At 63.4% G+C, this 55,793-nt stretch carries 54 protein-coding genes and 1 pseudogene (1 of these 55 running past the window's edge); 40 read left to right on the top strand and 15 right to left on the bottom strand.

Features of this window, described 5'->3' with window-relative positions; genetic code table 11:
* Together ACT9T4_RS05270 and ACT9T4_RS05265 are read right to left on the bottom strand one after the other, a co-directional pair.
* Positions 1-603 carry the start of an AmpG family muropeptide MFS transporter gene (locus ACT9T4_RS05270; protein ID WP_042554938.1) on the bottom strand. It extends 942 nt beyond the left edge of the window, so only the first 603 of its 1,545 coding nucleotides appear in the window; the start codon lies at positions 601-603; its stop codon lies off the left edge, out of view.
* 103 nt (positions 604-706) lie between these two features.
* The gene (locus tag ACT9T4_RS05265) at positions 707-1,075 is read right to left on the bottom strand and encodes an MGMT family protein (protein WP_499115880.1); all 369 of its coding nucleotides are present in this window, start codon (positions 1,073-1,075) and stop codon (positions 707-709) included.
* Positions 1,076-1,224: 149 nt separating this feature from the next.
* Between ACT9T4_RS05265 and ACT9T4_RS05260 the strand changes: the two genes are divergently transcribed.
* A complete protein-coding gene (locus ACT9T4_RS05260) occupies positions 1,225-2,229 on the top strand; it encodes a DUF481 domain-containing protein (protein ID WP_042554940.1) in 1,005 nt (334 codons plus the stop codon).
* 66 nt (positions 2,230-2,295) lie between these two features.
* Here ACT9T4_RS05260 and ACT9T4_RS05255 read toward each other — a convergent pair whose 3' ends face one another.
* Positions 2,296-3,054, bottom strand: coding sequence for an SDR family oxidoreductase (locus tag ACT9T4_RS05255; RefSeq protein WP_499115878.1), 759 nt, complete (start codon positions 3,052-3,054; stop codon positions 2,296-2,298).
* A gap of 92 nt (positions 3,055-3,146) precedes the next feature.
* On the opposite strand from ACT9T4_RS05255, the gene ACT9T4_RS05250 reads away from it, so the two are divergent.
* The 7 genes from ACT9T4_RS05250 (at position 3,147) to ACT9T4_RS05220 (ending at position 8,698) form a co-directional block, all read left to right on the top strand.
* Positions 3,147-3,878 carry a HugZ family pyridoxamine 5'-phosphate oxidase gene (locus ACT9T4_RS05250; protein ID WP_042554942.1) on the top strand — a complete coding sequence of 244 codons (732 nt, stop codon included), beginning with the start codon at positions 3,147-3,149 and terminating at the stop codon, positions 3,876-3,878.
* A gap of 63 nt (positions 3,879-3,941) precedes the next feature.
* Positions 3,942-4,406 carry an FxsA family protein gene (locus tag ACT9T4_RS05245; protein ID WP_042554943.1) on the top strand — a complete coding sequence of 155 codons (465 nt, stop codon included), beginning with the start codon at positions 3,942-3,944 and terminating at the stop codon, positions 4,404-4,406.
* A gap of 272 nt (positions 4,407-4,678) precedes the next feature.
* Positions 4,679-4,972, top strand: coding sequence for a co-chaperone GroES (locus ACT9T4_RS05240; RefSeq protein WP_042554944.1), 294 nt, complete (start codon positions 4,679-4,681; stop codon positions 4,970-4,972).
* Positions 4,973-5,020: 48 nt separating this feature from the next.
* Positions 5,021-6,661, top strand: coding sequence for a chaperonin GroEL (gene groL / locus ACT9T4_RS05235; RefSeq protein WP_042554945.1), 1,641 nt, complete (start codon positions 5,021-5,023; stop codon positions 6,659-6,661).
* Between the two features lie 174 nt (positions 6,662-6,835).
* A complete protein-coding gene (locus ACT9T4_RS05230; protein WP_042554946.1) occupies positions 6,836-7,063 on the top strand; it encodes a hypothetical protein in 228 nt (75 codons plus the stop codon).
* A gap of 112 nt (positions 7,064-7,175) precedes the next feature.
* On the top strand, positions 7,176-8,006 hold the full coding sequence (locus tag ACT9T4_RS05225) for an isocitrate lyase/PEP mutase family protein (RefSeq protein WP_499115875.1): 831 nt from the start codon (positions 7,176-7,178) through the stop codon (positions 8,004-8,006).
* Between the two features lie 2 nt (positions 8,007-8,008).
* The gene (locus ACT9T4_RS05220) at positions 8,009-8,698 is read left to right on the top strand and encodes an extensin-like domain-containing protein (RefSeq protein ID WP_042554948.1); all 690 of its coding nucleotides are present in this window, start codon (positions 8,009-8,011) and stop codon (positions 8,696-8,698) included.
* Positions 8,699-8,702: 4 nt separating this feature from the next.
* On the opposite strand, the gene ACT9T4_RS05215 is transcribed toward ACT9T4_RS05220, so the two are convergent.
* Positions 8,703-9,116, bottom strand: coding sequence for a hypothetical protein (locus tag ACT9T4_RS05215; RefSeq protein ID WP_499115873.1), 414 nt, complete (start codon positions 9,114-9,116; stop codon positions 8,703-8,705).
* Between the two features lie 128 nt (positions 9,117-9,244).
* On the opposite strand from ACT9T4_RS05215, the gene ACT9T4_RS05210 reads away from it, so the two are divergent.
* From ACT9T4_RS05210 to ACT9T4_RS05195, 4 genes are all read left to right on the top strand, one after another.
* The gene (locus ACT9T4_RS05210) at positions 9,245-9,991 is read left to right on the top strand and encodes a class I SAM-dependent methyltransferase (RefSeq protein WP_373565168.1); all 747 of its coding nucleotides are present in this window, start codon (positions 9,245-9,247) and stop codon (positions 9,989-9,991) included.
* A 325-nt stretch (positions 9,992-10,316) separates the two neighbouring features.
* Positions 10,317-10,826 (top strand): (2Fe-2S)-binding protein, encoded by a 510-nt coding sequence (locus ACT9T4_RS05205; protein WP_042554951.1) that lies wholly within the window; start codon positions 10,317-10,319, stop codon positions 10,824-10,826.
* Positions 10,823-11,812 carry an FAD binding domain-containing protein gene (locus ACT9T4_RS05200; protein ID WP_042554952.1) on the top strand — a complete coding sequence of 330 codons (990 nt, stop codon included), beginning with the start codon at positions 10,823-10,825 and terminating at the stop codon, positions 11,810-11,812. The genes ACT9T4_RS05205 and ACT9T4_RS05200 overlap by 4 nt, the downstream gene beginning before the upstream one ends.
* Positions 11,809-14,004, top strand: a complete 2,196-nt coding sequence (locus ACT9T4_RS05195) for a xanthine dehydrogenase family protein molybdopterin-binding subunit (RefSeq protein WP_499115871.1) — start codon at positions 11,809-11,811, stop codon at positions 14,002-14,004. Before ACT9T4_RS05200 ends, ACT9T4_RS05195 begins: the two co-directional genes overlap by 4 nt.
* Here ACT9T4_RS05195 and ACT9T4_RS05190 read toward each other — a convergent pair.
* Positions 13,982-14,947, bottom strand: coding sequence for a DMT family transporter (locus ACT9T4_RS05190; protein WP_499115869.1), 966 nt, complete (start codon positions 14,945-14,947; stop codon positions 13,982-13,984). The two genes, ACT9T4_RS05195 and ACT9T4_RS05190, sit on opposite strands and share 23 nt — an antisense overlap.
* A gap of 98 nt (positions 14,948-15,045) precedes the next feature.
* Here ACT9T4_RS05190 and ACT9T4_RS05185 point away from each other — a divergent pair, with 98 nt between their 5' ends.
* The 7 genes from ACT9T4_RS05185 to ACT9T4_RS05155 all read left to right on the top strand — a co-directional run bounded on the left by ACT9T4_RS05185 (position 15,046) and on the right by ACT9T4_RS05155 (position 20,200).
* Entirely contained in the window at positions 15,046-15,900 is an 855-nt protein-coding gene (locus tag ACT9T4_RS05185; RefSeq protein ID WP_042554955.1) for a LysR family transcriptional regulator, read from the top strand.
* Positions 15,901-15,991: 91 nt separating this feature from the next.
* The gene (locus ACT9T4_RS05180; RefSeq protein ID WP_042554956.1) at positions 15,992-16,573 is read left to right on the top strand and encodes a TetR/AcrR family transcriptional regulator; all 582 of its coding nucleotides are present in this window, start codon (positions 15,992-15,994) and stop codon (positions 16,571-16,573) included.
* Between the two features lie 56 nt (positions 16,574-16,629).
* A complete protein-coding gene (locus tag ACT9T4_RS05175) occupies positions 16,630-17,733 on the top strand; it encodes an alkene reductase (RefSeq protein ID WP_499115866.1) in 1,104 nt (367 codons plus the stop codon).
* Between the two features lie 71 nt (positions 17,734-17,804).
* Positions 17,805-18,548: an SDR family oxidoreductase gene (locus ACT9T4_RS05170; RefSeq protein ID WP_042554958.1), complete on the top strand. Its 744-nt coding sequence runs from the start codon at positions 17,805-17,807 to the stop codon at positions 18,546-18,548.
* 64 nt (positions 18,549-18,612) lie between these two features.
* Entirely contained in the window at positions 18,613-18,999 is a 387-nt protein-coding gene (locus tag ACT9T4_RS05165) for a nuclear transport factor 2 family protein (protein WP_499115863.1), read from the top strand.
* Between the two features lie 61 nt (positions 19,000-19,060).
* Complete coding sequence (locus ACT9T4_RS05160; protein WP_499115861.1) at positions 19,061-19,726, top strand: SDR family oxidoreductase; 666 nt, start codon at positions 19,061-19,063, stop codon at positions 19,724-19,726.
* Positions 19,727-19,762: 36 nt separating this feature from the next.
* Positions 19,763-20,200, top strand: a complete 438-nt coding sequence (locus tag ACT9T4_RS05155; RefSeq protein WP_042554961.1) for an SRPBCC family protein — start codon at positions 19,763-19,765, stop codon at positions 20,198-20,200.
* 101 nt (positions 20,201-20,301) lie between these two features.
* On the opposite strand, the gene ACT9T4_RS05150 is transcribed toward ACT9T4_RS05155, so the two are convergent.
* On the bottom strand, positions 20,302-21,096 hold the full coding sequence (locus ACT9T4_RS05150; RefSeq protein WP_499115859.1) for a pirin family protein: 795 nt from the start codon (positions 21,094-21,096) through the stop codon (positions 20,302-20,304).
* Positions 21,097-21,323: 227 nt separating this feature from the next.
* Here ACT9T4_RS05150 and ACT9T4_RS05145 point away from each other — a divergent pair, with 227 nt between their 5' ends.
* On the top strand, positions 21,324-22,235 hold the full coding sequence (locus tag ACT9T4_RS05145; RefSeq protein ID WP_499115857.1) for a LysR family transcriptional regulator: 912 nt from the start codon (positions 21,324-21,326) through the stop codon (positions 22,233-22,235).
* A 27-nt stretch (positions 22,236-22,262) separates the two neighbouring features.
* On the opposite strand, the gene ACT9T4_RS05140 is transcribed toward ACT9T4_RS05145, so the two are convergent.
* Both ACT9T4_RS05140 and ACT9T4_RS05135 read right to left on the bottom strand, forming a co-directional pair.
* Positions 22,263-22,673 carry a GFA family protein gene (locus tag ACT9T4_RS05140; protein ID WP_499115855.1) on the bottom strand — a complete coding sequence of 137 codons (411 nt, stop codon included), beginning with the start codon at positions 22,671-22,673 and terminating at the stop codon, positions 22,263-22,265.
* Positions 22,674-22,763: 90 nt separating this feature from the next.
* A complete protein-coding gene (locus ACT9T4_RS05135) occupies positions 22,764-23,399 on the bottom strand; it encodes a TetR/AcrR family transcriptional regulator (RefSeq protein ID WP_042554965.1) in 636 nt (211 codons plus the stop codon).
* Positions 23,400-23,490: 91 nt separating this feature from the next.
* On the opposite strand from ACT9T4_RS05135, the gene ACT9T4_RS05130 reads away from it, so the two are divergent.
* The gene (locus ACT9T4_RS05130; RefSeq protein ID WP_499115853.1) at positions 23,491-24,594 is read left to right on the top strand and encodes an efflux RND transporter periplasmic adaptor subunit; all 1,104 of its coding nucleotides are present in this window, start codon (positions 23,491-23,493) and stop codon (positions 24,592-24,594) included.
* A gap of 6 nt (positions 24,595-24,600) precedes the next feature.
* Positions 24,601-27,693, top strand: a complete 3,093-nt coding sequence (locus ACT9T4_RS05125) for an efflux RND transporter permease subunit (RefSeq protein WP_499115851.1) — start codon at positions 24,601-24,603, stop codon at positions 27,691-27,693.
* 51 nt (positions 27,694-27,744) lie between these two features.
* On the opposite strand, the gene ACT9T4_RS05120 is transcribed toward ACT9T4_RS05125, so the two are convergent.
* From ACT9T4_RS05120 to plsB, 3 genes are all read right to left on the bottom strand, one after another.
* Entirely contained in the window at positions 27,745-28,422 is a 678-nt protein-coding gene (locus ACT9T4_RS05120; protein ID WP_499115849.1) for a DUF4197 domain-containing protein, read from the bottom strand.
* A gap of 121 nt (positions 28,423-28,543) precedes the next feature.
* On the bottom strand, positions 28,544-29,644 hold the full coding sequence (locus ACT9T4_RS05115) for a peptidoglycan-binding domain-containing protein (protein WP_156152741.1): 1,101 nt from the start codon (positions 29,642-29,644) through the stop codon (positions 28,544-28,546).
* 110 nt (positions 29,645-29,754) lie between these two features.
* Positions 29,755-32,238 carry a glycerol-3-phosphate 1-O-acyltransferase PlsB gene (gene plsB / locus ACT9T4_RS05110; protein ID WP_042554970.1) on the bottom strand — a complete coding sequence of 828 codons (2,484 nt, stop codon included), beginning with the start codon at positions 32,236-32,238 and terminating at the stop codon, positions 29,755-29,757.
* Between the two features lie 336 nt (positions 32,239-32,574).
* On the opposite strand from plsB, the gene ACT9T4_RS05105 reads away from it, so the two are divergent.
* The 10 genes and pseudogenes from ACT9T4_RS05105 to ACT9T4_RS05060 all read left to right on the top strand — a co-directional run bounded on the left by ACT9T4_RS05105 (position 32,575) and on the right by ACT9T4_RS05060 (position 43,577).
* Complete coding sequence (locus tag ACT9T4_RS05105; protein ID WP_499115846.1) at positions 32,575-33,843, top strand: SfnB family sulfur acquisition oxidoreductase; 1,269 nt, start codon at positions 32,575-32,577, stop codon at positions 33,841-33,843.
* 3 nt (positions 33,844-33,846) lie between these two features.
* Entirely contained in the window at positions 33,847-35,046 is a 1,200-nt protein-coding gene (locus tag ACT9T4_RS05100; protein WP_179539989.1) for an SfnB family sulfur acquisition oxidoreductase, read from the top strand.
* Positions 35,046-36,446 carry an LLM class flavin-dependent oxidoreductase gene (locus ACT9T4_RS05095; protein WP_499115844.1) on the top strand — a complete coding sequence of 467 codons (1,401 nt, stop codon included), beginning with the start codon at positions 35,046-35,048 and terminating at the stop codon, positions 36,444-36,446. The genes ACT9T4_RS05100 and ACT9T4_RS05095 overlap by 1 nt, the downstream gene beginning before the upstream one ends.
* A 19-nt stretch (positions 36,447-36,465) precedes the next feature.
* Positions 36,466-37,260: a MetQ/NlpA family ABC transporter substrate-binding protein gene (locus ACT9T4_RS05090; protein WP_042554646.1), complete on the top strand. Its 795-nt coding sequence runs from the start codon at positions 36,466-36,468 to the stop codon at positions 37,258-37,260.
* Positions 37,261-37,313: 53 nt separating this feature from the next.
* Positions 37,314-38,360 (top strand): annotated as a pseudogene (locus ACT9T4_RS05085) (methionine ABC transporter ATP-binding protein); the annotation flags it as partial.
* Positions 38,344-38,997 carry a methionine ABC transporter permease gene (locus tag ACT9T4_RS05080; protein ID WP_042554648.1) on the top strand — a complete coding sequence of 218 codons (654 nt, stop codon included), beginning with the start codon at positions 38,344-38,346 and terminating at the stop codon, positions 38,995-38,997. The pseudogene ACT9T4_RS05085 and the gene ACT9T4_RS05080, both read left to right, overlap by 17 nt.
* A 217-nt stretch (positions 38,998-39,214) precedes the next feature.
* On the top strand, positions 39,215-39,817 hold the full coding sequence (locus ACT9T4_RS05075; protein ID WP_197077030.1) for an HAD-IA family hydrolase: 603 nt from the start codon (positions 39,215-39,217) through the stop codon (positions 39,815-39,817).
* Between the two features lie 617 nt (positions 39,818-40,434).
* Positions 40,435-41,214: a cytochrome b family protein gene (locus ACT9T4_RS05070; RefSeq protein ID WP_197077031.1), complete on the top strand. Its 780-nt coding sequence runs from the start codon at positions 40,435-40,437 to the stop codon at positions 41,212-41,214.
* A gap of 37 nt (positions 41,215-41,251) precedes the next feature.
* Positions 41,252-42,607 carry a GntT/GntP/DsdX family permease gene (locus ACT9T4_RS05065; RefSeq protein ID WP_179539991.1) on the top strand — a complete coding sequence of 452 codons (1,356 nt, stop codon included), beginning with the start codon at positions 41,252-41,254 and terminating at the stop codon, positions 42,605-42,607.
* A gap of 37 nt (positions 42,608-42,644) precedes the next feature.
* On the top strand, positions 42,645-43,577 hold the full coding sequence (locus ACT9T4_RS05060; protein WP_499115840.1) for an SMP-30/gluconolactonase/LRE family protein: 933 nt from the start codon (positions 42,645-42,647) through the stop codon (positions 43,575-43,577).
* Between the two features lie 54 nt (positions 43,578-43,631).
* Here the strand turns inward: ACT9T4_RS05060 and ACT9T4_RS05055 are convergent, their stop codons facing one another.
* From ACT9T4_RS05055 to ACT9T4_RS05040, 4 genes are all read right to left on the bottom strand, one after another.
* Positions 43,632-44,570 carry a LysR family transcriptional regulator gene (locus ACT9T4_RS05055; protein WP_179539993.1) on the bottom strand — a complete coding sequence of 313 codons (939 nt, stop codon included), beginning with the start codon at positions 44,568-44,570 and terminating at the stop codon, positions 43,632-43,634.
* 112 nt (positions 44,571-44,682) lie between these two features.
* Positions 44,683-46,206, bottom strand: coding sequence for a tripartite tricarboxylate transporter permease (locus tag ACT9T4_RS05050; protein WP_042554653.1), 1,524 nt, complete (start codon positions 46,204-46,206; stop codon positions 44,683-44,685).
* On the bottom strand, positions 46,203-46,733 hold the full coding sequence (locus ACT9T4_RS05045) for a tripartite tricarboxylate transporter TctB family protein (protein WP_042554654.1): 531 nt from the start codon (positions 46,731-46,733) through the stop codon (positions 46,203-46,205). Before ACT9T4_RS05045 ends, ACT9T4_RS05050 begins: the two co-directional genes overlap by 4 nt.
* Positions 46,734-46,800: 67 nt before the next feature.
* Positions 46,801-47,811, bottom strand: coding sequence for a Bug family tripartite tricarboxylate transporter substrate binding protein (locus ACT9T4_RS05040; protein ID WP_499115837.1), 1,011 nt, complete (start codon positions 47,809-47,811; stop codon positions 46,801-46,803).
* A 257-nt stretch (positions 47,812-48,068) separates the two neighbouring features.
* Here ACT9T4_RS05040 and ACT9T4_RS05035 point away from each other — a divergent pair, with 257 nt between their 5' ends.
* From ACT9T4_RS05035 to ACT9T4_RS05000, 8 genes are all read left to right on the top strand, one after another.
* A complete protein-coding gene (locus ACT9T4_RS05035; protein WP_499115835.1) occupies positions 48,069-48,437 on the top strand; it encodes a hypothetical protein in 369 nt (122 codons plus the stop codon).
* Complete coding sequence (locus ACT9T4_RS05030; protein ID WP_042554656.1) at positions 48,434-49,450, top strand: 4-hydroxythreonine-4-phosphate dehydrogenase PdxA; 1,017 nt, start codon at positions 48,434-48,436, stop codon at positions 49,448-49,450. Before ACT9T4_RS05035 ends, ACT9T4_RS05030 begins: the two co-directional genes overlap by 4 nt.
* A gap of 138 nt (positions 49,451-49,588) precedes the next feature.
* Positions 49,589-50,116 (top strand): TRAP transporter small permease, encoded by a 528-nt coding sequence (locus ACT9T4_RS05025; RefSeq protein WP_042554657.1) that lies wholly within the window; start codon positions 49,589-49,591, stop codon positions 50,114-50,116.
* Positions 50,113-51,393 carry a TRAP transporter large permease subunit gene (locus ACT9T4_RS05020; RefSeq protein ID WP_042554658.1) on the top strand — a complete coding sequence of 427 codons (1,281 nt, stop codon included), beginning with the start codon at positions 50,113-50,115 and terminating at the stop codon, positions 51,391-51,393. Before ACT9T4_RS05025 ends, ACT9T4_RS05020 begins: the two co-directional genes overlap by 4 nt.
* Before the next feature lie 32 nt (positions 51,394-51,425).
* On the top strand, positions 51,426-52,415 hold the full coding sequence (locus tag ACT9T4_RS05015; protein ID WP_264650093.1) for a TRAP transporter substrate-binding protein: 990 nt from the start codon (positions 51,426-51,428) through the stop codon (positions 52,413-52,415).
* Between the two features lie 53 nt (positions 52,416-52,468).
* The gene (locus ACT9T4_RS05010) at positions 52,469-53,395 is read left to right on the top strand and encodes a YncE family protein (RefSeq protein ID WP_042554659.1); all 927 of its coding nucleotides are present in this window, start codon (positions 52,469-52,471) and stop codon (positions 53,393-53,395) included.
* Positions 53,396-53,421: 26 nt separating this feature from the next.
* Positions 53,422-54,432: a TRAP transporter substrate-binding protein gene (locus ACT9T4_RS05005; protein WP_499115831.1), complete on the top strand. Its 1,011-nt coding sequence runs from the start codon at positions 53,422-53,424 to the stop codon at positions 54,430-54,432.
* Between the two features lies 1 nt (position 54,433).
* Positions 54,434-55,393, top strand: coding sequence for an amidohydrolase family protein (locus tag ACT9T4_RS05000; RefSeq protein ID WP_499115829.1), 960 nt, complete (start codon positions 54,434-54,436; stop codon positions 55,391-55,393).
* Positions 55,394-55,793: the final 400 nt, after the last annotated feature.

Here is a 55,793-nt window from a genome sequence, read left to right as displayed (position 1 = left end):
CAGCATCAGCAGGGCGAACAGCAGATAGGTCCCGGCCCAGGCAGCGTGCTGGTAAAGCAGGGTGGTGGAGCCCAGCCCTTCGGCCACGTAAAGCGCGCCGGCGGTGGCCAGCAGCGCCGCGACCCGGTAACCGGCCATGTAGCTGGCAGCCAGAGCGGCCTGGCGGGTGTCGTCGACGATCTCCAGGCGGTAGGCATCGACGGCGATGTCCTGGGTCGCCGAGGCGAAGGCCACCAGCACCGCCAGGGCGATCAGCCAGGTCAGGTGCGTATGCGGATCGCACAGCGCCATACCCGCGAGGCCGATGGCGATCAGAATTTGCGACAGCACCAGCCAGGAGCGGCGCCTGCCCAACTTGCCGAGCAGTGGCAGGCGCCATTGGTCGAGCAACGGCGACCACACCCATTTGAATGCATAGGCCAGGCCGATCAGGCTGGCGAAACCGATGGTTTCCCGCGCCACGCCTGCTTCGCGCAACCACACGGAAAGTGTCGAGAACACCAGCATGTAAGGCAGGCCAGCGGCGAACCCGAGCAGCAGGAGAACCAGTGTCGAAGGACTGGAATAGGCGGCGATCGCGTCGCGCCAGCTTTTACGATGCATTGAACGGGGTCGGCCTGGAGGGAGAAGACATGAACAAATGGCGCACTCTAGGGGCTAGGGTCGGGTCAGTGCAAGCCAGCCATGCCGTGGTCGCATCGAGGTATCAGGCCTCGTGCTCCAGAGGGCGCCAGCCATGACGTCGGATATCCACCCGACCATTGTGGGATAGCACCCCTTCGACGCGCAATCGGGCGCGTTGTTCAACACCGCTTGGCGTGTCGTCCGTCAGGCTCAGACGGCCCCCTGCGGCGACTACCCGGTGCCAGGGCAGGGCGGTGCCGTCAGGCAGCTGGCTCAGCGTACGGCCCACCCAACGGGCGGCGCGACCCAGCCCGGCGAGGTCCGCCAATTGACCATAAGTGACCACCTTGCCGGTGGGCACCTGAGCGAGTGCCAGGTACAGGGCGTCGCGGCGAGCCTGCTGATCCGCGTCGGCCAGTGGCATGCTGTAATCCGCTTGTCGTTTGGCCATGGCAGGCTCCTGGGGGCATGACCGCCTGGCGCGGCATTTTCTGCGCCCCATCGTGAACTCGCGTGAATTCCGTCGGTCATTTCTTGCTCATATAACGGGTATGCGGATAATGCCCGATTTATCGCGAACCGGAGCACCAGCATCCGCTTATGTTTACTCGAACTCTGTTGTGCCTGAGCCTCAGTACGGCGGCGATGCCGCTGATGGCCGATACCGTCTGGATGAAGAACGGTGACCGTCTGACCGGAACCATCAAGGTTCTCGATGGCGGCAAACTGCTTCTGGAAACCGATTACGGTGGTTCCATTCCTCTGGACTGGAAAAAGATCGCGACACTCGACAGCGAACAGGAGTTGCTGGTCAAGGAGAACGACATCACTGGCGAGCGGGCCAAGTCGCTGCAGGCCTCCGACGCTGGCAAGGTCACCCTCGCCAACGGCGATGCGCCGAAGACCGTCGAGCTGGCGAGCATCAAGCAGATCATGAAGCCCAAGCCCTTCGTCGAAGACTTCATGTGGAAGGGCAACGTCGACGTGGCCATGGACTACAAGCGTGCCGAGAGCGACACCGATGACTACGACATCGATGTGAAGACCCAGGCGCGGCATGGCAAATGGCGCCACAACGCCACGCTGGACTACAACCGCGAGCTTCGCAACGACGTGGTCAGCACCGACAACTGGGGCACCGAGTACGCCCTGGACCGCTTCCTCGACGAGCAATGGTTCTGGCAGGGGCGTCTGGAGTACAAGCGCGACAAGATCGAAGATCTGGAGCGTCAGCGCACCATCGGTACCGGTCCGGGTTACCAGTTCTGGGACAACGAGCTGGGCGCGTTCTCCGTTGCCGGGCTGCTCAACCGTTCCGACTACGAATACTCCAATGGCGAGAAAGACAATTTCTACGCCATCAGCATGCGCTGGGATTACAACCGTTACCTGATCGGCAAGACCTTCGAGCTGTTCAGCACCGGTGAGCTGGGCAAGCCGCTGGCCAGCGCCGCCGACTACTCCCTGGATGCCGAAGTGGGCCTGCGTTACAAGGTCACCGACTGGGCATCCCTGAACATGAAGGCCTCGAAGGATCAGGTCAGCGGTTCGGAAGGCGACAAGGACGAGACCCGCTACACCGTTGGTTTCGGGGTAGGTTGGTAATCCGCCCCAAGTGCCGCATGCAAAAAAGCCCTGCATTATGCAGGGCTTTTTCGTGGGCCATGGCTATTACAGGCGAACGCCACCATCGAGCTCGAGAATGCGCCCGGTGAAGTAGTCGTTTTCCAGCAGGTAGGCCACCGAATGGGCAATTTCCCAAGGCTTGCCCAGGCGCTTGAGCGGAATGACCGCCGTCATGCGCTCCATTGCTTCGGGTTTCATGCTGGCGACCATGTCGGTTTCGATGAAACCCGGCGCCACCCCCGCCACGCGGATGCCATAACGGGCCAGCTCGCGGGCCCAGACCACGGTGTCGGCGGCGACGCCGGCCTTGGCGGCCGAGTAGTTGGCCTGACCGACGTTGCCGGCCCGGGAAACCGAAGAAATATTGATGATCGCGCCTTCGTTCTGCAGTTCGATCATCTTCGCCGCCACTTCCCGCGTGCACAGGAACACGCCGGTCAGGTTCACGTCGATCACCGACTGCCACTGTGCCAGGCTCATCTTGCTCATTTCGCCGTCCTTGACCTTGATGGTCAGGCCGTCGCGCAGAATCCCGGCGTTGTTGACCAGGCCATTGATCGAGCCGAAGTCTTCGGCGATCTGGGCGATGGTCTGGGTGACCTGCTCTTCACTGGCCACGTTGCACAGATAGGTGCGGGCCTGAACGCCCAGCGCCCGGCAGGCCGCTGCGGTGTCATCGAGTTTCTCCTGGTTGAGATCGACCAGGGCCAGACGCACCCGTTTCTCGGCGAGGTACTCGGCCATGGCCCGGCCAAGGCCCTGACCGCCGCCGGTGATGATGATGACCTTGTCTTCGAGTTGCATGCCAATCCCCTTCGAATCAGTTTGGCGGGATGCCGTTACCGCACTGTAGCGATTATCCTAAGCGCTTGTCTGCGTCCGTCGGGAGTCTTGATATGAGTGTGCAAGCCAATCGCCAGGCCCGGGAGTTGCTGCTCGGGGAGTACCGTGGCGCGTTGTCCACTCACTCCAGAGCGATGCCCGGCTTTCCTTTCGGCTCGGTGGTGCCCTACTGCCTGGATGCTCAGGGTTGGCCGCTGATCCTGATCAGCCGCATTGCCCAGCACACCCATAACCTCAAGGCGGACGCGAAGTGCTCGCTGTTGGTCGGGGAGCGCGGTGCCGAAGACGTTCAGGCGGTGGGGCGTCTGACCCTGCTGGCCGAAGCGAAGACGCTCCATGAGGCTGCCGATATCGAAGCGGCCGCCGAGCGCTATTACCGGTACTTTCCCGAATCACGCGGTTATCACAGTGCCCACGACTTCGATTTCTGGCGCTTGCAGCCCGTACGCTGGCGTTACATCGGCGGTTTCGGCGCGATTCACTGGCTCGATCAGGTGGCGCTGGATAACCACTTCGCCGGTGACACCGAGCTGCGCATGCTCGAACACATGAACAGCGACCATGCCGACGCCATCGCGCATTACGTCGCCCTGAGCGGGCTGCCCGCTACGGAACCTGCGCGGATGGTGGGTATCGACAGTGAGGGATTTCACCTGCGTATAGGCCACAGCCTCTACTGGCTGGCCTTTCCAATATCCTGTAACACTGCCGGGGAGGTGCGCGAAGCCTTGGTGCGCCTGGCGCGGGCCGACACGTGGCCAGAGCAATTCGAGACTTCAGCTTGAATTAAGCGCAACACCCCATACTTACCTCCTACTGGAAGTCGTTCTTCCGTCAAGGAAACCGCGATGCGCATTTTCATGTTGTTGTTCCTGCTGTTCCCGATTCTGGAACTGGCAGTGCTTATTTCGGTGGGCAGTGCCATTGGCGTGCTGCCGACCATTGCCCTGGTGATCGCGACGTCGATCTTCGGTGGCCTGATGCTGCGTATTGCCGGCATCACGACTGCCTGGCGTGCCCGCGAAAGGCTGGCCCGTGGTGAAATGCCCGACCAGGAGGTTCTGCAGGGCTTGATGATGGCGGTTGGTGGCGGTCTGCTGCTGCTGCCGGGCTTCATCACCGATGTCATCGGCCTGCTGTGTCTGCTGCCGTTCACCCGTCGCAAGCTGGTCGAGCGCGTGCGTCGCCGGGCCGCCGAGCAGGCCGAGCGTCAGCGCGCCTTCGCCGACGACCTGGCTGCGCGCAATGGCCAGCCGGGCTCCGGTGGCCATCGTCCGAACGTGCTCGAAGGCGAGTACGAACGCCGCGACTGACCGAGCCCGGTTTCGCTGCAAGCGAGCCCCGATCTGGCCACGCCAGTTCGGGGCTCGCCGTTTTCGCACGGACGATTTTCGTTCCCCAGGCGGGAAAAAAATTCACCCCGCACCCTTGAATTGCTCTTGTTCGACCTTATGTAGCGGTCACCGCAAGGTTTTTCAGCGTATCTGCGCTGAAACATATTTCGGCGTTACGTGTAGTGCGCAGCGCCATGATCCTGCCGGTGAGAACACCGGTTGAAGTCAACAACTATTGGGAGAGATCGACAATGAAGCTTCGTCCTTTGCATGACCGCGTCGTGATCCGTCGCAGCGAAGAAGAAACCAAAACCGCTGGCGGTATCGTGCTGCCGGGCTCGGCCGCTGAGAAGCCGAATCAGGGCGAAATCGTTGCTGTTGGCACTGGCCGCGTTCTGGATAGCGGTGAAGTCCGTGCACTGGCCGTCAAGGTCGGTGACAAAGTGGTTTTCGGCCCTTACTCGGGTAGCAACACTGTCAAAGTCGACGGCGAAGACCTGCTGGTGATGAGCGAGAACGAAATCCTCGCTGTTGTCGAAGCCTGATTTCCCGCGAATCTCCGTTTAACCGTCAAGAATTGAGGATCAATTTCCATGGCTGCTAAAGAAGTTAAGTTCGGCGACTCCGCCCGCAAGAAAATGCTCGCCGGTGTGAACGTCCTGGCTGATGCCGTCAAAGCGACTCTGGGCCCGAAAGGCCGCAACGTGGTTCTGGAAAAGAGCTTCGGCGCTCCGACCATCACCAAGGACGGCGTTTCCGTCGCCAAAGAAATCGAGCTGAAAGATCGCTTCGAGAACATGGGCGCTCAGCTGGTCAAGGACGTTGCGTCCAAGGCCAACGACGCTGCCGGTGACGGCACCACCACCGCTACCGTTCTGGCTCAGGCCATCGTCAACGAAGGCCTGAAAGCCGTCGCTGCCGGCATGAACCCGATGGACCTCAAGCGTGGTATCGACAAAGCCACCATCGCCATCGTCAAAGAGCTGAAGAACCTGTCCAAGCCTTGCGCTGACACCAAGGCAATCGCTCAGGTCGGTACCATTTCGGCCAACTCCGACAACTCCATCGGCGACATCATTGCCGAAGCCATGGAAAAAGTCGGTAAAGAAGGCGTGATCACCGTTGAAGAAGGCTCTGGCCTGGAAAACGAACTGTCCGTCGTCGAAGGCATGCAGTTCGACCGTGGCTACCTGTCCCCTTACTTCATCAACAAGCCGGACACCATGGTTGCCGAGCTGGACAGCCCGCTGATCCTGCTGGTCGACAAGAAGATCTCCAACATCCGCGAAATGCTGCCGGTGCTGGAAGCTGTCGCCAAGGCTGGCCGTCCGCTGCTGATCGTTGCTGAAGACGTCGAAGGCGAAGCGCTGGCTACCCTGGTCGTCAACAACATGCGCGGCATCGTCAAGGTCGCTGCCGTCAAGGCGCCGGGCTTCGGTGATCGCCGCAAGGCCATGCTGCAGGACATCGCCATCCTGACTGGCGGTACCGTGATCTCCGAAGAAGTCGGCCTGAGCCTGGAAAGCGCCACCCTGGAGCACCTGGGTCAAGCCAAGCGCGTTGTCCTGAACAAGGAAAACACCACCGTCATCGACGGCGCTGGCCAGCAAGCCGACATCGAGTCGCGCGTTGCGCAGATCCGCAAACAGGTCGAAGACACCTCGTCCGACTACGACAAAGAGAAGCTGCAAGAGCGTCTGGCCAAACTGGCTGGCGGTGTCGCCGTGATCAAGGTCGGTGCCGGTACCGAAGTCGAAATGAAAGAGAAGAAAGCCCGCGTTGAAGACGCCCTGCACGCTACCCGCGCAGCCGTCGAAGAAGGCGTGGTGCCTGGCGGTGGCGTTGCCCTGGTGCGCGCGCTGCAGTCGATCTCCGAGCTCAAGGGCGACAACGAAGACCAGAACGTCGGTATCGCTCTGCTGCGTCGCGCTGTCGAAGCGCCGCTGCGTCAGATCGTTGCCAACGCCGGCGACGAGCCGAGCGTCGTGGTCGACAAGGTCAAGCAGGGTTCGGGCAACTACGGCTACAACGCTGCAACTGGCGTCTACGGCGACATGATCGAGATGGGCATTCTCGATCCGGCCAAGGTCACCCGTTCCGCGCTGCAAGCTGCTGCGTCCATCGGCAGCCTGATGATCACCACCGAGGCGATGATCGCTGAAGTGCCTGACGACAAAGGCGCTCCGGCCATGCCTGACATGGGCGGCATGGGTGGCATGGGCGGCATGATGTAAGCCACCCGGCACCTGCAGTAACGAGAAACCCCGCGCTTGCCGCGGGGTTTTTTTATCTGTAGTTTCTGGCGACCGCCATGGCGGTATACCGTTCGTCTTGAGAAAAGTTGCAACTGCTTATCGTGATCTAGTGTTAGCAGACGGCGTTTGTAGCGCCATCAAGAGGTTGCACTCATGAGATTAGAAATAGCGCGAGGTTTGTTCCTTGTGGCGGCGCTCAGTGTATCGGTGGCGGCGGCTGCTTCCTGGTACGAACCTGGCCATGGCGTGGTGAGCAGCCATGGGCGCAGCTATTGTGCCAACCCTGATCTCAAACGCACCTCGGCGGCCCAGGCGCAGGCCAGTCAGAATCTGCTCTGGTTGGTGTTGGGCCTGTCTCAGGGCATGCGACCGCAAGGTTGAAAAAGCCCACTCTCGTTCCGCTGGCAAAATAGTGAATTTCTCCACGGCTGGAAAACTCCGATACCCTGCGAGCTGACCCGAGCACATCGGCCAGATTTCAGGGAGTCCCAGCATGTCCGCACAACAGCGCCTCGGCGAACGCTTCAGTCAGTTGCATCGACAGGATGGTCTGCTGGTGCTGCCCAACCCCTGGGATGCCGGCTCGGCGAAGATGCTCGCCAGCCTCGGCTTCCAGGCGCTGGCCACCACCAGCGCCGGGTTGGCGTTTTCTCTGGGCCGGCGTGACGCGGAAGGCGCGGTATCCCGTGACGAAGCCCTGGCCAATGCCCGGGATATCGTCGCCGCCACGGCCCTGCCGGTGGCCGCGGATCTGGAAAACGGTTACGGCGACAGCCCCCAGGACTGCGCCGAGACCCTGCGTCTGGCGGCAGCGGTCGGCCTGGTCGGTGGCTCCATCGAGGATGCTACGGGGCGAGCCGACTCGCCCATCTATGCGTTCGAGCTGGCGGTGGAGCGCATCCATGCCGCGGTCGCCGCTGCTCGTAGCCTGGGCTTTGCCTTCACCCTGACCGCGCGGGCAGAGAACTACCTGCACGGCCGTGCGGATCTGGACGACACCATTCGCCGTCTGGTGGCCTACGCCGATGCGGGAGCCGACGTGCTCTATGCGCCGGGTCTGACAAGTCGCGAGGAGATCAGCGCGGTGGTGCAGGCGGTCGCGCCAAGACCGGTCAACGTGCTGGTCGGCTCGCCAAGCCTGAACCTGTCGCTGGACGAATTGGCCGAACTCGGCGTCAAGCGCGTGAGCCTCGGCTCCAACCTGGCGCGGGTGGCTTATGGCGCCTTTCTGCAAGCCGCCACGGGGCTTGCCGACGGCGGCGATCTGCGTGGTGCCCAGCAAGCGGTGTCGTTCGACCGAATCAATGATCTGTTTCGCGGCTGAGCATGCGCAATTTTCTGATCGCGTTGCTGTTGCTCGTCATGGTGGGCGGGCCGCTGGCGCTGTACCGGCAGTGGATCGACGTGCCGCCACGCTGGAACCCCTGGGCACCGCTGGACCTGCGCGATGCGCCGAACTGGCTGACCGGCTACAAGCTTGGACGCCTGCAGGGCGATCCGGCGCTGTGCCGCACGGTGCTGGATACCTCGTCGCTGCGCTATGTGGCGTTGGCCGACAGCACACCTGCGGCCGACTGCCCGCTGACCAACACGGTGCGCGTGCAGGGCAGCGATGTACGCTTGAGCAGCAGTTTCATCGCCACCTGCCCGGTGGCGGCGGCATTCGCCCTGTTCGAGCGGCACGGTTTGCAGCCGGCGGCGCAGGAGGTGTTCGGCCAGCGCGTCACCCAGATCGACCATGTCGGCAGCTTCGCCTGCCGCACCATCGCCGGCAGTCAGCGGCGCAGCCAGCACGCTTCGGCCAATGCCCTGGATATCGTCGGCTTTCGCCTGGCCGATGGCAGCCGCATCAGCGTGCTGCGTGATTGGCCCGGCAGCGATGACAAATCGCTGTTTCTGCGTCAGGTACAGAAGGCTGCCTGCGCGAGCTTCAACACCACCCTGGGCCCCGACTACAACGCGGCTCACCGCGACCACTTCCATCTGGATATGGGCATGTTTCGGATGTGCCGCTGAGCGCTCAGACGGCCAGGCGTTGTTGCAGCGTCAGACGGCCGAGCAGCAGTTCCCAGGGATTCAGTGATTCCGCGAGCAACGCGTTGGTCTTGCTCCGTTCGCTTTCATCAAGCGTTGTCAGGGACTGCGGTTGCAGGGCCAGTTGATCGAGGGTGAGGGCACTGTCGGTGTCGTGCACCGAACAGACGAACTGGCGCTGCATCATCACATCTTCGAGGGTGCGAATGCCTTGTGCCGGGGCCTCATCCGCCGCTGCCAGCGCAGGGAGCGGGAGCGTGCTATTGGCAGGGCTTTCCATCGACAACAGCACGCTGCGCAGAATCTGGTCGTACAGCGCCGAGCTGGCACTCGAGGGTGTACCGGCTTTCTGAGACGCGACCCGGGTATCACCGGGAATACGGGAGATGACATCGAACATCAGGCGGCGGGCTCTGGCAAACTATCGCATAGACAGGCTATCGGCCGATCAAGGCCCACATTGAGCCCTTTACCGTTATCGATGGACGATCCGCAATGAGTGAAAGACAGCCCGCCGCGCGTATCCGCATGGAGGCCCTCGCCCCGCACCTGCATGAAGCAGCGCAACAGTGGGCGCAGCGCCTCGGGTTGCCGGTGGAGGGGGAGGCCGAGTTCGCGCTGCAGCTGGGCGAAGCCGGCTTGCAACTGGTCGAACTTGGCCCTCAGGCGCCGGGGCCGGTGCGGGTGGATTTCGTCGAGGGCGCGGTCGCGCACCGGCGTCAGTTCGGGGGTGGTGCCGGGCAGATGATCGCCAAGGCCGTGGGCATCCAGCCGGGCATCCGGCCCCGGATGCTGGATGCCACCGCTGGTCTCGGACGCGATGCCTTCGTGCTCGCCAGCCTCGGTTGCACCGTCAGCCTGATCGAGCGCCAGCCGCTGATCGGCGCGCTGCTCGAGGACGGCCTGCTGCGGGCTGCCGCCGATGCCGAGGTGGCGGCCATCGTCGCGCGCATGCGTCTGCTGCAGGGCAACGCCATTTCCATCATGGCCGACTGGCAAGAGCAAGCGCCTCAGGTGATCTACCTAGACCCGATGTTTCCCCATCGCGACAAGAGCGCACTGGTGAAGAAGGAGATGCGCCTGTTCAGGCCTTTCGTTGGAGACGATCCGGATGCTCCGGCGTTGCTGGAAGCGGCCCTCGAACTCGCCAGCCACCGCGTGGTGGTCAAACGCCCACGCAAGGCGCCGATCATCGAGGGGGCGAAACCAGGTTATGCACTGGAGGGTAAGTCCAGCCGTTACGACATTTACCCGCTGAAGAAACTCACGCCTTAGAACCTGTTCACGATCTTTCGGCTCGACTTCAGCGCTTTAGCTGCAAAGTGGGGCGAAAGCAGCCGTTCGCCGATCCATTGTGGGAGCGCGCCATGCGCGCGAAAAATCGCGGGCATGGACTGGGCGTCCCCGCCCGCTCCCACAGATACTGCGCCGATGACCGCTAACGCCTTGTAGCAGTCTCTCTACTGTCGCCTAGAAAGATCGTGAACAGGTTCTTGAGCGAACCGCTCTGCGGTCTCGATCCAACCTGAACGTTTTTACCGGCACCTACCTCAGATTCTGAACGGATGCACCAGACATCCGAGCGAACCGAGGTAGCCCCATGAGCGAGACCATCACTGACGGCTCACAACGCCGTGCGATTTCCCTGTCGTTGAACGGCAGCCCCCTCAACATCGAGGTGTATCCGTGGATCACGGCCCTCGATCTGCTGCGTGAAGAACTCGACCTGATCGGCACCAAGAAGGGCTGTGATCACGGTCAGTGCGGTGCCTGCACGGTGCTGCTCGACGGCCGCAGGGTCAACGCCTGCCTGACCCTGGCGGTGATGCTCGACGGTCATGAACTGACGACCATCGAAGGTCTGGCGCAAAACGGTGAACTGCACCCGATGCAGCGCGCTTTCGTCAAACACGATGCCTTCCAGTGCGGCTACTGCACGCCCGGACAGATCTGTTCGGCGGTCGGGCTGGCGGCTGAAGGGCGCATCGACGATGCCGCTGACATTCGCGAGCGGATGAGCGGCAACCTCTGCCGTTGCGGTGCCTACAGCAACATCGTCGCCGCCATCGAAGAAGCCTTGCCGGCCTGTGAAAAGGCGGTGCGCCCATGACGCCTTTCGCCTACAGCAAACCCCAGGGCATCGACGAAGCCGTGCGCCTGGCCGGGCCGGACAGCCTGTTCATCGCCGGTGGCACCAACATCGTCGACCTGATGAAGGAAAACCTGGTGCGGCCCAAGCGGCTGATCGACATCAATGCCTTGCCCCTGCGCGATGTGGTGGCCACCGCCGATGGTGGCCTGCGCATCGGAGCGCTGGTCAGCAATGCCGATCTGGCCTGGCACCCAGAGGTGGAGGGTCGCTATCCGCTGCTCAGCCAGGCGCTGTTGTCCGGTGCCTCGCCGCAGTTGCGCAACATGGCCAGTGCCGGCGGCAACCTGCTGCAGCGTACCCGCTGCCATTACTTCTACGACAGCCAGGTGCCGTGCAACAAGCGCGAGCCCGGCAGTGGTTGCCCGGCGCGCGAGGGCCTCAACCGCTACCACGCGCTATTCGGTGCCAGTGAGCACTGCGTGGCGGTGCACCCCTCGGACTTCTGCGTGGCGCTCGCCGCGCTCGACGCTCAGGTGGTGATCATCGGCCCTGGCGGCGAGCGCCGCGTGCCCTTCGCCGACTTCCATCGCCTGCCGGGCGATACCCCACAGCAGGACACCGTGCTGGAGGCGGGTGAGCTGATCCTGGCCATCGAGTTGCCGGCCGAGGGTTTCGCCTCCCATCACGCCTACCTCAAGTTGCGTGATCGGGCCTCGTTCGCCTTCGCCCTGGTATCGGTGGCGGCGGCGCTGAAGTTCGATGCCGATGGGCAGATCCGCCAGGCGCGCCTGGCCCTGGGCGGGGTTGCGCACAAACCCTGGCGGCGCATCGAGGTGGAGGACAGCCTGGTCGGCCTGACCGCCAGCAACGAGCACTTCGAGGCGGCCGCCGAGTTGCTTCTCCGCGATGCTCAGCCGCTGATCCACAACGGCTTCAAGGTGGAGCTGGCGCGCCGCGCCATCGTTCGCGCCCTGACCACCGCCGCAGAAGGAGACCGCCCATGAACGCGCCTACGCTCGGCAAACCCCTCGACCGTGTCGACGGCCCGCTGAAGGTCAGTGGCCAGGCCCGTTATGCGGCTGAATATCCCGCCGATGATCTGCTGCACGGCAGCGTGATCTGCAGCGTGATCGCACGCGGCCGCATCACCCGCATCGATGCCTCGGCAGCCGAGGCTCTGCCTGGGGTCAAACGGGTGCTCAGCCATGAAAATCGTCCGCCAATGGCGCAGGACGATGAGAGTTATGAAGACGACGACGCGGCCGACGGCTCGCCCTTTCGTCCGCTGTTCAACGCGCGCGTGCGCTACAGCGGCCAGCCCGTGGCACTGGTGGTCGCCGACAGTCTGGAGCTCGCTCGCCATGCCGCTTCGCTGGTGCGCATCGAGTACCAGCAGCAGCCTCATGCCACGGACCTTCTGCAGGTGCTCGACAGTGCCCATGCAGCGCCGGCCGAACTGCCGGAGCGTCGTGGCGACGCCGATGCGATCATCGCGGGTGCACCGCTGCGCCTGGAGCTCGAATACGAGCTACCCAACGAGTATCACCACCCCATGGAGCCCCATGCCTCGACGGTGATCTACCAGGCCGACGGTAGCTTGCTGGTGCACGACAAGACCCAGGGGCCGCAGAACAGCCAGCAGTACCTGGCCAGCGTGCTCAAGCTCGACCCTGCGCGGGTGCGTATTCTGTCGTCCTTCGTTGGCGGCGCGTTCGGTTCGGGGCTGCGCCCGCAGTATCAGTTGCCACTGGCGGCCATGGCGGCCTTGACCTTGCAGCAATCGGTACGTGTCACGCTCACCCGCCAGCAGATGTTCACCTTCGGCTATCGCCCCCGTACCGTGCAGCGGCTGCAACTGGGCGCAGCCGCCGACGGCAGGCTGCAGGGGCTGGTGCACGAAGTGATCGGCCAGACCTCGCGCTTCGAAGACTTCACCGAACACGTCGCCGAGTGGTCGGGCATGCTCTACCACTGCGACCATCTGCGCCTGGCCTATCGTTTGGCGCCACTGGACGTTTACACCCCGCTGGACATGCGCGCGCCTGGCGCCGCGACAGGGCTGTTCGCCCTGGAATCGGCCATGGACGAACTGGCCTGGGCGGCTGGCGTCGACCCCGTGCAACTGCGCCTGACCAACTACGCGGAAACCAACCAGAACGAAGGCAAGCCATACTCCAGCAAGGAGCTGCGTGCCTGCTACCAACAGGGCGCCGACGCTTTCGGCTGGAGCAAGCGCAGCCCGCAACCGCGCAGCATGCGCGTGGGTAATCAACTGATCGGCTACGGCATGGCCACCGGGGTGTGGGAAGCCATGCAGATGCCGGCCAGTGCCCGCGCCACGCTGACCGCCGATGGTCGTCTGATCGTCGCCAGCGCGACCTGCGACATCGGCCCTGGCACTGCCACGGTCATGACTCAGATCGCCGCCGACACCCTCGGTATGGATCCCGCCCGTGTCGAGTTCCGACTTGGCGATTCGAGCCTGCCCAAGGCGCCGTTGCAGGGCGGCTCCTTCACCGTATCTTCGGTCGGCAGTGCGGTGCGCGAAGCCTGTCTGGCGCTGGCCGAACAGCTCTGCGATGCTGCCCGGCAACTGCCCGGGGCGCCCTTCAGCGATGCCAGCGCATTGCGTTTCGCCGGCGGTCGCGTGCAGCAGGGCGAGGATACCGAGCGGTCGGTAGATCTCGACACGCTGCTGGCTCGCCACGGCAGCCTCGAAGCTGAGGTGCAGGCACAGCCCGGCAAACTGCGCGAGCGCTATGCCAGCGCCACCCACTCGGCGGTGTTCGTCGAGGTGCAGGTGGATGAGGCCTTGGGCACCGTGCGGGTTACCCGGGTGGTCAGTGCGATTGCCGCTGGCCGGGTGATCAATGCCAAGACCGCGCGCAGCCAGATTCTCGGTGGTGTGGTCTGGGGTATCGGCATGGCCCTGCACGAGGAGGCGATGATCGATCACGAGCTGGGTCGCTGCATGAACCACAACCTGGCCGATTATCACCTGCCGGTGCATGCGGACATCGGTGATATCGAGGTGATCTTCGTCGACGAGGACGACCCGATCGTCAACCCGCTGGGCTCCAAGGGCGTTGGTGAAATCGGTATCGTCGGCGTCGCTGCGGCAGTGGCCAATGCGGTCTATCACGCCACCGGCAAGCGTATCCGCCAGTTGCCGATCACCCTCGACAAGCTGCTTTGAGCGACGCAGATGACGGGTCCGCCGCGGCATGCCCGTCATCGCGTTGTCCCGGTTCGCTACGCACCACCAGCCAGATACCCACTCCAGAAATCACCGTGCCCAGGCCCATCAGCCAGGACAGCGGCTCACCGAACATCGCCCAGGCCCACACCAGGGTCACTGCCGGGCTCAGGTACAGCACGCTGGCCACCCGGGTTGGCGTCGAGCGCTTCAGGCACAGCCAGTACAAGCCGTAGCCGCCGGTGGTGGAAATGCTCGTCCACAGCACGCTCAGGGCGAAACCAGTGGAGGGCAGCGGCATCAGGCTGCCGTCCATTGCGGCCAGCAGCGCAAACGGCACGCAACAGATGCAGCACTGCAGCCACAGGTTGCCGAGCAGGTCGAGCGACGATGTGGCCTTGGTGCGTTTCTGCCACAGAGTGGCGATCGCCAGCGAGAGCATGCCCAGCAGTGGTAAACCATAGACCCACAACTGCGCATCGCCCCAAGCCAGCGCATCCGAGGTGACCAGCACCACGCCCGTCAGACCGATGATCAGGCCGAGCCAGGTGCGCCAACCCAGATGTTGCTGGAACACCAGCACGCTGAGCAGGGCGACCCCCATGGGCAGCAGGTCGGCCAGTAGGGCGGCGAGCCCGGCAGGCACGCCCAGGGCGATGCCCTGAACCACACCGGCCAGGTAACCGCCCATCGCCAGCAAACCGATGCCGGCGTGGCGCAGCAGGGTGGCAGGCGAGGCGTGGCGCAGGCGCGGTAACGCCCAGGGCGCCAGCAGCAGCGCGAACAGCAGGCTGCGCCAGAACACTACCAGCATGGCGGGTGCATGATCGAGGGAGAAGCGGGCGCCGATAAAGCCCGAGCTCCAGATCACCACCAGCGCCGCTTCGAGTACCAGCAGCGGAATGGCGACGTGCCAGAGGTGAGCGGTGGGTGCAGAGGACATGGCAGATGACCGGACGAAGGGTGTAGGTCCAGGCTACGAAAGGGAGGTAATCTAATAAATCAAAATGTATTGAATCAATCGTTCGGATTTTTTGAATTATGAGCGCCATACTCGACATCGAACTGATCCGCACCTTCCACACGGTGGCGCGCAGCGGCCGCTTCAAGGCCGCCGCCGAGCAACTGCACAAGAGTCCGGCGGCGATCAGCGTGCATATCCAGCGCCTGGAAGCGGTCGCCGGGGGCCGGTTGTTCGACCGCGACAATCAGTCGGTGGCGTTGACCGTGCTGGGCAAACGGCTGTTGCGCTCGACCAGAGAACTGCTCAGCACCCACGACCGGGTGCTCGCCGAGCTGCACGGCCCGCGGCTGGTCGGGCGCATTCGACTGGGAATACCCGACGAGTACGCCGCCCATGTGATCCGCGACATCCTGCCGGTCTTCGCGGCGGCCTGGCCCAACGTGGTGCTGGAGGTGAAGACCGCCTCCAGCTACACGCTGCGTGACCAGGTGCAGGCCGGCAAGCTGCATGCTGCGGTGCTCAACCTGCCGCTGCAGCAGCGCGAGCCCAGAGCCCAGGCGCTGGTCGCCACCACGCCGGTATGGGTCGCGGCGGCGTCCCATCCGCAGCCCGGAAAAGGCATCATCCCACTGGCCATTCACGCCGCCGACTGCCCGTACCGCAGCCTGATGCTGGAGTCGCTGAAAGTGGCCGGTCACACCTGGCGGGTGGTGCTCGAAAGCCCGTCCAGCCAGGCCATCAGGGCCTGCGTCGAGTCGGGGCTGGCAATTACCCTGATGGATCGCGCGAAAATGAGCAGCGCCATGCGCATCGTCGAGGAGCTGCCCCAGGCCGCTGAGCACCAAGTGGTGTTCCTGCGCTCATCCACGGCGCGCGACAACGAGGCGATCGAGCTGCTTGCCCAGGCCATTCATCAGCATTTCCGGCTGTGAGCAGGGTGCCTGCAGCGAATGCCTTCACCCAGGGTTTCGCGTGTAGCGACTTGTAGACGACCGGTCTATTTTTGTCTATCATGCGCGGCATATGAAAAAACCAGCTCAAGACATGCGACAGCACATCATCGATGTGGCCAAGTCGCTGATGACCAATAAAGGCTACACCGCCGTGGGCCTGGCAGAGGTATTGAGTACCGCTGGCGTGCCCAAGGGGTCGTTCTACTACTACTTCAAGTCGAAGGAAGAGTTCGGCCAGGCGTTGCTGGAAGAGTACTTCTCCGAATACCTGGGGCGTGTCGATACGCTCATGGCGCGGCCGGGTAGCGGCGCCGAGCGTCTACTGGCCTACTTCAACTACTGGACGGAGACTCAGGGCACCGAGCTTCCCGAGGGCAAGTGCCTGGTCGTGAAGCTGGGCGCAGAGGTCTGCGATCTGTCCGAAGACATGCGTGGCGTTCTCGAAAGAGGGACGGCGAAGATCATTCAGCGCATCACCGCCTGTGTCGACATGGGCGTCGCCGATGGCAGCGTCGATGCGGATGGAAATAGCAGAGACTTCGCTGAATCGCTCTATCAACTCTGGCTGGGGGCCAGTCTCCTAGTGAAGGTGAACAAGTCCACCGAGTCTTTCGACACCGCCATGAGCATGACCAAGCGCCTGCTTCGTTAGCATGCGCTTTTTTTTATCCGGTAACTAGACGACCGGTCTACTTTTGAGTGATTCAGATGACTGACAGCAGCGCACTTACCGATCTTTTCTCGCCCACCCGAATGGGCTCCATCGAACTGGCGAACCGTATCGTCATGGCGCCGGTAACGCGCAGCCGCTACGGCGAGGACGGTGTACCCGGCGAACTGCATGCCACCTACTACGCGCAGCGTGCCACCGCTGGATTGATCGTGGCCGAGGCCACCAACATCTCTGCCCAGGGCCGAGGTTATGCCGCCACACCCGGCATCTGGAGCGATGAGCAGGTGGCGGGCTGGCGCAAGGTCACGGATGCGGTGCATGCGGCAGGAGGCAAGATCGTCAGCCAGCTCTGGCACGTCGGGCGCTTTTCCAGTGTCGAGCTGCAGCCCGGTGGGCAGGCGCCGGTAGCACCGTCGGCGATCGGTGCCGAAGGCAACACCTATACGACGGCAGGCTTTGTCCCCGTATCGATGCCGCGGGCGCTGGAGACCGATGAAATTTCCGCAATCATCAATCAGTACAGGCTCGCCGCTGCAAACGCCAAGCGGGCAGGCTTCGATGGCGTCGAGGTCCACTCCGCCAACAGCTACCTGCTCGACCAGTTTCTGCGGGATTCCACCAACCAGCGTACCGACCGATACGGTGGCTCGATCGAGAACCGCGCGCGCCTCACCCTGGAAGTCACTCGTGCCGTCATCGAGATCTGGGGCAGTGATCGGGTCGGCATCCGCTTGTCGCCGGTGACTCCTGATGCCGGCAATACGCCGCCCGACAGCAACGTCATGGCGCTGCATGGCTATCTCATCGAGCAACTCAATCACCTGAGTCTGGCCTATCTGCACGTCGTCGAAGGCGCGACGGCCACCTCCCGCGAGGTGCCGCCGGGCGTGGACATGGATGCCTTGAGCGGCCTGTTCGATGGCCCTTTCATCGGCAACAACAACTACGACCTGGACATGGCCATCGAGCGCCGCGGCCAGGGGAAGATCGATGCAGTGGCCTTTGGTCGTCTGTTCATCTCGAACCCCGACCTGGTGCAGCGCTTGCGCGTCGGCGCCGAGCTGACCATCGCACCGCGTGAGTCCTATTACGGCGGCGGCGCCAAGGGCTACACCGATTGGCCCCTCGGCAACTACTGAGCCGAGCCCTCGCTTGGCCCGTCATCGCTTTCTCTCTCAGCCAGCATCACCGTTGAACGGTAAAGGTGGATATGAATCATCTCAGCAATAAAACAGCGATCGTCACCGGCGCCTCATCCGGCATCGGCGCTGCGACGGCCAGGGCACTCGCGGCGCGGGGCGCCAATGTCGTCGCCGCTGCCCTGGACGACGAGGGGCTGACAGCCCTGGTCAGCGAGCTTCGTGCCTCGGGCCATGCCGCGGTGAGTTGCGTGACCGATGTGACGAGCCTCGAAGACACCAAGCGCCTCGCGCAATTTGCCGTAGAGACCTACGGCTCGGTGGATATCTTGGTCAACAACGCCGGCTTGATGCTGTTCTCCAATTGGCTCGACGTCGCTGTCGAGGATTGGAACGCCATGATCGACGTGAACATCAAGGGCTATCTCAACACCATTGCCGCGGTGTTGCCTCTGATGATCGAGCGCAAGTCCGGCCAGATTCTCAACATGGATTCGGTTGCCGGGCACCAGGTGGGCGCCGCTGCCGGTGTTTACAGCGCCACGAAGTTTTTCGTGCAGGCCATGACGGAATCGATGCGCAAGGAGCTGGGCGTTCACCACGGCATCCGTGCCAGCACCATCAGCCCGGGCGTTATCAACACCGGCTGGGCAGACAAGGTCACCGACCCTGAAGGCCGCAAGGCTGCCAGGGCGCTCAATGAAATCGCCATCGCGCCCGAAGACATCAGCCGTGCGGTGCTTTACGCACTCGATCAGCCGGCCAACGTCACCGTGAACGATTTGATCATCTCGCCAACCCGCCAGGATTGGTGATCGCCCCGGCAATCCCGCGATTCACACATCGAACAGCGCAACTCAACCACAGGAGCACTCATTCATGAGCAACAACATCAAGGCAGTCGCCACTCGCGATTACAACGCCGTCATCGAGACGGCCAGCAACTACGTCGAAGGCCTGCGCGCCGGGAACGTGGCGACCATCGAGCAGGCGTTCCACCCGGATGCGGTGATGTACGGCTTCACCAACGGTCAACTGCTCGGCGGCCCGATCAGCAATCTGTATCGGTTCGTCGAAACCAATGGCGATGCACCGGACATCACCACCCGCCTGGACGTGCTGGCAATCACTCCAACGACGGCTGTCGTGCGGGTCGACATGGAGAAGGACGCTATCGGTGCCGACTACAACGACTACCTGACGCTGCTCAAGGTCGACGGCAACTGGAAGGTCATCGCCAAGGTCTACCACCAGTTCGAAGGTTGATCCGCTACTGGTATCCGCGCCGCTGAAGCAGCGGCGCTCCCTCTCATTTCAGGAGAATCCCATGTCCAGAGTATTTATCGTCGGTGCGGCCGGTAAGGTGGGCAAGCGTCTGGTAAAGATCCTCGGTACTGTCGGTCATGATGTCGTCGCGCTGCATCGCAAGGCCGAGCAGGCGCAGGAACTCGAGGCGTTTGGCGCAACGGCGGTTCATGCAAACCTCACCGAACTGCAAGCCTCGTCTCTGGCCGCGATGATGACGGGCAGCGACGTCGTGGTGTTCACCGCTGGCGCTGGTGGCGCCGGTATGGCGTTAACCAACGCGATCGATGGCAAGGGGCTGGAAACCAGCGTGGCTGCAGCCCGGTTGGCAGGCGTGCGGCGCTTTCTGTTGGTGTCTGCGTTCCCGGAAGCGATGCGCGGCGAAGAAACCTCCGAAGGTTTCGAGAACTACATGAAGGTAAAGAAAAGCGCCGACGTGCACCTGGCGTCTTCCGAACTGGATTGGGTCATCGTCAGGCCGGGCACGCTGCTCGACGAGCCGGGTAGCGGTAACGTTCATGCCGGTCTGGCCATCCCCTATGGCGAGATTGCGCGCGACGATGTGGCCGAGTTTCTCGCCGCACTGATCGACAAGCCCGAGCTGACGCGGCAGATCATCGAACTCACTCAGGGGCCCACCGCCATACCCGTGGCTGTCAGTCAGCTAATTCCGGTACGGGCGTCGTGATGGCATGGACCGCGAAGCGGTTTGGGAGAGCGATGCATGGCATCCGTTGAATACAGCGCCGTTCTGAACGGCAGTGCGCAGCAAACCTGGCAGGTGCTGAGGCAGTTCGGTGGTATCGCCACCTGGCATCCGGCGATCGCCCGAAGCGAAATGGAGGATGGCAGGTCGGAGCGCGCCGTCGGTGCGATCCGCCGGCTCGTTCTCACGGACGGGGCGGTATTGCGTGAGCGACTGCTGTCGATGGATGAAACCGACATGAGTCTTTCCTACCAGTTCGAAGAGTCGCCTCTGCCTCTCGATAATTATCGCGCACAGGTAAGGGTGCTCGGCGCAGATGACGGTTCCCGATGCGTGGTCGAGTGGAAGGCGACCTTCGATGTGCGCGAAGCGGGTACCACCGCCCATTTCGAAGGTGTGATCAACGAGTTGATCATCGGCGGCCATAACAGCCTGGCGGCTTTCCTGCAAAAATGACCGTCGGCTGCGGAGCCCGGTTGGCGACCGATGTCGCCATGGCAATCATGCTGCGGTACCGGGTGGTTGACCTGATGGTCGACCGCCCGGTTAGCTTGTCATTATCTGAAAATGGGCATCGGGCCTGACGGCCCCTGAGCCTTTTTCTGTTCACGCAATTGGCGGCCAAGTTCGGCGATCCTGGTTTCTCCGGCAACTAGCGCTTCTGCATTGGTATGCACCGAGTAATGGCCGAGTTGCAGTGGGTGGGGATGCGGTGCGGCGGAGCCGATCACGAACACGGCATCTTCCTCCCCGGCCGTCAGCCGTATGGCCTCGTTACCCGCCTCGAATACCACCATCTCGCCTGCGTCGACCCGCTCGGGCGAGGTCAGCCTGCCACGGCTGACACTCAGCCACAGGGACTCGTGCTGCGCCTGTGGCCTGTATTCCCAGGTTTCGCCCTTGGCGATGGTCACCAGCAGGTAAGTGATGTTTTCAGGTGCGCGAACAGGGCTGCGCACGCCTTCGTAGCTGCCAAGAATTACCCGTGCCGGCCCTGCCTGGGGCATGGCGGCAGCTTCCAGGTATTGGCTGTCGACGGCTGCGTTTTCCAGGTGAGGGGGCAGTGCCACCCACAGCTGGAAGCCCTGAACGCGTTTGGACGTACCGGCACTCATTTCTTTGCCATGCCAGACGCCGCCACCCGCACGCATCCATTCGACGCCACCGTAGGCAATTTCACCCTTGCCGGCATCAGGGTCGTCGAAGTGCAGATTTCCTTCGGTGATTACGGTGACGGTGGCGATTCCCGAGTGGGGGTGCATCGGCATCTGGCCGACGAACGAGCTGTCCGCCTCGAACAAGTCGAGAAAAACGAAGGGCTTGATGACATGGCCAAGGTCGGAGGGGCTCATCAGGCGCACGATCGGTCCATGTCCATGGCCTCGAGTGCGATGGCTTATCTGGCGTGTCGCTGTGCTGTGGGAAAGCGCTGAACTGTTCATGGTGATCCTCTGAATGCATGGCCCCGCTGCCTGTATGGGGGGCGACGACTGATGGCGTGGAAGGATCATATGGGTTCTTGATTGGTATGATTAGAGCCTACAATTGATTTTAACCAAGCCATTTATGGAGTAATCCGGTGTTCGATCTGAACGATGTCGCCCTATTCATTCAGGTCGTCGAGGCGGGAAGCTTCGCGGGGGCAGCGCGGCGTATGGGGGTTCCATCCAACACCCTGAGCCGGCGTGTCAAACAGCTGGAAGAAACCCTGGGAGTGCGTCTGTTGCACCGCTCCACACGCAAGCTGGCGCTCACCGATGCAGGTCGTTCGCTCTTCGAGCAAAGCGTCGCGCAGGTTGCTGATTTGCTGGAGGTCAGTCGACGCTTCACCGATGGTAGTCAGGAACCGGCAGGGCAGATACGGGTTGCCGTCACGGCAGATTTTTTCGACCTGTTCCAGATGGCGTTCATCGCCCGTTTTCTCGAGCGATACCCGCGGGTCCAGCTGGATTTTCTGCTCAGCGACAATCGGGTCGACCTGATCGCCGAGGGTATCGATCTGGCATTCAGGGCCGGCGCATTGCCGGACTCCAGTTTCGTCGCACGAAAAATCCTCACGGACAGCCGCATGCTTGCTGCCAGCCCCGGGTACCTGCAGAAACACGGCATACCCGATGATATTCATGCGTTGGCGCAACATTCCTGCATCTACCCATCCAACCGTTCGGGGCAAACGGCATGGCACTTTCCCGGGCCACAGGGGGACATCCCGATCCAGGTGAGCGGGCGCTTTTGCGCGAACACGGCACAGGCTCAGTTGAAGGCCGCCGTTGCCGGGTTGGGCATATGTTTCCTGCCTCGGCCCATCCTCTACACGAGCCTGAAGCTGGGAGAACTCGTCGAGGTACTGCCTGACCGCAGGCAGCAGGGCAACGACATGTTCATCGTTTACCCCAGCAAGCGACAAATCCCGCACGCTGTCAGCGTGTTCGCCGACGAGGCGGTCGCCTACCTGCTCGAAGAGACCGAGAAGAGGTACCTCGGCGCTTGAGTGGCCAGGCTCCGATGTGCTGAACGGCTAGTTTTCCCCAGTCAGCTGGTCCTCCGTGCGGCCCGAGGCCTCGCGGTCGTGCTGGTAGTGGCTCTTGAAAGGGAAGGGAGGGAGCCAGGATTCGCGCCGGGTCGTCCAGCTTTCGTAGCTCGGCAGCAATTGGTCCGGGGCATCGAGTGCGCCCAGGTGCACGTCGATTTCGTCGGCGCTCCGGGCGAATACCGATGAGCCACAGCGGGGGCAGAAGAAGCGCCCGGCATAATCCGCAGTTTCGCCGCTGATGGTCACGGCCTCTTCAGGAAATATTGCGGCCGCGTAGAACAGTGCGCCGTGATGCTTGCGGCAGTCGAGGCAATGGCAGAGGCCGACCCGGTACGGACGGCCACGAGCCTCCAAGCGTACCTGGCCGCACAGGCAGCCACCGGTGAATCGATCCATACGCACCTCCTTCGATATAAACACCGGCTGCCGCTCGCAAACGCTCAACGTTATCTAGACGGTAGCAGCCAGGCGCAGATCGAGGTGCGATCAGGCCCGGTACGCGCGCAGGAACATCCGTACTGCTTCCTGAGCATGCTGTTCCAGCTCGGCCGCACTTGGAGGGGCACCACAACCGATCAGCAGGCGAAAGTTGGCGCAGCCCTTGAACAGAGAAAAGAACTGGTCCGCGGCTACCTTGGGTGACTCGATGGATAGCTGGCCATTCTGGTTCGCCTTGCTTAGCAAGCGCTCCATTTCCGCCAGCAGCGGTTGTGGGCCCGCCTCATAAAAGACTTTCGCCAGCAGCGGGTCCTTGCTGCCGAGGCTGGTCATCAGGCGATGCAGTTCGACCGACTCGGCACTGTTGATCAGGCGGTTGAAGCCGCTGGCGATATTGAGCAGGACCGTCTCGAGATCGGCATGTTCGGGCAGCTCGAACAGCAGCTCGGGCAGCTGCTCCTCGCACTTGGCCTTCACCGCCGCGCAGAACAGCGTCTCCTTGTCGGTGAAGTGGCTGTACACGGTGAGCTTGGAAACACCGGCGTGGGCGGCAATGGCGTCCATGCTGCTGCCGGCATAGCCGTAACGCAGGAACAGGCATTTCGCGGCTTCGAGGATGGCTTCGCGCTTGGCGGGATCTTTGGGGCGGCCGGGGCCGCTGGTAGGCAACGAAGTATTCGACATAGGGCGATTTTAATTCTGGACTGGTGAGTACGCTATTTTTAATATACTCGGCAGTACAAATATTAAAAAGTTCCCCGGAAGGACGCTCATCATGTTCCGCCATGCTCTGTCTCGCGTTGTGCCTGTCTGTCTTGTTCTGTCCCTGGTCGCCTGCAGCAATGCGGAGGCTCCGCAGCCGGGCATTCGTCCCGCCATGGTGGCGCAGCCGCAACTGGCGACGGAGCTGGTGGATTCCTATCCCGGCGAGATAAGAGCGCGGCTGGAGCCGGAACTGGCGTTCCGCATCGGCGGCAAGGTGACCAGGCGCCTGGTCGAGGTAGGGCAGCGGGTCGACAAGGATGCCGCGCTGGCCGAGCTCGACCCCCAGGACGTGCGCCTGCAACTGGACGCCTCCCGTGCCCAACTGCAGTCGGCGGAGTCCAATCTGCAACTGGCCCGTGCCGAGCGTGATCGCTACCGCACCCTCCAGCAGCGCGGGATGATCAGCAAGTCGCAGTCCGACAATGCCGAAAACACCTTCCGCGCCGCCGAGGCTCGCCTGCGCCAGGTACGTGCCGAACTCAACGTCGCCGATAACCAGGCCGGTTATGCAGTGCTCAAGACGCCGCAGAGTGGCGTGATCCTGCAACGCAGCGCCGAGGTCGGTCAGGTGGTGTCGGCCGGCCAGACGGTGTTCGTGCTGGCTGCCGATGGTGAGCGCGAGGTGCTGATCGATCTGCCTGAGCAGGTGATCGGCAGCCTGAGCATCGGTCAGGAGGTCGCCGTGGAACTCTGGTCGCAGCCTGGCGAACGCCTGGCCGGGCGCATCCGTGAACTCTCGCCGGCGGCCGATCCGCGCTCGCGTACCTATGCTGCGCGCATCGCCCTGCAGCAGCGCGACGCGCAGGTTGAACTTGGCCAGAGCGCCCGGGTGTTCATCGCCCGCAACGGCGATGTACCGCTGGCGGTGCCGTTGTCGGCATTGACCGCCGAGAAGGATCAGCCCTACGTCTGGGTGGTCGATCCGCAAACCTCGACGCTCAAGCGTACTGCGGTGCGAGTTGGCCCCTATGGTGAAAAACTGGTGCCGGTGCTGGACGGTCTGAAGGCCAGCGACTGGGTGGTGGTAGCCGGCGTGCAGGTGCTGCTGGACGGGCAGCGGATACGTCCGGTGGACCGAGACAACCGAGCGGTTGATCTGGCAGCGAAGGAGTAAGCGTCGATGTCCTTCAACCTTTCCGCCTGGGCGCTGCATCACCGGCAGATCGTCCTGTACCTGATGTTGCTGCTGGGCATCGTTGGCGCCCTGTCGTACTCCAAGCTCGGGCAGAGTGAGGACCCGCCATTCACCTTCAAGGCCATGGTGGTGAAAACCAACTGGCCCGGCGCCACCGCCGAGCAGGTGGCGCGGCAGGTTACCGAACGCATCGAGAAGAAGCTGATGGAGACCGGCGAGTACGATCGCATCGTGTCCTTCTCACGGCCTGGCGAATCTCAGGTCACCTTCCTGGCTCGCGATTCCATGCATTCCAACGAGATTCCCGAGCTCTGGTACCAGCTACGCAAGAAGATCGCCGATATTCGCCACACCCTGCCAGGCGGTATCCAGGGGCCGTTCTTCAACGACGAGTTCGGCACCACCTTCGGCAACATCTACGCGCTGACCGGCAGCGGTTTCGATTACGCGGTGCTCAAGGATTATGCCGACCGCGTGCAACTGCAACTGCAGCGGGTCAAGGACGTCGGCAAGGTCGAGCTGGTCGGCCTGCAGGACGAAAAGATCTGGATCGAACTGTCCAACACCAAGCTGGCCACTCTTGGCCTGCCGCTCGCTGTCGTGCAGCAGGCCCTCGAACAGCAGAACGCGATGGCCGTGGCGGGCTTCTTCGAGACCGGCTCCGACCGCGTGCAGTTGCGGGTCAGCGGCAGTTTCGAGACGGTCGAGCAGATCCGCGATTTCCCCATCCGCGTGGCCGATCGCACCTTTCGCATTGGCGACGTCGCCGAGATCAACCGTGGCTTCAACGATCCACCCGCGCCACGCATGCGTTTCATGGGTGAAGATGCCATCGGCCTGGCGGTGTCGATGAAGCCCGGTGGCGACATTCTGGTCCTCGGCAAGGCGCTGGAGGTTGAGTTCACGCGGTTGCAGAACAACCTGCCGGCGGGCATGCAGCTGCGCAAGGTGTCGGACCAGCCGGCAGCGGTGAAGACCGGCGTCGGTGAGTTCGTCAAGGTGCTCACCGAGGCGCTGATCATCGTGCTGCTGGTTAGCTTCTTCTCCCTGGGCATGCGTACCGGGCTGGTGGTGGCACTGTCGATTCCCCTGGTGCTGGCGATGACCTTCGCCGCCATGTACTACCTGAACATCGGCCTGCACAAGATTTCCCTGGGAGCACTGGTGCTGGCGCTGGGCCTGCTGGTGGACGACGCGATCATTGCCGTGGAAATCATGGCGATCAAGATGGAGCAGGGCTACGACCGTCTCAAGGCGGCCAGCTTCGCCTGGACGAGTACGGCGTTTCCGATGCTCACCGGCACCCTGATCACCGCCGCAGGCTTTCTGCCGATCGCCACGGCGCAGTCGGGCACTGGCGAGTACACCCGCTCGATCTTCCAGGTGGTGACCATCGCATTGTTGATGTCCTGGGTTGCTGCGGTGATGTTCGTGCCTTATCTGGGCGCTCGTTTCCTGCCGGATCTGGCCAAGCAGGCGGCTCAGAAACGCGGTGGCAGCGGTGCAGGGCACGATCCCTATGACACGGCGTTCTACAAGCGCGTCCGGCGCGTGGTCGACTGGTGCGTGCGACGGCGCAAGACGGTGATCGTGCTGACCCTGGCGCTGTTCGTCGGCTCGATCCTGCTGTTCCGCTTCGTGCCGCAGCAGTTCTTCCCGGCATCGGGGCGACTGGAGCTGATGGTCGACTTCAAACTGGCCGAAGGCGCTTCGTTGATCGCCACCGAGGCCGAGGTGCGGCGTCTCGAGGAGCGCCTGGCCGGGCATCCCGGTGTGGATAACTACGTGGCTTACGTGGGGACCGGCTCACCGCGTTTCTACCTGCCGCTGGATCAGCAACTGCCGGCGACCAGCTTCGCGCAGATCGTCGTACTGGCGAAAACCATCGAGGATCGCGAGGCCGTGCGCAGCTGGCTGATCGGCGTGTTGAACGATGAGTTCCCGAGCCTGCGCACGCGCATCTCGCGTCTGGAGAACGGGCCGCCGGTGGGCTACCCCGTGCAGTTCCGGGTTTCCGGCGAGCATATCGACGAAGTCCGCGGGCTGGCCCGGCAAGTCGCCGACAAGGTGCGTGACAACCCTTATGTGGTCAACGTGCATCTGGACTGGGAAGAGCCGAGCAAGGTGGTGTACCTGAATATCGATCAGGACCGCGCCCGGGCGCTGGGCGTCAGCACTGCCGACGTGTCGAAGTTCCTGCGCAGCGCGTTGAATGGCTCATCGGTCAGCGATTACCGCGAGGACAACGAACTGATCGAGATTCTTCTGCGCGGCACGCCAGTGGAGCGTCAGGCGCTGGAGTTACTGCCGAGCCTGGCGGTGCCGACCGAGAGTGGCAAGAGTGTGGCGCTGTCGCAGATCGCCACCCTCGAATACGGCTTCGAGGAGGGGGTGATCTGGCACCGCAATCGCCTGCCGACCGTGACCGTGCGTGCCGATATATACGGTCCGCAGCAGCCCGCGACGCTGACCCAGCAGATTCTGCCGACGCTGGACGACGTGCGTGCGCACCTCCCGGATGGCTACCTGCTGGAAGTGGGAGGCACGGTGGAGGACTCCTCCAGAGGCCAGGCTTCGGTGAATGCCGGCGTGCCGCTGTTCGTGGTGGTGGTACTGACACTGCTGATGCTGCAGCTCAAGAGTTTCTCGCGGTCGATCATGGTGTTTCTCACCGCGCCTCTCGGGCTGATCGGCGTGACCCTGTTCCTGCTGCTGTTCGGCCAACCGTTCGGTTTCGTGGCCATGCTCGGCACCATCGCGCTGTCAGGCATGATCATGCGCAACTCGGTGATTCTGGTCGACCAGATCGAGCAGGACAGAGCGGCGGGGCTGGATACCTGGGATGCCATCGTCGAAGCCACGGTACGGCGTTTCCGGCCTATCGTGCTGACCGCTCTGGCGGCGGTGTTGGCGATGATTCCGCTGTCGCGCAGCGTGTTCTTCGGGCCGATGGCGGTGGCGATCATGGGCGGCTTGATCGTGGCCACCGCGCTGACTCTGCTGTTCCTGCCTGCGCTCTACGCCGGATGGTTCAGGGTCAAACCCGGCGACAAGCTGCAAGCCGCAAGCGATACCTGACGGCAAGTGCCTGACTGCGCCGGGTGCGCGGTCAGGCGTATTAGCGTTGCTTCAGAGCGCGCCGAAGACCTTCTTCGCCAGGCTGGTGGCAGCGGCTGCAGGGTTTTCGCGGATGCCGGCTTCCTGCTTGGCGATCATGTCGAACAGGCCGTCTAATGCCTGTTCGGTCACGTAGCTTTCGATATTCGCGCTCTTGGCGTCGAGCACGCCGAAGGTGGCCGCCTGGCTGGCGAAGCTGTTGTACTGCTTGGCCAGGCCGACCTGGTCCGTGGCCTGCTTGACGATGGGCAGGAACTTGGCGCGAATCTGCTCGCGGCTGCTCTTGTTCAGGTATTGAGTTGCCGAGTCCTGCGGGCCGGAAAGAATGCTCTTGGCGTCCTGTACGGTCATCTTCTTGACCGCGTCGACCAGCAGGGCCTGGGCTTGCGGCACGGCAGCTTCGGCAGCCTTGTTCATGCTGGTTTCCAGCTGGTCTACCTGAGCGCCCATGCCCATCATCTTCATGGTCTTGGCGGCCTTGCCGAGCTTGCCCGGCAACTCGATACGCACCTCGGGGTTGCCACTGAAGCCACCCGGTTTGCCGAGTTGCTGCACGGCCACTTTGGCGCCTTGGGTGAGGGCATCTTTCAGGCCGCCGCTGGCGTCCTGCTGGCTGAGGTCGGAAAGCGACAGGGCGAACACGTTGGCGGACAGCAGCAGACCGGCGACGAGAACAGGGATGCGGAGCATGGCAGTAACCTTCGAGCGGTGAGATATGCAGCGAGCTTAGCAGGCTGTCGATGTTCTCGGCGAAGGTTGAGGAGGGCGCGAAGGGGAGGCGGCACGCCCTGAGGGCGTGCCGGGTGCATCGTTACTGGACTTCGAGGGCGGTCAGGCTTTCCAGGGTCAGCGCGCCGACGGCCTGGCCATTGGCGGTCTGGTATTCGGTCAGCGCATCGAGGGTGCGCTTGCCGAGCTTGCCATCGACGGTGCCCGGGTTGAAACCGCGCTTGACCAGGCTCTGCTGCAGGCGGGTCACCAGGTTTTCATTGATATCGCCATCGCAGACGGTCTGGCGCGACACGATGCGGGCATTGCCTTCGAAGCGGGTGACCTGCAATTGGCGCTTCTCTTCCGGCACGATGATCTGGTTGGCTTCCACCGGGCGCACCACTTCGGTGGAGGCGACCTTGGTGTACTCCGGGTCCAGCGTCACTTCGATGGCCTGGGCGGGCTTGTCGACGATCCAGCGGGTCACGCTCTTGTATTGAGCCGGGTCGGTCTCGACGCGTACGGTTTCCGGGGACACCAGTTTCTTGACCTTGACCACTTCCTGCTTGGCCGGTACCTGGCGTGCGCAGAACGACATGGCGCCGGTGCCGCTCGAGTAGCGAGTGCCGGCTGCGCGACACTGGTCGAGCACGGTCTTGGCTTCTTCGAGGGTGATGGTTTCCTGGGCATTTTCGTAGACCGCCGGGACGACGATGTAGCGCTTGACCTCAGGGCGGATCTTCACCTGCTCGGATACCACGCGGTAGGTCGGCGGCTCGATGCGGTAGGTCTTGGTGCCTTCACGGGTGACCACCTGCTTGAAGCCCTTGTCGAGCTCGGCAGGGGTGACGGTGATCTTGTTGACCGAGTCCTTGACCACGATCTCCTGGGTGCTCTGCACCGGGCGCGGTCTGACCTGGGCATGAACCCAGCACTGACCGGGCTGGATTTCGTATTCCTGAGGCTCCTGGGCGCTCGCAGCGGCAGCCGTCGGTTTGGCCGGCACGGGCTGGCTGCCTGGTGCGGCGACGGTTGCAGCCTGTGCTGCTGGCTGCGCTGCGGCGGGCGCGGTAGTGGCCTGCTGAGCGACTGGTGCCGGTTGTGCCGGCTTTTCTTCGTTATTGGTCGATGTGGCCGAAGGCTGCATGGCGCAACCCGAAACCATGATCGCCAGTGATCCCAGAATTGTGTAATAACGCACGAAAATCCCTGCCCTAAATGGCCCCAACGACGCATCTTAGGGACTGTTGCAGTAAAGCTCAATAACGGACGAGGCCTATCGTCGTGTCAGATCGACATGACGGTCCGCCCCTAGAGTCCGTCGAGCAACTCCTCGCTGCGATCCATGGTTACCTGACGGATCGACAGGCGAATTTCCGCGGGCAGCACGCGCTTGGCGGCGCCTTCTGCCAACTCGGCGAACTCCGGGTGGTGGCTGAGTTTGCCGGCTTCGTCCTTGCGCAGCACGCCCTGGTCGAGCAGGGTCTGGATGAAGTGGCGGAACAGGCTCTTGTCGAAGAATTCCGGGGCGTTCAGGCCGTGCAGGATCGACAGGCGCTGGGCCATGACCGTGCACAGGTCCTCCAGCTCCTCGGCGCTGATGCTGTTCTGCCCGGCATTGAGCAGCAGGGCGCTGGCCATGTAGAAGCGCTGCAGCGTCTGGGCGATGGCGCGGGACAGCAGGGTCAGCAGCACGAAGTGCCGCGAGCTCGGCGCCGGGCGCACGTACAGGTCGTTCTCGACCTTGAGCAGACCCTGTTCGACGAAGGCCTCCAGCCACTGATCGACCACGCCTTCGAGTTCATCCGCGGACCAGCGGATGTACAGCTCGGCCTGCAGGTAGGGATACAGCGCGTGAACGAAGCGCAGGATCTGTTCGCGGCTCATCCGCCCGCTGCTCTGGAAGAAGCTCGCCAACAGGCCGGGCAGGGCGAAGATGTGCAGCACGTTGTTGCGGTAGTAGGTCATCAGGATGGCGTTCTGCTCATCCAGATAGAGAATGCGCCCCAGGGCATCCTTCTGCTCGGAAAGCAATTCCATGCCGCGCACGTATTCGATCAGGGCCAGGCCGTCGCCTTCCGGCACGGTGGTATGCGGCGAGTAGGGCACGCGGCGCAGCAGGCTCTGATACAGGTCGAGGATGCGGGTCAGGGCGCGCTCATCGAGGGCCAGCTTGCTGGTGGAGAGCAGCGCCAGGGCCACCAGGTTGACGGGGTTGATCGCTGCCGCTTCGTTGAGGCGCTGAGCCACCCGCTCGCCGAGGCGGTTGGTGGTCTCGTTGAGCCAGGCCGGGCGATAGTCCGGCCCCAGGTTCTGGTCGCGCCAGTCCGGCTGTTGCCCGTCGAGAAAGCTGTCGAGCTTGATCGGCTCGCCGAAGTTGACCCAGACATGGCCAAAGCGCTGCTTGAGCGCGCCGATGACCTTGAAGATATCGAAGATCGATTCCTTCTTCTTGCTCGCACCACGCAGCTCGCCCAGATAGGTGCGGCCTTCCAGCACCCGCTCGTAGCCGATGTACACAGGCACGAACACCACCGGCAGGCGATGGCTCTGCAGATAGCTGCGCAGGGTGATGGCGAGCATGCCGGTTTTCGGCCGCAGCATGCGGCCGGTGCGCGAACGACCACCCTCGACGAAGTACTCCACCGGATAACCCTTGCTGATCAGGGTGTGCAGGTACTCGTTGAACACGGCCGTATAGAGCGGGTTGCCCTTGAAGGTACGGCGCATGAAGAAAGCACCGCCGCGGCGCAGCAGGCCACCGATGACCGGCATGTTGAGGTTGATGCCGGCAGCGATGTGCGGCGGCGTCAGGCCGTTGCGGAACAGCAGGTAGGACAGCAGCAGGTAGTCGATATGGCTGCGGTGGCAGGGCACGTAGATCACCTCGTGACCCTGGGCGATGTCCTGCACGCCTTCGATATGGTTGACCTTGATGCCGTCGTAGATCTTGTTCCAGAACCAGGACAGGATCAGCTCGAGAAAACGGATCGCCGTGTAGGTGTAATCCGACGCGATCTCGTTGCCGTAACGCAGGGCGAGGGCCTCGGCCTTGTGCACCGGAATGTTCTCGCGCTCGGCCTCTTCGGCGATCGCCTGGCGAACTTGCGGGCCATGTACCAGGCCCTTGACCAGATTGCGCCGGTGCGACACGTCCGGGCCGATGACCGCGGCCTTCTGGTTGCGAAAGTGCACCCGCAGGATGCGGTGAACCATGCGCAGGGTGCGCTCCTGGCCCTTGTTCTGCGCGATCAGCTCGCGCAACTGGATGGGGGTGGAAAACTGCACGCGGGTGGTGCGGCCGAGGATCAGAATGCTGACCAGGCGGCGCAGGCGGCCGGTGACCGCCCAACTGTCGGCGAACAGCAGCTTCCAGGCGCTGGTTTCATGATCCGGCGACTGGCCCCAGAACACGCTGACCGGAATGATCTGCGCTTCTTCCGCGCTGTTTTCGCCAAGGGCCGTGACCATTCGCTGCAAGGTCGGCGAAATGCCGCGCTTGTCCTGACGGCCGAGCCAGTCGGGTTCCGGGGTCAGGTAGAAGAACGCCGCCGGTTCCATCAGCTCGCCGACTGCCACCGGCAGCACCGGCCGCGGCAAACCAGCCTTGGTGCATTCTCGATCGAGTACCGCCAGATCGCTCACCGAAGGCTGCTGCAGCACGTAGAACACCGGCTTGCTGCGGTCGAGCTTGAGGGTGAACGCCGACTGGTTGATGGTTTCCGAGCGCACCCACAGGTACAGGAGGCGGCGCAGGGTACCGAATGCGAGACGGCGAAGCGGGGAGCGGGTCATACGAGATCTGGCTGTGGCGACGAGCCTGTGCTCGGGGGCGCTAGTGTGCCGGATCACCGCCCTGTCGGCAAAATCTTGTAAAAGTTGGCGTTTCGTCGCGAAAAGTTCATTTGACAGCTACCTGCTGGTGCACGAGGCAGTCCCGCGCAAGTGGCGAGATGGCCTCGGCGGCGAATCTGCATGCTCCGGTCACGGGAGGGGCGGGGTACGACGCGTCTGCCTAAGCTTATTCGAATAAGCTATTTAATTATTTTGCATCCATTCAATTAGGGTATATCGACTCCGCGTCGTGCCCCTCGTTTGGTAAGGCGCGACGTCTTGCAAATCGAGGTGTGTATGGTTCATCTGACGGCTGCCGAAAGCGGTTCGCCCGCGCTGCAGAATACATCAGGCGACGCCCTGGACCTGGCGCCGCGCCTTGCCCCAGCGCGCATTCTGCGCAACGACGAAGAGGCGCTGCAGGCGGCGCACGAACTGGCCGAGGCGGCGCGCGATCAGGCCATCGAGCGTGACCGCGAGCGTCAGTTGCCCTGGACCCTGATCGAGCAGTTCACCGCCAGTGGCCTGGGCAGCATCGCCGTGCCCCGGGAGTTCGGCGGCCCGCAGGTGTCCTATCGCACCATCGCCGAGGTCTTTCGGGTGATTTCCGCGGTGGACCCGGCCCTCGGGCAGATTCCCCAGAATCAGTTCGGCATGCTCGCCCTGCTGCAGTTGCTGGGCACCCCGGCGCAGCGCCAGCGGCTGTTCGGCAGCGTGCTGCAGGGCTGGCGCATCGGCAACGCCGGGCCTGAGCGCAGCAGCAAGCACACGCTGGATCTGCGTGCCCGGGTAGAACACGACGGTCAGCGTTACCTGCTCACTGGCGAGAAGTTCTACTCCACCGGCGCCATTTTCGCCCACTGGGTCGCCGTCAAGGCACTGGATGAGCAGGGGCGGCCGGTGCTCGCGCTTATCCAGCGTGGGCGTCAGGGGTTGCGCATCGTCGATGACTGGTCCGGCTTCGGTCAGCGCACCACGGCCAGTGGCACGGTGCTGCTGGACCGGGTCGAGGTGGATGCCGAGAACCTGATCCCGCTTTGGCAGTTCGGCGAACACCCCAGCATTCAGGGCGCCGCCTCCCAGCTCATCCAGGCCGCCATCGATGCCGGTATCGCTGCTGGCGCGCTGCGCGACGCGATTGCCTTCGTCCGCGAGAAATCCCGGCCCTGGGTCGATGCCAATCTCGAGCGGGCCAGTGACGACCCCTACGTGATCGCCGACATCGGCCGTTTGCATGTGGATCTGCATGCTGCCGAGGCGCTGCTGCGCAAGGCGGCTGGGGTGCTCGACGATGTCAGTGCCGACGTCATCGATGCCGATGCGGCCGCGCGCGCGTCGATTGCGGTCGCCGAAGCCAAGGTGCTGACCACCGAGATCAGTCTGCTGGCCAGCGAAAAGCTGCTGGAGCTGGCCGGCAGCCGCGCCACCCTGGCCGAGTTCGGCCTCGACCGGCACTGGCGCAACGCCCGTACCCATACCCTGCACGACCCGGTGCGCTGGAAGTACCACGCCGTTGGTGCCTACCACCTCAACGGGCGTCACCCCGCCCGTCACTCCTGGATCTGAGCCATGAACGCATCCTTGAATCCCGCGCCGGCACTGATCGGCAGTGACGCCGAAGCGCTGGAGATCGCCAATGCCCTGGCCGAGGTATTTCGCGCCGGCTCCGCCCAGCGAGACCGTGAACGCCTGCTGCCGCACGCCGAACTGGAACTGTTCAGCCGCTCCGGTTTATGGGCGATCAGCGTGCCGAAGGCATTTGGTGGCGCCGGAGTTTCCAGTGTCACCCTGGCCAGGGTGATCGCGCGAATAGCCCAGGCCGATGGCTCGCTCGGGCAGATCCCCCAGAACCATTTCTATGCCCTGGAAGTGCTGCGCATCAACGGCAACGTCGAGCAGCAGCGCCGCCTGTATGGCGAAGTACTGCAGGGCGTGCGCTTCGGCAACGCGCTCGCGGAGCTGGGCACCAAAACCTCGCAGGATCGCACCACGCGGCTGATCGCCGATGGCGAGAACTTCCGCATCGACGGGCGCAAGTTCTACGCCACCGGTGCCCTGTATGCCCAGCGCATCCCCACCCTGGCGGTAGACGAGCAGGGCATCGGCCACCTGGCGTTCGTGCCTCGCCATGCCCCAGGGCTGGAAATCATCGATGACTGGAGCGGCTTCGGTCAGCGCACCACGGGCAGTGGCTCGGTGCTGTTGCAGCAGGTGCCGGTAGCTGCCGCCGATGTGGTGCCGTTCCAGGCTTCGTTCGAGCGCCCGACCACGGTCGGCCCCTTCGCCCAGTTGCTGCATGCCGCCATCGATATCGGTATCGCCCGTGCAGCCTACGAGGACACCCTGAGCTTCGTGCGCAACAGTTCCCGGCCGTGGATCGACTCGGGCGTGGACAAGGCCAGCGATGATCCGCTGACCCTCAAGGCGATAGGCCGGCTGGCCATTCATCTGCATGCCGCCGAAGCGCTGCTCGAACGCGCCGGCGAACACCTCGACCGCGCCCAGGCTGCGCCCGATGCGGCCAGTGTGGCGGCAGCCTCCATCGCCGTGGCCGAGGCGCGGGCCATCGGTACCGAGGCTTCGCTGGCGCTGTCCAGCAAACTGCTCGAACTGGCCGGCAGCCGCGGCACCCTGGCCGAGCACAATCTGGATCGCCACTGGCGCAATGCGCGGACCCACACCCTGCACGATCCGGTGCGCTGGAAGTACCACGCGGTGGGCAACTACTACCTCAACGACGCGCTGCCGCCGCGCCGGGGAACCATCTGATGGCCCGGCAGATTCTCCTCAACGCCTTCAACATGAACAGCGTGGGGCATATCCATCACGGTTTGTGGACGCACCCGCGGGACAATTCCACGGCCTTCAATACGCTGCAGTACTGGACCGATCTGGCCAGGCTGCTCGAGCGCGGGCTGTTCGACGGTCTGTTCATCGCCGATATCCTCGGTGTCTACGACGTGTACGGGCAGGGCGTCGATCTGACCTTGCAAGAGGCCATCCAGCTACCGGTCAATGATCCGCTGCTGCTGGTCTCGGCCATGGCCGGGGTTACCCGGCACCTGGGCTTCGGGGTGACCGCCAACCTGACCTATGAAGCGCCGTACCCGTTCGCCCGGCGTCTTTCCACCCTCGATCACCTGAGTGGCGGCAGGGTGGGTTGGAACATCGTCACCGGCTATCTGGAAAGCGCCGCCAAGGCCATGGGCCTGGGCCAGCAGGTCGAGCATGACCGCCGCTATGATCAGGCCGACGAGTACCTCGAGGTGCTCTACAAACTGCTCGAGGGCAGTTGGCAGGACGATGCACTGGTGGTCGACCGCGCTCGGCGTGTCTATGCCCAGCCCGGGAAGGTGCACAAGGTGGTGCACCAGGGCGAGTTCTATCAGGTCGAGGGTTACCACCTCAGCCAGCCGTCGCCGCAACGCACCCCGGTGCTGTTCCAGGCCGGTTCATCGGCGCGCGGGCTGCGCTTCGCCGGTCAGCATGCCGAGTGCGTATTCATCGGTGGGCACAACAAGACCGCGGTGCGCGAGCAGGTCGACAAGGTGCGCGCCAGCGCATTGAGCGCCGGTCGCCCGGCCGAGGCGATCAAGGTGTTCATGGGCATCAGCGTGATCGTCGCCGCTACCGAGGCCGATGCTCGCGACAAGCATGCCGAATACCTGCGCTACGCCAGTCCTGAGGCGGGGCTGGCGCATTTTTCCAGTTCCACCGGCATCGACTTCGCCGAGTACGGCCTGGACGAACCGATTCGTTACCAGAAGACCAATGCCATCGAGTCGGTGGTCAAGGCCTTTACCGCACCGGACAGTGGCTGGACCAAGCGCCGGCTGCTGGAGCAGCACGCCCTTGGTGGCCGCTACCCGGTGCTGGTCGGCTCGCCCTCGCAGGTGGCCGATCAACTGCAGGCCTGGTTCGAGGAGACCGGCCTGGACGGCTTCAACCTGACCCGCATCGTTTCGCCGGAAAGCTACGCCGACTTCATCGAACTGGTGGTGCCCGAACTGCAGAACCGCGGCCTGTACAAGACCGCCTACGCCGATGGCAGCCTGCGCCACAAGCTGTTCGGCCAGGGCCCACGCCTGCCGGAAAACCACAGCGGCGCCGCCTGGCGACGGGCTGACGCTGCACCGCCAATCGCCAATGCGGCCAACCACTCTCACTGATCGACCAAGGATGAAAGCCATGTCTACATTATTGAAAACCCTCGCGCTGGGTACCCTGCTGAGCGTTTCCGGTCTGGCCGCAGCAGCGCAGCCACTGAAGCTCGGCACCACCGCTGCCTTCGCCCCGGCTCTGGAGGTGGCGGTCGCCGAAGCCAAGAAGCAGGGGCTCGAAGTGGAGCTGATCGAGTTCAGCGACTGGATCGCGCCCAACGTCAGCCTTGCCGCTGGCGATATCGACGTGAACTACTTTCAGCACGTGCCGTTCCTCGAGAATGCCAACAAGGATGGCGGCTACGATCTGGTGCCCTACGCGCCGGGCGTGATCAACAACGTCGGCCTGTACTCGAAGCGGTACAGCGACTTCGCCAGCCTGCCCAAGGGCGCCAAGGTGGCGATCGCCAACGACCCGGTAAATGGCGGGCGTGGTCTGCAACTGCTGCAGAAGGCCGGGCTGATTACCCTCAAACCCGGCGTTGGCTACCGGGCCACCCTCGAAGACGTGACCAGCAACCCGAAGGACATCCGCATCATCGAGCTGGAAGCCGTGCAACTGGTGCGTGCGCTCGATGAGGTCGATCTGGCCCAGGGCTATCCGCAATACATCCGCCTGGCCGGCACCCACGATCCCGAGTCGGCACTGTTGTTCGATGGCGTGGACAACCCCGAGTACATCATCCAGTTCGTCATCCAGCCAGCCAGCAAGAACGATGAGCGTCTGCGCAAGTTCGTCGATATCTACCAGCACTCGCCGGAGGTCCGTGCGGCCCTCGACAAGGCCCACGGCAAGCTCTACCAGCCAGGCTGGAAAAGCTGAGCATGAGTGGTTTCGATCCCCACCTGCAGCAGGTCGCTCAGGCCCGCCAGGACAGCGAAGCGCAACTGCGCTTCGTCGGCCTCAACAAGGTTTACGCGAGCAACGAGGGCACGGTCCAGGCGCTGCGTGATATCGACCTGGCCATCAACCGCGCCGAGGTGTTCGGCATCATCGGCCGCAGCGGCGCCGGCAAGTCTTCGTTGATCCGCACCATCAATCGCCTGGAAACGCCGAGCAGCGGCCAGGTGCTGATCGATGGCGAAGACATCGGCCTGCTCGATGAAGATCACTTGGTACAGCTGCGCCGACGCATCGGCATGATCTTCCAGCATTTCAACCTGATGTCGGCCAAGACCGTGTGGCAGAACGTCGAACTGCCGTTGCGGGTCGCCGGCGTGCCGCGCGAGCAGCGCCAACGCAAGGTGCGCGAGTTGCTGGAGCTGGTCGGCCTGCAGGACAAGCATGGCGTCTACCCGGCGCAGTTGTCCGGCGGCCAGAAGCAGCGCGTGGGGATCGCTCGCGCGCTGGTGCACGATCCGCAGATCCTGCTCTGCGACGAGGCGACGTCGGCCCTCGATCCGGAAACCACCCAGGCGATCCTCGGCCTGTTGCGCGAGATCAACGAGCGCCTGGGGCTGACCATCGTGCTGATCACTCACGAGATGGCGGTGATCCGCGATATCTGCGACCGCGTGGTGGTGCTCGAACAGGGCGAAGTGGTCGAGCAGGGCGAGGTCTGGCGCGTGTTCGGCTCGCCACGGCATGCGGTCACCCGCACCTTGCTGGCGCCGTTGCGCCATGGCCTGCCGGCGGACGTCCAGGCGCGCCTGCGCGCCCACCAGCAAAACCCTGAGGATGCCCTGGTGCTGCGCCTGCAGTTTTCCGGCAGCAACCCCGAGCCGGATCTGGGCGCAGTGGCCGGGGCGCTCGGTGGGCGTCTGGCATTGCTCGATGGTGGAATCGAACGCATCCAGGGCCATGCCCTGGGCTACCTGCTACTGGCAGTGAGTGCTTCACCGCACAGCCATGAAGCGCTCTTGAACAACGCCCGTCAGTTGGCGGATCACGTGGAGGTACTGGGGTATGTCGCTGCTGCTTGATCGTCTCTGGCAGGCGTTTCTCGACACCCTGCTGATGGTCGGCGTGTCGTCGCTGCTGGCCTTGCTCGCGGGTATTCCGCTGGCGGTATTTCTGGTCACCAGCAGCAAGGGCGGGATCTTCGAGGCACCGCGGCTGAATCAGTTGCTGGGCAGTTTCGTCAACCTGTTCCGCTCGATTCCCTTCCTGATCCTGATGGTCGCACTGATCCCGTTCACCCGCTGGGTGGTAGGTACCAGTTACGGCGTATGGGCCGCCGTGGTACCGCTGACCATCGCGGCTACCCCGTTCTTCGCGCGGATCGCCGAGGTCAGTCTGCGTGAGGTCGATCATGGCCTGATCGAAGCGGCCCAGGCCATGGGCTGCCGCCGCTGGCACATCGTCTGGCACGTGCTGTTGCCCGAGGCGCTACCGGGCATCGTCGGCGGCTTCACCATCACCCTGGTTACCATGATCAACTCCTCGGCCATGGCGGGCGCCATCGGTGCTGGTGGCCTCGGCGACCTGGCTTACCGCTACGGTTATCAGCGCTTCGACAGCCAGGTGATGTTGACCGTGATCGTCGCTCTGGTGGTGCTGGTCAGCCTGATCCAGTTCGCGGGCGACCGGCTGGCGCGGGGCCTGAACAAGCGGGCTTGACGCGTTCGCCGTTGGTTTTGGTGGGCTGAAGCCCACCCTGCGCCCATCCTGCAGTCCACCCTTCAGGTCGTTGCTCAGGCGCTGTGCGGGAATGGCTGCGGGACGCTCTGCGTCCGATGTATAGCCCAGACTGGCGCAGAGCGGCCCGGCCTAGGCTTCCCACGCTGGGGCGTAGGAACCAGCAAACCAGTTTTGGGTTATCAGGAGAGTTGCCAGCGTGTTCAGTGCTCTGATGGTCGATGTGGATGGCGTTCTGATTTGCGGTCGTCCCGCTGACGGTAAACCTTGGGCATTCTCCCTTGAAGAGGACCTGGGTGTTTCACCTGTGGATCTTCAGCGAGAGTTCTTCACTCCTTACTGGAACGATATCGTCCTAGGTCGTTGCGCCTTGGTCGATCATTTGAAAACTGCTTTGGCAAAGGTAGCGCCAGCTCTGTCCTGCGATGACTTTATTGCCTACTGGTTCGAAAACGATGCGCGTCTGAACGGTGACCTGCTGGCCGAGCTTCGCCAACTGCGCGCTGGCGGGGTAAAGGTCTATCTGGCGACCAATCAGGAGCATGTTCGCGCGGCATACCTATCCGACACGCTCGGCCTGGGTCATGACGTTGACGGTATTTACTACTCCGCTGCATTAGGTCACCGCAAACCCGATCGAGCTTTCTTCGAGCAGGCAGCCTTGCTGTCTGGATTTTCGGTTGAGAAGTTGCTGCTGATCGACGACACCCCTGCGAACGTCACGGCTGCACAGGCTTCAGGATGGAGCGCCAATCTTTGGCGAGAGGGAGACTCTCTGCTCAAAATACTGAGTAAGTTCTGATCATATCTGTTGCGCGGGAATGCCTGTAGGGGGGCTCTGCGCCCGATGTCCAGCCCAGGCTGGCGCTGAGCGCCCAGGCCGAGGATCCGACGCAGGAGCTTGCAATCCATCAATGGAAACTGCGTCCCCGTCGCGGACGGCGATCCGCTCCAGCTCATTATCTGCGCGCATCAACCCCATGCAACCTGGTTGCGCTAACAATCATGCTGCCGTGTACGCGTTCTGGTGCGTGGTGTTTTTGATCCCTGCTATAGCCGTGATGAATATCCGGATAAGAAACCTCTATTAGACGATGAGCACGCCTCTGTCCGACTATCGGGGTACGCGAATGGAATCAGCGCGCTTGAACGTTGATAAAAACAAGAAAGAGGAAGGATCATGGCAGCCGCTCGCCTTGTCCGAATTGAAGCCGCGGATTGTCCGCGCAGCGCCGGTCCGCCATGGACCCTGTGTGCATCCCCTGCAGTAGATTCGCCGTACGCCCCAGCCCCGCAGTGCCAGCCACTGTCCGCACCTACGCTCTACCACCCCATCTGCGCACGCGTCGATCGCCCGTCGATCAAAGGCCCCGTCGTGTTTCCCGTACGCGGTCTGACACCGCTTTGTGGCGGCGTCTCGTGAGCGGCGTGCGGTGGATCGCCGGGCTGGGCTTGGCGCTGTTTCTCTGCTCTCTGGCCGGATGGGCAGTGGCCGAGCATTGGGACTGGCTGCGCCTGCCGCTGTCTGGCAGCGATGAGCACCGAATCGATGTGCGGGCCGCCTGGCATGGACGTGTGATGGTGGTGAGCTGGAGCGTGATGCTCCCCCTCGGCGTGCTCGCGGCACGCTATTTCAAGGTCATGCCGGGTCAGGGCTGGCCTGCGGTGCTGGATAACAAGCGCTGGTGGCGGATGCATCTGTGGCTGCAGGTGGGTGGCAGCCTGGCCGGGTTGCTGGGTGTGCTGCTGGTACTGGGTATGGCAACCCGGCAGACGGCGTTGGCGCAGTGGCATGCGCTGTGTGGCTGGCTGGTGATGCTGTGCGCGTGCGTCCAACTGGTCAGCGGGTTCTTGCGCGGCTCCAAGGGCGGGCCGACCTGTGAGCAATGGCAGGGCGATCACTACCAGATGACTTCGCACCGGGTGCGTTTCGAACGGCTGCACAAGAGCATTGGCTGGTTGGCGTTGCTGCTGGCGCTGATCGCCACCCTGATAGGCATCACCATGGTCGATGCGCCGCGCTGGATGGCACTGTCCATCGCCGCCTGGTGGGCCGCGTTGTTCATGGTCGGCCTGTTGCTGCAGCGGGCAGGCCGCTGCATCGATACCTACCAGGCCATCTGGGGGCCTGCCCCTACCCACCCGGGCAATCGCCGCCGGCCTATCGGCTGGGGGGTACGTCGCTTGCCTGGAGACTGACTGGCGCTGCCAGACCTATAACAAGGAGATTACCTATATGGAAATGTTGACGCTGCTGATGCTGGGCGCGGGTGCCCTGAGCATTCTTCTTCTATTGATTCTGGTGGTCCGCATGCCGCCGTTCGTGGCCCTGCTATTGGTGGCTACCGGCCTGGCCCTGGCTGCAGGCGTGCCTGTCGAGCAACTGACCGAAGCCATCGAAGGAGGGCTGGGGAAAACCCTGGGGCACATTGCGGTGATCATTGCTCTGGGGGCGATGATCGGGCGCATGGTCGAACTGTCCGGTGGTGCTGAAGCGCTCGCCGGTTACATGGTGCGGCGCTTCGGCCAGCGACGCGTACCGATAGCCATGATGTTCACGGCCTTCGGGGTGGGGATTCCGGTGTTCTTCGAGGTCGGTGTGATCATGTTGATGCCGCTGGCCTACGGCCTGGCACGCTCGCGCGGCTTGCGCCTGGTGTCGCTGGCCCTGCCCATGTGCGCGGTGCTGCTGGTGGTGCATGCGTTGCTGCCACCACACCCTGGCATGGTCGCGGTGGCGGGGGAGCTGGGCATCGATATCGGCAGGATGCTGATGCTTGGCCTGCCGATTGCGGGGCTGACCAGCGTCGCGATCTTCCTCGCCAGCAAGGTGCTGACCCGTCGTCATCTGGCCATCAGCGACGATGTTGCCGCCAGCCTGACGAACGCCACGAGTACCGTCAGCAACGAAAGCCCGGCACTGCCACGGGCGGGGCTGGTCGCCAGCCTGATCGCGCTGCCCATCGCACTGATCATGCTCGGTACCCTGGCCTCGATGCTCATGCCGGAAAGCGCGATGGGGCGCTCCCTGTTGATGTTCCTGGGTATTCCTTACGTCGCGCTGATGGTGGGTGTGCTGGCCTGCGCCTATCTGCTGGGCATTCGCAGAGGCATGCCACTGGCGACGGTAAGCGAAGTGCTCGGTTCGGCGATTCCCGGCGTCGCCATGGTGATTCTGGTAACCGGTGCCGGTGGCGCCTTCGCCAGGGTTCTGGTGTCCACGGGCATCGGCGGGGCTTTGGCCGAGGCGCTGCAATCCACCGGCCTGCCGCTGCTGCTGATGGCCTTTTCCGTCACCCTGTTGCTGCGTGCCGCCCAGGGGCCCACGACGGTAGCCCTGATGACCACCGCTGGCATCATCGCGCCGCTGGTCGCGGAGGCATCCCTGAGCGCCAGCCAGCTGGCACTTCTCGGCCTGGCCATGGGGGCCGGCGGCATGGCGCTCTCCCACGTCAACGATCCAGGGTTCTGGATCGTCACGCGCATGCTCGGGCTGAGCGTGGCCGATGGCTTGCGCACCTGGACACCGCTTACCACCGTGGGTGGTTTCGTTGCGCTGATACTCATCCTGCTGCTGTGGCCGTGGGTCTGAGCCTGGCGGGATCGATCTTTTTCAGGAGATTCGAAACATGAGTGACCAACAGTTGCAGGCAACACCTGAAATTTTCGACACACGAGCGGCCGAGCTGTTTCCCCCGGGCGCTGTCGTGCAGCGACTGGCCAGTGGTGCAACCTGGGGCGAGGGGCCGGTATGGATCGAGGACCAGGCCGCTCTGCTGTGGAGCGACATACCCAATGACCGCATGCTGCGCTGGAACGAGGAGCAGGGGCTCAGCGTGTGGCGAACGGGTGCCGAGTTCTGCAATGGCCATACGCTGGATCTGGATGGCTCGCTGTTGCACTGTTCCCACGGACTCAGGGCGATTCTGCGTACTCGCCTCAGCGAGGGGCGTTCGCAGCCACTGGCCGACGACGAACTGGTGGTCAGCCACTATCAGGGGCGACGTCTGAATTCGCCCAACGATATCGTGGTCAAGGGGGACGGTTCGTTGTGGTTCACCGATCCACCGTACGGCATTCTCTCCGATCGAGAAGGGTACAGGGCCGAGCCCGAGCAGCGGCACAACCATGTATTTCGTTTCGACCCGGTCATCGGTGCGCTGGAGATCGCCAGCGATCTGCTGGAAGAGCCCAACGGCCTGGCATTCTCACCGGATGAGCGGGTGCTCTACGTTTCCGATACCTCGGCGGCACTGCGTGCGGATGGCAATCATCAGGTCATCGCCTTCGATGTGCTGGGCGGGCGGGTGCTGGCAAACCCCAGAGTCTTCGCGGTGATCGAGCCTGGGCTGCCGGACGGCTTTCGTGTCGATGCCCGCGGTTGGCTGTTCATCAGCAGTGCCGACGGGGTGCAGGTCTACCATCCGGATGGAACCCGGCTGGCGCACATTCCCGTTCCCGAGAAGGTCGGCAACCTGACGTTCGGTGGTGCGAATGGTCGCTACTTGTTCATCGTCGCCAGCACCTCGCTGTATCGCCTGGAAGTACGGCCTGCGTTGTAGCTTGGAGGGTTCGGTCCGAGTAGCCTCGGTGGGCCGTCCCCCTCGGGGGACGTTCTAGTCCGCGGCGTGTTCTTCCTTCACCGCATCGATGAACGCCTGCATCGCCGAAGACTGGATGCGGTGGCGGCGGGTGATCAGGCCGTAGGGGGGCAGGCGGGGCACGAAGGTGATCGGCAGCACCTTGAGCAGGTGCTTGCCTGGGTAGTCGTTGACCACCGAGACCGGGGTCACACCGATCATGTCGGTTTGCTGCAGCAGCGACAGCAGGGTCATGATCGAGGTGGTTTCGACGATGCTGCTGGGGATGTCGACCCGAGCATTGTGGAACGCCTGGTTGATGATGGTGCGCATCGGGCTCGGGTGCTGTTGCAGCACCCAGGTCAGGTCCTGCAACTCTTCCCAGGTCAGTTGCGTGGCGCCGGCCATGGGGTGCTGGGCCCCGGCGACCACGCACAGGGTTTCCTCGCCAAGGCTGTCGAACAGCAGATCATCGGTACGCGCGCCATCGGGAATCCTGCCGAGCACCACGTCGAGCTGATCCTGTTGCAGGGCCTGCACCAGCACGTCGCTGGTGTCGACCTGGATGCTCATGGACAACCTTGGATGGCTTTGCTTGAGGGTGGCGATGGTGCGCGTCAGTAGCCCCGAGGCCAGTGCAGGAATGGCGCCGATGGTGACCCGGCCGAGGTTGCCCGACTCCAGCGCGACGAACTCCTCACGCATGCCCGAGAGCTCGGCGAAGATCATCTTGGCGTAGTAGATCGCCGTTTCGCCAAAGGCGGTGGCGCGCATGCCCCGCGGCAGTCGCTCGAACAGCTCGACGCCGAGCAGGCTCTCGGCCTCGTGAAGCATCTTGGTCGCCGCGGGTTGGGTCATGCCGATTTCTTCGGCGGCCCGGCGCAACGAGCCGAACTCCTGCAGGGCCAGCATCAGGCGCAACTGCCGCAGGCGCAGGCGGCTGTGGATGATGCTGGCGTCTGGAATGCGGGACATGGCGCGGCTCGTGACAGGGGCGATGGGCAAGGGTGACAAGAAATCGCGGCGCTCGCCAGTCATCAAGGAGCGCCCCGTTGCGGTTGCCAGGAACGAGCCGGCCTGCTGGCGATCACGAGACATGGCGAGCCTGCCCGGATCGGCGCAAGCCGAACATCGCCTTGAGGCCACGGGCCAGCAGCGGCCAGAACAGCATCACCAGAGCGGCGCTGGTCAGGCTGCCGACCAGCGGGTTGGACCAGAAGATCGACAATTGCCCGTCGGAGAACAGCATCGATTGGCGGAAGGCATCCTCGGCCTTGTCGCCCAGTACCGCGGCGAGGATCAATGGCGCGATGGGGTAGCCGAGCTTCTTGAACACATAACCCAGGGCGCCGAAAATCAGCATCAGGCCGACATCGAACATCGAGTTGTGCACCGAGTAGGCACCGATCGAGCAGATCATGATGATGATCGGCGCGATGATCGAGAACGGTATGCGCAGGATCGACGCGAACAGCGGCACCGTCGCCAGCACCACGATCAGACTGACCACGTTGCCCAGGTACATGCTGGCGATCAGGCCCCAGACGAAGTCGTGCTGTTCGACGAACAGTGTCGGCCCCGGGTGCAGGCCCCAGATCATCAGCCCACCGAGCATCACCGCAGCGGTGGCCGAGCCAGGAATGCCGAGCGTCAGCATGGGCAGCAGGGCGCTGGTGCCGGCGCTGTGGTCGGCGGTTTCCGGGGCGATCACGCCCTCCATCTCACCCTTGCCGAAGTTGTCGCGGTTCTTCGAGAAGCGTCGTGCCAGGCTGTAACTCATGAACGAAGCGGCGGTCGGCCCGCCGGGGGTGACGCCCATCCAGCAGCCGACCAGAGCGCTGCGTAGCCAGGTCAGCCAGTAGCGTGGCAGCTTGGCCCAGGTGCGCAGGATGGTCATCGGCGTGATGCGCGCACGCTCGCCACGAAACACCAGGCCTTCCTCGACCGTGCAGAGAATCTCGCCGATACCGAACAGGCCGATCACCGCCACCTCGAAGCTCAGGCCGGAGAGTAGCCAGGGCTGGTCGTAGGTCAGGCGCAGTTCGCCGGATACGGTGTCCATGCCAACGGCGGCCATGGCGAAGCCGATCATCATCGCCACCACGGTTTTCAGAGGCGGGTTCTTGCTCATGCCGATGAAGGTGCAGAACGCCAGCAGGTACACCGCGAAGAACTCCGGTGAGCTGAACGCCATGGCGAATTCGGCGATGCGCGTCGACAGGAAGGTCAGCAGCAGAACGCCGACCAGCGCACCGAGCAGCGCCGAGGTGAAGGCGGCGGTCAGGGCTTCACCGGCCTGGCCGTTGCGGGCCATGGGGTAACCGTCGAACGTGGTCGCTACCGACGAGGGCTCGCCGGGGATGTTGAACAGGATCGACGTGATCGAGCCGCCGAACAGCGCGCCCCAGTACATGCACGAGAGCAGGATGATCGCCGACACCGGTTCCATGGTGAAGGTCAGCGGCAGCAGCAGCGCCACGCCATTGGGGGCACCAAGACCGGGCAGCACGCCGACGAGGATGCCGAGCAACACGCCGATCACCATCAGACCGATGTGATGCGGGGTGAGGATCAGCGCCATGCCCTGCATCAGAGAGTCGATTTCGCTCATCGCGGCGTCCCTCCGGCAATGGCCACCAGGTCACCCAGCACGCCGCTGTCCAGAGGCACCTTGAACCACAGGGCGAAGATCAGGTAGCTGGCCAGCGCCGCGCCGCAGGAAATCGCTGCCACGGTGGGTATTCCATAAGGGGTGCTGCGCTGGCGATCGCTCCACATGAACCAGGCGATGAAAACCGCCGAGGCCAGGTAGATACCGCTGAAGGGCATGACGACGACATACAGGACGATCGGCAGGAACACCGCCAGCACCTGGCGAAATGCCTTGCGGCTGACGAAGGCGGCGCTCATCGCGGGCGTGCGCAGCAGCGCCAGAATCAGGTTGCCGACACTGGCTGCGGTCATCAGCAGGCCGATGTAGAAGGGAAAATAACCGGCTTCGGGGCCGCTATCGCCCCAGCCGATGCCGATATCGATGCTGCCGACCATGACGATGCTGCCGAGGGCGGCGGTGAACAGCGCCAGGCCGATTTCCACCCAGCGGGTGGCTACCAGCGGCGTATCCGTGGTGTTGGACATGAGTGTTTCCTCGCTGTGGGCATACCCGTTACGGCGGCCAGCGCCGCCGTGCGACCTGCTGGCAGGACTAATCGCGCAGCCAGCCGGCCTGCTTGAACACGGGAATGACACGCTCGCGATCCTTCTCGATGTAGCTCACCAGTTCCTGCCCGGAAAGGAAGGTCGGGGCCAGGGCGGAGCGTTCGACGTAGGTCTTGAACTCCGGCGTCTGGCTGACCTTGCGCATCAGCTCGACGTAGAAGGCGCGCTGCTCGTCGCTGACGCCACCGGGCAGGAACACCGTTCTCGGAAAGCGGTACTGGTCGATGCCCAGGCCCTGCTCTTTGCAGGTCGGCACGTCGGCCCAGGACTGGGTTTCGGTGACCTTCTGGGTGTAGATCATGCGCTGCTGGCTGAACACGCACAGTGGCACCACCTGACCGCCACGCCACTGGCTGAGGCTTTCGGCCGGGTTGTTGAAGTTGGCAGCGATATGCTTGCCGGCCAGCTGGGTGGACGCTTCGCTGCCGCTCTTGAAGGGGATGTAGGTGATCTTGGTGGCTGCCTGCTGGCTGAGCAGCAGGGTCAGGGTCTGGTCGACATCCTTGGACTGGCTGCCGCCGATGCGCATCTTCGCCGCGTTCTTGGCCAGGTCCGCCTTGAATGCCGCGGCGTCCTTCCAGGGGGCGCCCTGATATGTCCAGAGAATGAAATCGTCTTCGGCCACGGCGGCGACCGGGGTCAGATCGGTCCACTGATAGCCCAGCTTGGCCACCAGCGGCAGCAGGTAGACGTTATTGGTACCGATCACCAGTTTGTGGGCGTCGCCGTCGGCCAGCTTCATCTCGAGAAAGGCTTCGGCGCCGTTGCCGCCACCCTTGTTGAACACCACGGTGTTGACGTCGAGCAGCTTGTGCTGGCTGATCGCCGACTGGATCACGCGGCCGAGCTGGTCGGTGCCGCCACCGGGGCCACCCGCGACGATGATCTCCACGTTCTTCTGCGGCTTCCAGTCTGCCAGGGCGGTGAGTGGGGCGGCGCAGAGCAGACTGCAGGCCGCGAGCAGGGCGGGAACATAACGCGTACGGGCAATGTGCATGGGGGTTACCTCATTGTTGTCGTTGTTATGGGTTACGCCGAGTCTGCAAAGCGAGTCGATAAGCGTCTACTCAAAAGAACTGATACTCCGATAGCCTCAGGTTATGCCGCCGGCCCAGTAGAGCGATAACTCCAGGCTATGTCCGTATGAGAAGCTTTGATTAGACGGTTATCGTTGAGCGGGCCGATAGTTCGCTCAACCCGGCTGACCGTTCGTCGCTCGGTACTACAAGAACAACAATGCAGAGGTAGTTCCCCATGGCTCAGGTCCAACCTGTCGCCCTGCCGGTGCACGCTTCCCTGAATCAGTCGCTGACAGGCAGGCCGTGCCGCGCACACTGGCGTATCGTCTTCGCCTTCATCGTTTTCGCGTCGATCGTCCTGATCGCTCTTGGCACAGGGGCTGGCGCCATGCCGAGCGTGCAGGCGCTGATGCTCTGCAGCCTGCCTGTGGCTGCCGCGTCGTGGCAGTTCTCTCCTTCTTTCAGCAACGGTGGCTGCCAACCCATAGCCGCCGGGCCATTGCCTGCACAGCAGGTACCCCTTTTCTACCGTAACGCACGGCGCACCGTGCCCGATGTCATCCGCATGCCGGACGCATCTTCTGACCTGAGGACAAGCGCATGAGCAACTCGACCCTTCCCCGTCTGGCCATGGTTCTGGGTGATCCCGCCGGTATCGGTCCGGAGCTGATCGCCCGCCTGCTGGCCGAGCCGGAGGTACGCCGCAAGGCCCAGGTGCTGTTGATCGCCGACGAGGCCGAAGTGCGCCGCGGCATGGATATCGCTGGGCTGTCGTTCCCTTATCGCCTCATCGAGTCGACCGATGCGCTGCAGTTCACTGACGACACGCCGCTGCTACTGCCGTTTCGTGGTGGTGCCGAAGGCGACTTCCCGCGCAGCGAGGCCAGCGTGATCGGCGGTCGCTACAGCCTCGATACCCTGGAGCAGGCGTTGCGCCTGACCGCAGATGGAGTTACCGATGCCATTGTGTTCGGTCCGCTGAACAAGACCTCGCTGCACATGGCCGGCATGGGCCACAGCGACGAGCTGCACTGGTTCGCCGAATACCTGGGTTTCGAGGGGCCGTTCTGCGAGTTCAACGTGCTCGACAACCTGTGGACTTCACGAGTGACTTCCCACGTGGCGCTGGCCGAGGTGCCGGGGCTGCTCAGTCAGGATCGGGTGATCGAGGCGATCCGCCTGATCGACACCGCGCTCAAGCGCAATGGCCTGGCAAAACCGCGCATCGGCGTTTGCGGCCTGAACCCGCACAACGGCGACAACGGCAGCTTCGGCCGTGAAGAACTGGACATCATCGGCCCTGCGGTGGAGCGCGCTCGCGAGCAAGGCATCGAGGCCATCGGTCCTTACCCGGGCGACACCATCTTTCTCAAGGTGCAGGGCGACAGCCAGGCCTTCGATGCGGTGGTGACCATGTACCACGACCAGGGCCAGATCGCGATCAAGCTGATGGGCTTCTCCCGGGGCGTGACGGTGCAGGGCGGTCTGCCGATCCCGATCACCACGCCGGCTCACGGTACTGCCTTCGACATCGCCGGGCAGGGCAGGGCCAATGTCGGGGCGACCCGTCAGGCCTTCGAGATCGCCTGTCGCATGGGCAGTCGCCAGCGGGGCTGATCGTACCAACGCTGTTTCCGAGAACAACAATAACAAGGAGCCATTCATGGCTAGCTCACTTCGCAATGATCGGCGGCCCCTGTGGCCGTCGGCGGGCCGCTCTGTGCGCGGCGCAAAGGGTCAGGGGGAGGATCTGCCATGCGCCTGCTGACGCTGCTGATGTCCCGTCTGTTCGAAACCATCGTGGTGTTCTGCATGGGCACCATGGTGATTCTGGTGTTCTTCAACGTGGTGCTGCGCTACGGCTTCAACTCCGGTATCGCCCTGTCGGACGAGGGCGCCCGCTACCTGTTCGTGTGGCTGACCTTCATCGGTGCGGTGGTCGCCCTGCGTGACAACGCGCACCTGGGCATCGACTTGCTGTATCGCCGCCTGCCCGCGTTCGGCCAGCGTGTCTGCGCGGTGCTCGCCGAGCTGATGATGCTGTTCTGCGTCAGCCTGTTCCTGATCGGTAGCTACAAGCAGACCGTGATCAACATGGACAACCTGTCGCCCGTGGCCAACCTGCCGCTGGGGCTGATGTACGCCGCCGGTGTGGTGTGCAGCCTGGGCATGGCGGCAATCATGATCAAACGCCTGTACCTGCTGCTGTTCCGCCATATCGACCCGGACAAGGTCATGCCGCTGAGCCCTGAAGACGCACTGATCTCCGAGGTGTCGAAATGACCATCGTGGTATTCCTCGGCTCCCTGCTGGGTGCCATGGCCATGCGCATTCCCGTGGCGTTCGCGCTGCTGGTGGCCGGCGTCGCACTGATGATCCAGCTGGACACCTTCGACGCGCAGATTCTCGCCCAGAACCTGATCAGCGGCGCCGACAGCTTCCCGCTGCTGGCCATCCCGTTCTTCATGCTGGCGGGGGAACTGATGAACGCTGGCGGCCTGTCGCGACGCATCGTCGCCCTGCCCATGGCGCTGGTTGGCCACAAGCGTGGCGGCCTGGGATTCGTGGCGATCATCGCTGCCATGGTGATGGCTTCGCTGTCCGGCTCGGCCGTGGCGGACACCGCCGCCGTGGCGGCGATGCTGATGCCGATGATGCGCAAGGCCGGCTACGACCCGAACCGTTCGGCCGGGCTGATCGCCGCAGGTGGCATCATCGCGCCGGTGATCCCGCCGTCGATTCCCCTGGTGGTATTCGGTGTCGCCGGTGGCGTATCGATCACCAAACTGTTCATGGCTGGCATCGTACCGGGGCTGATGATGGGCCTGGCGCTGTGGATGACCTGGTGGTGGCTGGCGCGCAAAAGCGATCTGCCTTGTGGCGAGAAGGCGCCGTTCAGTGAAGTCTGGAAGGCCTTCCTCGATGGTATCTGGGCCTTGCTGCTGCCGGTACTGATCATCGGTGGTCTGAAGATGGGCATCTTCACTCCGACCGAGGCCGCTGCCGTGGCGGCGGTGTATGCACTGTTCATCTCGCTGTTCGTGTACCGCGAGCTGAAGGTCCGCGACCTGTTCAAGGTGTTCCTCGACGCCGGGCGTACCAGTGCGGTGGTGATGTTCCTGGTGGCCGCAGCGCTGGTCTCGTCCTGGCTGATGACCATCGCCGAGCTGCCGATGCTGGTCAGTGGGCTGCTCGAGCCACTGATCGATCGTCCGCAACTGCTGCTCGTGGTGATCATGGTGATCGTCCTGCTGGTCGGTACCACCATGGACCTGATGCCGATCGTGCTGATCCTCACGCCGGTGTTCATGCCGGTGATCAAGATGGCCGGTATCGACCCGGTGTACTTCGGCATCCTGTTCATCCTCAACACTTCCATCGGCCTGATCACGCCGCCAATCGGCAACGTGCTCAGCGTGATGAGCGGCGTCGGCAAGGTGCCGCTCGACGGTGTGATGCGTGGCGTGACGCCCTTCCTGTTCGCTCACCTGGGGGTTCTGGCGCTGCTGGTCATTTTCCCCGAACTGGTAATGACGCCCATGCGCTGGTTCCTCCCCTGAGTCTGGTTTTCCCTCACTGCAAGGAAGTAACGATGAAAAACAACAAGAAGAAAATGGTGCATCTGTGCGGCTGCGTTCTGTTGCTGGCCTGTTCGGTCTGGCGAGCCGATGCGGCGACCACCCTGCGTTTTGGCTTCGCCGGCTCGGACAGCGACACCCAGAGCCTGGCGGCGAAGGAGTTCGCCCAACGGGTCAAGGACGGCTCCAACGGTGAGCTGCTGGTGCGCCCGTACGGCAACAGCATGCTGGGCAACGACCAGGCGATGATCGCCGGCGTGCGCGGTGGCACCATCGAACTGGAAATGTCCGGCACGCCCAACTTCAGTGGGCTGACGCCACGCATGTCGGTACTCGATCTGCCCTTCGTGTTCGCCGACAGCGCGCATGCCTATCGGGTGCTGGACGGCGAGATCGGTCAGAAGCTGCTCGACGAACTGGAGGCCCACAACCTCAAGGGCCTGGCCTACTGGGAAGTGGGTTTCCGGGACATCACCAACTCGCGCAAGCCGGTGCGCGTGCCGGACGATGTCAAGGGCCTGAAGATCCGCACCTCCAGCAACCCGTCGCAGATCGAGGCGTTCCGCCTGCTGGGCGCCAACCCGCAGCCGCTGCCGCTGGCCGAACTCTACAACGCGCTGGAAATGCGTGCCGTCGATGCCCAGGAACATCCGCTGAGCATCACCTGGTCATCGGGTTTCTACGAGGTGCAGAAGTACCTGTCACAGACCCATCACGCCTACACCGCGCTGATCGTGGTGATGAACAAGAAGAAGTTCGACGCCATGCCGGAGGCTCAGCAGAAGCTGCTGGTCGATTCGGCCCGTGCCGCCGGTCGCTTGCAGCGGCAGATGAATGCCGAGAACGACGGCAAGTTCCTCGTCGAGCTCGAAGCCAAGGGCATGCAGATCGAAAAGGACGTCGACCGCGAAGCCTTCCGCAAGGCCGTTTCCGCCCCGTTGCGCGAGACCTTCATCAAGCAGTACGGCAGTGATTTGCTCGAGGCAATCGACGCTCAGCGTTAAGTGCCATTCACATTTTTTGCGGTGCTCTGGCACCGCCTCCAGGAAGCCAAACCATGAGTCAGGAAATTCTTCTTCTGGTGCAGAAATGTGCCCACACCTTCAGCTTCTACGATGTCGAAAGCGGTGATGCGATCAAGCACATCCGCCTGCCGGAGTTCCCCCACGAGTTCGTGGTCGATTCGCGCAATCGCTTCGCCTATGTCGGCCACTACGGCATCGAAACCTCCAGCCATGAAGGCGAGGGTGGCTGCTCGGTGTTCGTCATCGACCTGGAAAAGGGCGAGCATGTGCGCACCCTGAGCATCTGGCCGTTCCGCCGCCCCCACGGTTTGGCGATGGACGATCAGGATCGCCTCTATGTGCTCAGCGAGGGCGACTCGACCCTGCTGATCTTCGATCAGCCACACATCAAGAACACGCCGGATCGGGCGATTCCATCCGGCGGTTACAAGAGCCACCTGGTGGCGCTGACCCGCAGTGGCGAAACCGCCTTCGCCCTGAACCTGCTGAGCAACACCATCACTCGCCTCAAACCGCAGGACCCGACCGTCGCGCCGCTGCCCGTGCAGCCGGGGAGCATGCCCGAGGGCAACTGCTTCAGCCGCGACGAGCGCATTCTCTACGTCGCCACCCGCGGCGATAACAGCATCGTCGCCGTGGATGTCGAGAGCCTGGAAGTGACTCGCCGCGGGCGCACCGGCGCCGACCCGACGCGCATCTATCTGGATCGCCAGGATCGTCTGTACGTGACCAATTATGCGGAGCATTCGATCTCGGTGTTCAACCCTGCGCTGGAAGAAATCCACCGTATCGAGCTGGACACCCATGCCATCGCCATGAGCCTGCACCCAACCCGCGATCTGGCCTTCGTCACCCTCAAGGATCAGCGCGTGGGCATGCTGGATCTGCAGACCTTCACCTTCCAGCGTTACTTCCACACCCTGCTCGAACCCGATGTATCCCAGGTCATCGTGCGCTGAAGTCCCGTCATTATCGGAGAGTCCCCATGAGCAACGCTTTCATTCGCGGTGTCGCCGCCCTCAGCCTGGCGCTGTTGCTGCCGGGCGCGGCGGCCCAGGCACAGGAGCGCAGTTTCAAACTGAGTGCCGGTGACCCCATCGATGCCCCCGGGCCCCAGGGCGCCAAGCTGTTCGCCGAACACCTGAAAGCCGGTAGCGACGGTGCGCTGAACGTCAAGGTGTTCCCTTCGGCCATGCTCGGCAACGATGTGCAGATGCTCGGTGCGCTACCGGCCGGCACCGTCGAGTTCGCCCTGGTGGGGGCGCCGACGCTGGTCGGCCTGGTCAAGGATTTCGGCGTGCTGGATCTGCCCTACCAGTTCAATTCCACCGCCGAAGTGGATGCCATGCTCGACGGGCCCATGGGCCAGCAACTGCTGGCCAAGCTGGAAGAAAAGGGCCTGGTCGGCCTGGGCTTTTGGGAGATCGGCTTCCGCAACCTGACCAACAGCAAGCGGCCCATCGAGAAATGGGAAGATCTCCAGGGCCTGAAAATTCGCACCGTGCAGAGCCCGGTCTTCCGTACCTTCTTCGATCACCTGGGGGCCAACGCCCAGCCGATGCCGATCAACGAAGTGTTCAGTGCCCTGGAGATGCACGCCATCGATGGCCAGGAAAACCCCATCTCGCTGATCGCCACCCAGCGTTACAACGAGGTGCAGAAGTACCTGACCCTCAGTGAACACATCTACACCGCCTACGTGCTGCTGATGAGCAAGAAGACCTGGGATGCGCTGGACGATACCCAGCGTGCTCAGCTGCGCAAGGCCGCCGAGCAGGCGCGCAGCGAACAGCGCCAGCTGGCACGTCAGGCCAATAGCGAGAAACTGGCCGAGTTGAAGGCATCGGGCATGCAGGTCAACGCCCTCAGCGACGAGCAGCGCCAGCGCTTCGTCGACCAGGCGACGATCGTCACCGAGCAGGTGCGTGGCAGCATCGACGCCGACTTCGTGAGTGCCTGGCAGGCCGAACTGCAGCGCATTCGCGAGGCCAACTAAGATGCCCGATTGCCTGCATCAGCGTCTCGGCCTGGCCCATGCCGCCGATGGGCAGCGATTGATCGATGCCCACCATCACCTGTGGAACCTCGACACCCATCGCTACCCCTGGCTGCAGGATGAAGTCGATCAGTGCTTCTTTCTCGGTGACTACGCGCCCCTGCGCCGCAACTATCTGCCCGAAGATTATCTGGCCGACAGCGCCGGCCAGCGGGTACTGGCCACGGTGCATTGCGAAGCCGAGCACGAGCGTGCCGATCAGGTGGCGGAAACCCGTTGGGTGCACGAGCAGCATGCGCGTTACGGCTTTCCCAACGCGGTGGTGGCCCATGTCTGGTTCCACCGCCCGGACTGCGAGGAGATCCTTGGCCGGCATCTGCAGTATCCGCTGCTGCGTGGTATTCGCAGCAAGCCGGTGACGGCCACGCGCCCCGAACTGGCTGCCAGCGTGCGTGGTCAGGCCGGCAGCATGCAGGACGAGGCCTGGCTGCGCGGCTTCGCCCTGTTGGCCAAACACGGTTTGTCCTGGGACCTGCGTGTGCCGTACTGGCACCTGCAGGAAGCGGCGCAGGTCGCCGCCGCCTTTCCCAAGGTACCCATCGTGCTCAACCACATGGGCTTCCCCTGGGATCGCAGCGCGGCCGGGCTCGAAGGTTGGCGCACCGGCATGCAGGCGCTGGCGGCGCAGCCGAATGTCCGCGTGAAGATATCCGAGCTTGGCCTACGTGATGAACCGTGGACGCTGCAGAGCAACCGCGGCGTGATCGAGGAAACCTTGGCGCTGTTCGGTATCGAACGCTGCCTGTTCGCCAGTAACTATCCGGTGGCTGGTTTGCGCATCGGTTACGGCGAGTTGGTCACGGCCCTGAACACCGTGCTCGAGGGCTACGACAGCACGCAACGCGATGCCTTCTTCTGGCGTAACGCCAGGGACTTCTACCGGATCCAACTGAAGGGCTAGCGATGCCGCTGGCAGAGGCGAGATGGTGGTTGCGGTCAATTTGGTGGGCTGAAGCCCACCCTACGCCTACGTCCCCTTTGATCGTTCCTCACGCTCCGCGTGGGAATGCCTCCCGGGACGCTCCGCGTCCGCTTCTGAGGGGCCGCGGTGCTGCTGGCAAGGGCGAGATGGTGGTTGCGTCAATTTGGTGGGCTGAAGCCCACCCTACGTCCCCATGGATCGTTCCTCACGCTCCGCGTGGGAATGCCTCCCGGGACGCTCCGCGTCCGCTTCTGAGGGGGCCGCGGTGCTGCTGGCAAGGGCGAGATCGTGGTTGCGGTCAGTTTGGTGGGCTGAAGCCCACCCTACGCCTACGTCCCCTTTGATCGTTCCTCACGCTCCGCGTGGGAATGCCTCCCGG

This window comes from Pseudomonas sp. SZ40, assembly GCF_052958135.1.
The sequence above is the reverse complement of the archived record's forward strand: the minus strand, read 5'-3'. Positions and strand labels throughout refer to the sequence as shown.

Coding starts and splice junctions, on each gene's coding strand:
- ACT9T4_RS05170 (WP_042554958.1), top strand. CDS start 17,805: ATGAATCATCTCAGCAATAAAACAGCGATCGTCACCGGCGCCTCATCC.
- groL (WP_042554945.1), top strand. CDS start 5,021: ATGGCTGCTAAAGAAGTTAAGTTCGGCGACTCCGCCCGCAAGAAAATG.
- ACT9T4_RS05255 (WP_499115878.1), bottom strand. CDS start 3,054: ATGCAACTCGAAGACAAGGTCATCATCATCACCGGCGGCGGTCAGGGC.
- ACT9T4_RS05015 (WP_264650093.1), top strand. CDS start 51,426: ATGAAAAACAACAAGAAGAAAATGGTGCATCTGTGCGGCTGCGTTCTG.
- ACT9T4_RS05040 (WP_499115837.1), bottom strand. CDS start 47,811: ATGCACATTGCCCGTACGCGTTATGTTCCCGCCCTGCTCGCGGCCTGC.
- ACT9T4_RS05220 (WP_042554948.1), top strand. CDS start 8,009: ATGCGCAATTTTCTGATCGCGTTGCTGTTGCTCGTCATGGTGGGCGGG.
- ACT9T4_RS05205 (WP_042554951.1), top strand. CDS start 10,317: ATGAGCGAGACCATCACTGACGGCTCACAACGCCGTGCGATTTCCCTG.
- ACT9T4_RS05030 (WP_042554656.1), top strand. CDS start 48,434: ATGAGCAACTCGACCCTTCCCCGTCTGGCCATGGTTCTGGGTGATCCC.
- ACT9T4_RS05100 (WP_179539989.1), top strand. CDS start 33,847: ATGAACGCATCCTTGAATCCCGCGCCGGCACTGATCGGCAGTGACGCC.
- ACT9T4_RS05060 (WP_499115840.1), top strand. CDS start 42,645: ATGAGTGACCAACAGTTGCAGGCAACACCTGAAATTTTCGACACACGA.
- ACT9T4_RS05000 (WP_499115829.1), top strand. CDS start 54,434: ATGCCCGATTGCCTGCATCAGCGTCTCGGCCTGGCCCATGCCGCCGAT.
- ACT9T4_RS05065 (WP_179539991.1), top strand. CDS start 41,252: ATGGAAATGTTGACGCTGCTGATGCTGGGCGCGGGTGCCCTGAGCATT.
- ACT9T4_RS05160 (WP_499115861.1), top strand. CDS start 19,061: ATGTCCAGAGTATTTATCGTCGGTGCGGCCGGTAAGGTGGGCAAGCGT.
- ACT9T4_RS05240 (WP_042554944.1), top strand. CDS start 4,679: ATGAAGCTTCGTCCTTTGCATGACCGCGTCGTGATCCGTCGCAGCGAA.
- ACT9T4_RS05125 (WP_499115851.1), top strand. CDS start 24,601: ATGTCCTTCAACCTTTCCGCCTGGGCGCTGCATCACCGGCAGATCGTC.
- ACT9T4_RS05130 (WP_499115853.1), top strand. CDS start 23,491: ATGTTCCGCCATGCTCTGTCTCGCGTTGTGCCTGTCTGTCTTGTTCTG.
- ACT9T4_RS05120 (WP_499115849.1), bottom strand. CDS start 28,422: ATGCTCCGCATCCCTGTTCTCGTCGCCGGTCTGCTGCTGTCCGCCAAC.
- ACT9T4_RS05225 (WP_499115875.1), top strand. CDS start 7,176: ATGTCCGCACAACAGCGCCTCGGCGAACGCTTCAGTCAGTTGCATCGA.
- ACT9T4_RS05245 (WP_042554943.1), top strand. CDS start 3,942: ATGCGCATTTTCATGTTGTTGTTCCTGCTGTTCCCGATTCTGGAACTG.
- ACT9T4_RS05190 (WP_499115869.1), bottom strand. CDS start 14,947: ATGTCCTCTGCACCCACCGCTCACCTCTGGCACGTCGCCATTCCGCTG.
- ACT9T4_RS05035 (WP_499115835.1), top strand. CDS start 48,069: ATGGCTCAGGTCCAACCTGTCGCCCTGCCGGTGCACGCTTCCCTGAAT.
- plsB (WP_042554970.1), bottom strand. CDS start 32,238: ATGACCCGCTCCCCGCTTCGCCGTCTCGCATTCGGTACCCTGCGCCGC.
- ACT9T4_RS05210 (WP_373565168.1), top strand. CDS start 9,245: ATGGAGGCCCTCGCCCCGCACCTGCATGAAGCAGCGCAACAGTGGGCG.
- ACT9T4_RS05165 (WP_499115863.1), top strand. CDS start 18,613: ATGAGCAACAACATCAAGGCAGTCGCCACTCGCGATTACAACGCCGTC.
- ACT9T4_RS05095 (WP_499115844.1), top strand. CDS start 35,046: ATGGCCCGGCAGATTCTCCTCAACGCCTTCAACATGAACAGCGTGGGG.
- ACT9T4_RS05185 (WP_042554955.1), top strand. CDS start 15,046: ATGAGCGCCATACTCGACATCGAACTGATCCGCACCTTCCACACGGTG.
- ACT9T4_RS05150 (WP_499115859.1), bottom strand. CDS start 21,096: ATGAGCCCCTCCGACCTTGGCCATGTCATCAAGCCCTTCGTTTTTCTC.
- ACT9T4_RS05175 (WP_499115866.1), top strand. CDS start 16,630: ATGACTGACAGCAGCGCACTTACCGATCTTTTCTCGCCCACCCGAATG.
- ACT9T4_RS05090 (WP_042554646.1), top strand. CDS start 36,466: ATGTCTACATTATTGAAAACCCTCGCGCTGGGTACCCTGCTGAGCGTT.
- ACT9T4_RS05020 (WP_042554658.1), top strand. CDS start 50,113: ATGACCATCGTGGTATTCCTCGGCTCCCTGCTGGGTGCCATGGCCATG.
- ACT9T4_RS05135 (WP_042554965.1), bottom strand. CDS start 23,399: ATGTCGAATACTTCGTTGCCTACCAGCGGCCCCGGCCGCCCCAAAGAT.
- ACT9T4_RS05025 (WP_042554657.1), top strand. CDS start 49,589: ATGCGCCTGCTGACGCTGCTGATGTCCCGTCTGTTCGAAACCATCGTG.
- ACT9T4_RS05105 (WP_499115846.1), top strand. CDS start 32,575: ATGGTTCATCTGACGGCTGCCGAAAGCGGTTCGCCCGCGCTGCAGAAT.
- ACT9T4_RS05045 (WP_042554654.1), bottom strand. CDS start 46,733: ATGTCCAACACCACGGATACGCCGCTGGTAGCCACCCGCTGGGTGGAA.
- ACT9T4_RS05155 (WP_042554961.1), top strand. CDS start 19,763: ATGGCATCCGTTGAATACAGCGCCGTTCTGAACGGCAGTGCGCAGCAA.
- ACT9T4_RS05265 (WP_499115880.1), bottom strand. CDS start 1,075: ATGGCCAAACGACAAGCGGATTACAGCATGCCACTGGCCGACGCGGAT.
- ACT9T4_RS05140 (WP_499115855.1), bottom strand. CDS start 22,673: ATGGATCGATTCACCGGTGGCTGCCTGTGCGGCCAGGTACGCTTGGAG.
- ACT9T4_RS05215 (WP_499115873.1), bottom strand. CDS start 9,116: ATGTTCGATGTCATCTCCCGTATTCCCGGTGATACCCGGGTCGCGTCT.
- ACT9T4_RS05055 (WP_179539993.1), bottom strand. CDS start 44,570: ATGTCCCGCATTCCAGACGCCAGCATCATCCACAGCCGCCTGCGCCTG.
- ACT9T4_RS05195 (WP_499115871.1), top strand. CDS start 11,809: ATGAACGCGCCTACGCTCGGCAAACCCCTCGACCGTGTCGACGGCCCG.
- ACT9T4_RS05080 (WP_042554648.1), top strand. CDS start 38,344: ATGTCGCTGCTGCTTGATCGTCTCTGGCAGGCGTTTCTCGACACCCTG.
- ACT9T4_RS05005 (WP_499115831.1), top strand. CDS start 53,422: ATGAGCAACGCTTTCATTCGCGGTGTCGCCGCCCTCAGCCTGGCGCTG.
- ACT9T4_RS05200 (WP_042554952.1), top strand. CDS start 10,823: ATGACGCCTTTCGCCTACAGCAAACCCCAGGGCATCGACGAAGCCGTG.
- ACT9T4_RS05250 (WP_042554942.1), top strand. CDS start 3,147: ATGAGTGTGCAAGCCAATCGCCAGGCCCGGGAGTTGCTGCTCGGGGAG.
- ACT9T4_RS05050 (WP_042554653.1), bottom strand. CDS start 46,206: ATGAGCGAAATCGACTCTCTGATGCAGGGCATGGCGCTGATCCTCACC.
- ACT9T4_RS05010 (WP_042554659.1), top strand. CDS start 52,469: ATGAGTCAGGAAATTCTTCTTCTGGTGCAGAAATGTGCCCACACCTTC.
- ACT9T4_RS05230 (WP_042554946.1), top strand. CDS start 6,836: ATGAGATTAGAAATAGCGCGAGGTTTGTTCCTTGTGGCGGCGCTCAGT.
- ACT9T4_RS05260 (WP_042554940.1), top strand. CDS start 1,225: ATGTTTACTCGAACTCTGTTGTGCCTGAGCCTCAGTACGGCGGCGATG.
- ACT9T4_RS05180 (WP_042554956.1), top strand. CDS start 15,992: ATGAAAAAACCAGCTCAAGACATGCGACAGCACATCATCGATGTGGCC.